Genomic DNA, 55,345 nt, shown 5'->3' with positions numbered 1-55,345 from the left:
GGGCGACGAGCTCGACGCCCTGCTGGAACGCCTGAACCGCGTCCGCGACCTGATTCTCACGGGGCAGCCCCGGCTGTGCCTCACCGCCACGCAGGCGGACCTGGGGCTGGACCTCACGCCGATTACGGGGGAGTTCACGGGAGAGGCCCCAGTCGGGACCCCCGCGCCCCGCACCCTCTCCACCGGTCCCCAGGCGCGCGTCACCGATTCGCCCGTCGCCTTCAACGCCGCCGCCTTCCGCACCGTGCCCTACACGCACCCCGACAGCCCGGCGCTGCTCGTCCTCTCCCGCCTGCTGCGCTCGGAGTACCTGCTCAAGGAAATCCGCGAGAAGGGCGGCGCGTACGGCGGCGGCGCGGCCTTCGACGCCCGGGGCGGCGTGTTCTCCTTCTCCTCCTACCGCGACCCGCACATCACCCGCACGTACGAGGTGTTCCGGGGCGCCCGCCAGTTCCTCGACACTGAACTCGGGGAGCGCGAGGTCACTGAAGCCATCCTCTCCGCAAGCAAGACGCTCGACCCCCTCACCAGCCCGGACACGGCGGGCCGGTTGCGCTTCTACGGCGACCAGGCGGGCTTCACCCCCGAGGTGCAGGAGGCGTACAAGGCCCGGCTGCTCAAAGTCACACTGGAGGACCTCAAGCGCGTGACCGACACCTGGCTCACCCCGGAACGTGCCGGGTACGCCCTCGTCGCGGGCCGTGACCCCAATGCGGAGACGGGGGCGCTGGGGCTGCACTTCGAGGTGCAGACGGTCTGAGCGCGGGAGTGAAGGGGGTGGGGGACGTGTTCATCGTCCCCCACCTTCCTCTTTTCCCCGCACGCTCCCCTCCATGAGCGCTCTTCACATCTTCCTCGCATGACGCTCCCAGACACTCGGGGCATGAGGCGACTCAAGACGGTGGTGGCGCTGGCGGCGCTCACGGCAGGGGCGGCGGGGGCCGAGACGTTCGGTGTGCAGGTCGGGGCGGCGGCGGGCGGCGGGCTGGGGCTGCACCTGGGCGCCTACAGCCGGGTCGCGGGCTTCGGCCCCCTTCAGGCCGAGGGGCGCGGCACCCTCGATCTGCGGCGGGGCGGGGCCGAGGTCGGCGCGGACGCCCTGCTGAGCGTGAACCTGCTCCTGGCCCGCCCCTACGCCGGGGTGGGCGTGGGAGTCCCGCTCTCGGGCGGCGGGAGCTTCGGCTTCCACACCACGCTGGGCGCCCGCTTCGGCCTGCCCGGCCCCTTCTCGGGTTTCGCCGAGGGCAACTTCGGGTCGCGGAACGTGTACCGGGCGGGGCTGCTGCTGCGGTTCTGAGAGGGTCAGTGGGAAGTGGTGAGTGGTCAGTGGAAAAAGTGCGGCGGGAGCAGAAGCTTCTGCCGCTCCCCCCACTGACCACGGGCCACTTCCCACTCACCCTCCCCGGTGATACGGCTCCCCCGCGCTGATCGTCGCCGCCCGGTACAGGGCTTCGAGCAGCACGATCATGGCGAGGTCGTGCGGCAGCGTGAGTTGCCCCAGGCTCCACAGCCGGGAGGCCCCGGCGCGCAGCGCGTCCGCGTGCCCCTCGGGGCCGCCGATGGCGAAGGCGAGTTCTCCCGTGCCGCCGACCGCCTGGGCGTCGAGGAAGGCGCTCAGGCCCCCACTGGTGAACTGGGTGCCGCGTGGGTCGAGCAGGATCAGGGGGGCGCGGCCCGCCGCCCGGCCGATGGCCTCGGACTCCTGAACCTGTGTCTTCCCGGCCACCCGCGTCACCTGGACCTTGTGGTAGCGCCGCAACCGCTTCTCGTACTCGTCCCAGCCTGCCCGGGCATAGGCGAGCCGGGGTTCGCCGACGGTGATCAGATGCAGCCGCATGGGGCAGAGGATAGGGGAGGGCGGGGCAGGGGGAGGAGACCCGGATGGGAGCCCACCGGTCGCGTCGGGGACCAAACAGGTGTCATGCTGAGCGGGAGGGAAGCCCCCCGAGGCTGGCTGGAAGGCGGGGACCCTCGGCTCACTCACGGCGACAGGTGCCAAGTTGTGAGCGGGGGCAAATGAGGCCACCTCCGGGGACGGGATCACCCTCGCCCCCTGCGGGAGAGGGGTTACGCGGGCGGTTCCCTTCACCCGCGAGCGACCGACCCACCCGGTGGTGCTGGCCGCCCGCTTCCCTTCCCCCACAAGCGGCGAGTCACGGGCTAGACTGCCTGCCATGCTCGCCCCCCTGCGGAGGTTTCCGTGAACTACGCGGCGACGCTGGCGGTGCTGGTGGTGCTGGCCTTCTGCTTTCCGCTCACCGTGCGGCTGGGCGCGCAGCTCGGCGTGCCGGAGGTCTACACGGCCTCGGCGCTGGGGGCGATCCTCACGTTCGCGCTCGCCGCCTACCTCGTGCGCTGGCAGGTGGGCCGCCACCGGGACACGCTGGAACGCCTGGAGACGGCGCGGGCGCAGGTCGCCGCCGACCCGGAAAATCCCCGCGCGTACTTCGTGAGGGGCGAACATCTGGGCAGCATCCTGCTGCGGCTGGACCGGCGGCGCGAGGCGGCCGAGGTGATCGACCGCTACGCGCGGCTGGGCGGGGCGCGTGAGAGCGAGATCATCGCGCTGCGGGAGGCCCTCTCGGGGGCCGAGCGGCGGCAGCACCGGGCCCAGGGCCGGGAAGTGTGAGTCCCGGTTCAGGAGGCCTCCTAGCTCCCCCGGGCACTCTTCGGGAGTGCAAGGAATAGAGTGATCTGCATATGAGGGCGTACAAGGGCATCGTGGAAAGCGGCGTGGTCGTCTTGATCGGCGCGCGGCTCCCGGAAGGCACGGTCGTGACCGTCACGGTCGGCGAGGCGGAACTGCTGCGCGCGCGCATCACCAGCGTCCTCAAGCGTCCCCGCAAGGTGCGCGTGCGCCTCAAGCCGGTGCCGGGATTGGTGGCGGAGGCCGTGCCCGCGGGCGGAGTGAGCGAAGCCGGGGAATGAGGAGGAACGGTCAGCCGGGAGCCCGGGGAACTGTGGCCGGAGGTCGTCCGTGACCCCCGAGCCCTCCTCCCCCCGCGTCTGGCTTGTGCCCACGCCCGTGGGCAACCTGGGGGACATCACCCTGCGGGCGGTGGAGGTGCTGCGCGGGGCGGACGCCGTGGCCTGCGAGGACACGCGGCGGACAGGGGCGCTGCTCACCCACCTGGGGATCGGCAAGCCCCTCGTCCGTCTCGACGCCCACACCATGCACCGCGCCGGGCAGGTGCTGGAACAGTATCCCCGCCTCGCCTACGTCTCCGACGCGGGCACGCCGGGCATCAGCGACCCGGGGGCGGAACTCGTGCGGGCGGCGGTCGCGGCGGACATCCCGGTCGAGGTGCTGCCGGGGCCGACCGCCTTCGTCCCGGCGCTCGTGCTGTCGGGGCTCCCGAACGCCCGCTTCACCTTCGAGGGCTTCCTGCCCCGCTCGGGCCGCGAGCGCCGGGAGCGCCTGGAGGCCATTGCCGCCCGCCCCGAGACGACCATCCTGTACGAGAGCCCCCACCGCCTCGCCGCCACGCTCGCCGACCTGGCCCGGGCGTGCGGCGAGACGCGGGCCGCCAGCGTGACCCGCGAACTCTCCAAGCGCTTCGAGGAGACGGCGCGCGGCCCGCTGGCGGAACTCGCGGCCCGGTTTGAGGAGGGGACCCGCGGCGAGATCGTGGTCGTCGTCGCGGGCCGACCCACAGGGGAAGCCGTGCCCGGCGAGGAAGTCCCTGACCACGCCGCCCTCGCCCGGACCTGGGCGGGCGAGGGCCGGGGGGCCCGCGAGATCCGGGAATTGCTGATGGGCCAGGGTTTGCGTAAGAATGACGCTTATGCGCTGGCCCTCGCGGTCACGCAGGAGACCTGAGCCCCACCCCCGACGAGGAGTTGCCCGTGACCGACATCGACCCCGTAACCGTCCACCCCAACCCCGCCGGGGTCAAGCGCCTGGCCGTCCTCACCAGCGGGGGGGACGCGCCCGGCATGAACGCGGCGATCCGCGCGGTCGTCCGCACCGCCACCCACCAGGGCATCGAGGTCGTGGGGGTGCGGCGGGGCTTTTCCGGCCTGCACCGCGGCAATATGGCGATCATCGGCGCGCGTGACGTGGCGAACACCATCCAGCGCGGCGGCACCATCCTCCTGACCGCGCGCTCGCACACCTGGCGCACGCCCGAGGGCCGCGCCAAGGGGGCCGAGTACCTGCGCGAGTGGGGGGTGGACGGCCTGATCGTGATCGGCGGCGACGGCTCCTTCCACGGCGGGTACTACCTTCAGCAGGAACACGGCATCCCGGTGATCGGCGTGCCGGGCACCATCGACAACGACCTGTACGGCACCGACCACACCATCGGCTACTTCACCGCCGTCGAGACCGCTCTGGACGCCGTGGACAAGCTGCGCGACACGGGCGCCTCGCACGAGCGCATCTTCGTGATCGAGGTGATGGGCCGCCACGCCGGGCACATCGCCCTGGAGGTCGCGGTTGCGGGCGGCGCCGAGGAGGTCTTCATCCCGGAGGACCCCAGGCCGGTGGACGGCGTGGTCGCCACCGTGCAGGAGAGCCTGGCGAAGGGCAAGGCGAGTTCCATCATCATCGTCGCCGAGGGCTTTCCGGGCGGCGCGCAGGGCGTGGCCGACGCCATCGAGGCCGGGACCGGGCTGGAGACGCGCGTGAGCATCCTGGGCCATATCCAGCGCGGCGGCACCCCCGTCAGCAGCGACCGGGTCCTCGCCAGCCGCCTGGGCGAGGCCGCCGTCTACGCCCTGATGGACGGTATGCGGGGCGTGATGGTGGGCCGGATGAACGGCGAGATCAGCTACACCCCCCTGGAGGAAACCTGGGAGAAGCGCAAGGACGTGAGCCGCGACCTGTACCGCTGCGCGAAGACGCTGAGCGTGTAGGGTTCAAGTTCCCGTCAGCCCCTTCCCCTAAGCTCGGGCTGTGTTCAAGGCTTTGACGCTGGGAATGTTGCTGCTGGGCCAGGCCCTCGCCGTGGAGAGCCTGCGGGTGGGGGACCACGTGTTGCTGCTCACCGGCAGCCTGCGGGTCGGGAGCCGCACTCTGGTCTCCGCCTTCCTGACCGACGCGCAGGGGCGGCAGGTGCCCCGTTCACCCTGGCTGGGGCGTCCCCTCACCGTCACGGCGGAGACGACCAGCGCTTACCGGCTCTCGGGCGGGGCCGGGCAGGTGTGGCTGCCGCGGCGGAACCTGGGGACCAAGGCCGTCTTTCCCCTCACCCGGGATGCGGAGACTAAGGCCCTCGCCGCGCGCCTGAGCGGCCAGAACGTGTGGCCCTTCGGCCTGTGGCACGTTCCCTGCGAGGTGATGGACGGCTTCTACGCCGACCTGACCCTGAAGGGCGCGCGGGTGGAGGACGTGTGGCGGCTGCAGGACCTGAGCCCGACCATCCTGCTCGTTCTGGGGAAGCCCCAGGGGATGGACGTCTTGTCTCTCGCCTACGGCGGCGTGAACCAGGGTTACGAGGGGGAGGCCCGGGCGCAGATTCCGGCCCGCTGCACCACCCTTCCCGCCCTGTACACGAACGTCGCCGAAGTGGAGAGGAGACTGTCCCTGTCCCGCCCCGCCCCCCCTCCGGCCCTTCCCAACGACCCGGCCGGGCAGGAGCGGGCGCTGATCGGCTGGACGCGCGAGCAGGTGTACGTCCAGTACGGCAGCCCCAACGAGCCGGGCACCCGTGCGGACCTGAACCGCCTCCCCACCTGGACCTACGGGGCAGGCGGGTACGACTTCATCCGGGTGGACTTCGGGCCTTCGGGGCGGGTGGTGCGCGCCTCCATCGCCCGCAGCCCGTGAGGTCCCGACTCGCCGCCCTCTCCCTCCTGTTCGCGGCCCTGACCCTCGCCTGGGGCTTGCTCGCCCGCGCCCGCTCGGAGACGTGGTGGCCCGTCGCTACACTCGACCTCGTGCCGCCGCAGGTGCTGTTGCCCTTGCCCCTCTGGCTTGCCTGGAGGGCGCTGAGGGGGAGGAGGTGGAACTGGGCCGCCCTGAATGTAGCCGTTGCCGCCGCCTTTACCGTGGGACAAGTAGGCTTGGTCCCGCCCCGCTTCCCGTCCGGCACAGAGGGAAAGGGTTCTTCACTGCGCGTGCTGACGCTGAACACCGACTTTGCCGGCGCGCACCCGGCAAGGCTCGCAGCCCTTGCCCGGCGGGAGCGGGTGGAGGTGGTGACCCTGCAAGAAGCCCTGGACCGGAACCGAAAGGCCGGATATACGGCCCGGGTGCGCGCCGCCTTCCCCGGCTGGACCCTCGTTCGGCACGACGAATTGATCACGCTCTCGCGCCTGCAAGTGCATTCCTCCCGGGTCGTGTCCTTCCCCCGCTCGCCCCACGCGGTTCTCGTCACGTCCGTGGGGGTCTCCGGGCGAACGGTGACGGTGGTGAATACCCACCTCCCCACCCTCGGACTCCTGCCCAGTGCCAGTGACGTGCGGTTGGGCCGCTCGTTACCGAAACGAGTCTCCCGCCGCCTCGCGGTGCGGCGCGACTTCGTGGGGGTCATGGAGAGCATTCTGAGGGCAACGCCCGGCCCGCTCGTCCTCGCGGGGGACCTGAATGCCCCGCCGCACGGCGAACTGCACGCCCACCTGTCGGCCCTCGGCCTGATCGACGCCTTCCTGGCCGGGGGGCTCGGCTTCGGCTTCACCCACCACGCCCGCTTCGGGCACTCGCGCATCGACTACATCTGGACGCAAGGCGCCCGGGTCGAACGTGCTTCGGCCCTCCCCGATCTGCTCAGCGACCACCGCGCCCTGCTCGCCGACCTGCGGCTGCCCCCACCCTGAGGCGGCCTGGCTCAGCGCACCCGCCCGTCCTGGGGACTGACCGCGAAGAGCCCACCCCAGGGCCGGTAGACGCTGCGCGTCTCGTCCCGGACCACCCGCCCGTCCGCGTACCGGACCTGCCGCGCGACGCTGACCCGCGAGCCGGGGGCGGGCATGTCGAGCCGCCGCGTCTCCCCGGGACGTAAGTTCGCGTCGGCCACGAACGCCGGGGGCGGGGGCGGGCGCACGTCCGCCTGGCGCGGGGCCGCCACCCACACCTTCCGGCCATCGGGGCGCCCGAACAGGTCGATGCGGAGTTCCCGCCGTGAGAGGTCCCAGCTCGCCTGCACGAGCAGCGGCCCGGCCGTGTCGTTGCGCCAGCGCAGGTTCTTGCTCGGCGCGTACACCGCCGCGTCGAGCCCGGGCGGGTCGTAGTACGCCACCTGATAGGAGTGCGCGTGCCGCTCGGTGATCGGGAGCCCCGCCGCGTGCGCCGCGCGAAACACGGTGGTGCTGACCTGACAGAGCCCGCCGCCGTCCTCCAGGCTGAGGGTCCGGCCCGTGATTACGTACCCCCGCACGAAGCCGCCCGCGGCGTCGATGCGCCCCACCCGCATATTGAAATTGAACTCTGCCCCGGGCGCGACCCAGGTGCCGTGCAGCTTGCCCGCGCCCACCCGGATGTTCTGCACCCGGAAGCCGGGGCTTCCCGCGAAGGTGGACCTCCCCGAGGCGAGGTGCGTCAGACCCTGCCCGTGCGCCCAGCGGACGCTGCGGGCCGGGGCCCGGAGGCGCAGGACGAGCGCGCTGCTTCCTTCCCCCCGCCCCAGCGCCTCCCGCAGCCGCGCCTCCGTCTGTTTCCGGTCAACCTTCCAGCCCGTCTGGGCCCGGGCGACCCAAGAATTCCCCTCGCGGAAAAACCGCACGTCCCTTGCCCGCCGGGCCTCCACCTGCGTGTAGACCCGATCCAGGGCGGCCCGCAAGGGGGAGAGGTCCCCCGACGTTCTGAGCCGCGCGGCCTGCTCCCCCGGCACCAGCAGCGTGAACTGGCGTTCAAGGCTGGGCCGCTCCACCCGGCTCCCGATCAGCACGGGCTCAGGCGCACTCAGGCGGAGTTGGAGGCGCAGGGGAGGTGTGACGCGGGTGACCGCTGCGGGTGGGGCGACCGGCGTGGGCAGGGGGAGGGTTCCGGGCGCCGCCGCCGTGGCCTGCCAGCCCAGCAGCAGCGCGGGCAGGAGCGGGAAGGATCGGAAGAGGGGTGAGGCCATGGGTGGGGAGCCTCCTGGCGGAGTGTGGGCACGGGGGAGGGCGCGCAGGTTGCTGCGTTCCTCCCCCGTGCCCGGCCCGCTCAGGGCATCAGAACGGTGTCGATGACGTGGATGATCCCGTTACTCGCGCGGATGTCGGCACGGGTGACCGTCGCGTCGTTGATCCTGACCGTGTTGCCGCTCGCGGTGATGTTCAGGGTCCCGCCGCTCGCGGTCGTCGCGCTGCTCAGGCCACTGACTTGGGCCGCCGTCACCCGGCCCGGCACCACGTGGTACAGCAGCAGGGCGCGGAGCTGCTCGCGGTTGTTCAGCAGGGCGGTGAGCTGATCCTGCGGCACCTTGGCGAAGGCCGCGTTGGTGGGCGCGAAGACGGTGTACGGCCCGGGGCCGCTCAGCGTCTCCACCAGCCCGGCCGCCTGCACCGCCGACAGCAGGGTGCTGAAGTTGGGGTCGTTCGCCACGATGGCCGCGATGGTGTTGCCCGTCGGGACGGCGCTGCCGCCTCCCGCCAGAGCCACCGAGGACACCAGCAGGGCCGCCGACACGATTACCTTACGCATCTTCAATCCTCCTGATCAGGAACATCAAAAGGTGGCCTTGACTTGAAGCGCGCCTCGTCCGGACATGCTTCAAGCCCCGCTCGTCTTCAGTCAATCCGGGAAGATTACGGACCTGTTCCCAGCTCGACAATGGGATCGTAAAAGTCGGGGAAAAGCGATTGAGTACGCCGCCGTACAATGAGGCCAGGCTAAAGTGTTGAGGGCTACAAAGGTGTGGGGCCCTGTTTCCAGTGGTCAGCCCAGTTTCAACGGTTTTCCTGGGCTTGGCTTTCGCAAAACCGCTTCAAGGCAGACCGTTTTAATCCTTCCCTGGAGAGGGCGTGAACGGGCACGCTGCCCCAACGCAACCGCCCCGTCCCCTGGACAACGTGTCCGCCCACCGGTTTCCCTCTCACAAGCCGAAAAAACCACCCCCGCGCGGAGGGTGGTTGGAAGAGACGCCGTGACGCGGGGGCTCAGTCGCGCCCGACATTCCGCAGGAACGCGGGGATGTCGTAGTCCTTGGGGTCGTAGGAGCTGCCGCCCTGACCGCGCACCGGGCGCACGATGGTGTCGATGCTCGTGCCGCGGCTGCCCGACTTGCCCATGCCCAGGCTCAGGCCGCTGGGGAAGGCGCCCTCGCCGAAGCCGGTGGCGATCACGGTGACGCGCACCTCGTCGCCCGCCGCCTCGTCCGGCGTGATGCCGAAGAGGATGTCGGGGTCCTCGAAGCCGGTGGCGTCGCGGATCTTCTCCACGATCTCGTTCGCGTCCGTCATGGAGAGGTCGTAGCCGCCCGTCACGTTGATCAGGATGCGGCGCGCCCCCTCGATGCCGCGCTCCAGCAGCGGCGAGTGGATGGCGCTCATGGCGGCCTCGTCGGCGACCTTCTCGCCCCGGCCCGCGCCGATGCCCATCAGGACCGTGCCCGAGTTGGAGAGCATATTCCGCACGTCCGCGAAGTCGAGGTTGATCATGCCCTCGACGTTGATCACGTCGCTGATCCCCTTGACCCCGTAGTACAGCACCCGGTCGGCGATGAGGAACGCCTCGCGGAACGAGACCTTCTTGTCCACGGCGGTGAGCAGCTTCTCGTTGTTCACCACGATCATGCCGTCCACGCGCTCCGTGAGCTTGTTGATGCCGTCCTCGGCCACCCGGGCGCGCTTGGGTCCCTCGAACTTGAAGGGCCGGGTCACGATGGCGACCGTCAGGATGCCCATCTCGCGGGCGATCTCGGCGACCACCGGGGCGCTGCCCGTGCCGGTGCCGCCGCCCATCCCGGCGGTGATAAACAGCATGTCGGTGCCGTCGAGGTACTCCTTGATGCGCTCGCGGTCCTCCAGGGCGGCCTTTTCCCCCACCTCGGGGTCGGCCCCGGCGCCCAGACCGCGGGTCAGGCGGTCCCCGAGCTGAATGCGGACCTCGGCGTGGCTCTTGGCGAGCACCTGCGCGTCGGTGTTCCCCGCGACGAACTCGACGCCCTCGAGTCCCGATTCGATCATGCGGTTCACCGCATTGTTTCCCGCCCCGCCCAAGCCAATCACGCGAATTCTGGCCGCTTGCATCATGTCTCCTTCACGCGGCGCACCCTTGGCGGTGCCCACGAATCATGCGGTGTAGTTTAACGCAGGATACCCGCCACGTCCCCCCGGGGGAAGGGTCGGGTCCTCCTGCGCCCCGGCCTCACCGCTAAACCGGTTACAGCCAGTCCTTGAAAATGCCCCGCACGCGGTCCATAAAGGTGCCGCTGCTCTTGTCCTTCTCCTTCTTGGGCGCGGCGGCGGGCGCCGGGTTGGGCGCGACCACCGTGACCTCGGGCTGTGGGCTCCCCTTGCTCACCGGGGCGGGAGCCGGCGCGGGCTCCGGTTCCTGGAACACTGAGACGGGCACCTTGCCGTCCTGGCCGATCCCGTACAGCACCAGGCCGACGCCGCTGGAGTGCGCCGGGCCGCTCACGATGTCGGTGAGCCCCCCGATCCCGCGCGGGCGCCCCAGCCGGACGGGCAGCCGGAAGCGGTCGCGGGCGAGGTCCGTCGTGCCGCGCAGCAGGCTGGCCCCGCCCGTCAGCACCACACCCTGCGCCACGAGTTCCACCGGGCCGAGCGCCTGATCGATCTCGTCGCGGACCATGCCGAAGATTTCCGACAGACGCGGCTTGATGATGCGTGACAGTTCAAAGGCGCTGATCGCGTGCGTGGAGCCGTTCGAGGAGGTGATCTCCAGCGTGAGGTCGGGGTCGGCGAGTTCGGGGATGGCGGCCCCGTACTTGCGCTTGACGTTCTCGGCCTCCTCGTGCGGGATCTTGAGGATCTGCGCGAGGTCGGCGGTCACGTGCTCGCCGCCGAGGGGAATGCACGCCGAGTGCGCGAGGTTGCCGCGCTTGAACACGCCCACGTCGGTCGTGCCGCCGCCCATGTCGATCACGATGACGGTCTGCGCCTGCTCGGCGGCCTCCAGCGTGGCGAGGCCCGAGGCGAGCGCCTGGAGGACGAAGCCCTCGACCTTCAGCCCCGCCTCCTGCACGCAGCGCCGCAGGTTGAGCAGCGGCCCGGCGGTCCCGGCGACGATATGCACGTCCACCTCCAGGCGGACGCCGTGCATGCCGACGGGGTTCTTGATCCCCTCCTGGCCGTCCACGACGTACTCCTGCGGCAGCGTGTGGATGATCTCCAGGTGCGGGTCGAGCGGCACCGCGCGGGCGTTCTCGATGGCGCGGTCCACGTCGGGCTGGGTGATCTCCTGATTGCGGCGGATGGCGGCCAGCCCGTGGCTGGTGATCGCCTTGGCGTGGTTGCCCGCCACCGAGACGAAGACGCTGCCCACCCGCACGCCGCTGACCCGCTCGGCGCTCTGCACGGACTGGCGAATGGCGTGGGTGGCCCGCTCCAGATTGACGACGGCGCCGCGCTTCATGCCCTCGCTGGGCACGGTGCCCTCGCCGATGATGTCGACGGTGCCGTTCGGCGCGACCTCGCCGATGACGGTGGTGATCTTGGTGGTGCCGATGTCCAGCCCCACGATAATCGGGTTGTCCTTCATTCCTGGACGCTCACCCCCCAGGGGTAGATGTGGATTTGTTTGTTCGGGAATTGCACGAGGGCTCCAGCATACTTCAGCAGGGTCCTCAGGTCGCCGCTCCACACCGATCCGCTCGCGGTCCTGGCCGTGATTCCGGAGGGTGTGTACTCAACCGACTGGACATTGTACCCCCGCAGGGCGCGGGCGACGAACAGGGCGTCCCCCACCCGGCCCGGACCCCAGCCGGTCAGCAGGGGCAGGGCCTCCACCCCCTGGGCGCCCGGCAGCACCGTCCCGTCCTCGGCGAGGACGACCACCCGCCCCCCGGGCTGCTGGAGCCGGGCGAAGGGAACCCGCTCGGTCACCCGCACCTCGACGGTGTCGGGAAAGCGGCGGGTCACGGCGGCGGCGGTGATCCACGGGCTGCGCCGCAGGCCCTGCGCCCGCCACGCCCCGTAGTACGGCCAGGCGAAGCCCGGCGTCAGCCCCGCGAGGTTCCGCACCTGGGCCTCGGAGAGCCGGACGTTGCCCGTCACCGTCACCGTGCGGATGGGGAGGGCGAACCAGCTCGCGGCGAGCGCCCCGGCGAGCAGCACGGCGCCCAGGCTCCACCAGAGCGCCCGCCGTCGCCTCCTCGGGCGGGCGGGCGGAACTTCGGGGGAATCGGGAGGGGCGGGCGTGGGGTCCGGCGTCGGGGGGGCCGCCGTGACCCGGTGGTTCCCGCCCCGCGGCTTGGGCTCGGTCATGGGCTACATCCTGTCACGGAAGCTCATCCGGTGTGGCTCCTGGCCCTGCTCCGGCCACAACTCGTATTCCAGCTCCAGCGGCACGCCCACCCGCTCGCGGATGAGATGAAGCAGGGCGTGGACATCGGCGCTGCTCGCCCCCCCCAGGTTCACGATAAAGTTGGCGTGCTCCGGGGCGATCATCGCGTTCCCCACCCGGGTGCCCTTCAGGCCCGCCTCGTCGATGAGCTTGCCCGCCGAGACGCCCCCCGGATTCTTGAAGGCGCAGCCCGGCGTCTTCATCTTGGGCTGCCCCTTGCGGGCCTGGTCGGCGAGGTCCATCCGCGCCAGCACCTCTTCCGGGGTGGAGCGGCGCAACTTCAGGCGCACGCGCGAGACGACGTGGTTGCGGGGGATGCCGCTCCGGCGGTACCCCCAGTCCAGGTCATCCGGCGTGACCTGCCGCGTTCCCCCCGGCGTCACGATCTCCAGCGTGTGCAGGCCGTCGAACATCTCGCCGTAGCGGGTCCCCGCGTTCATCCACACCGCGCCGCCGACCTGCGCGGGGATACCGACGGTGCCCTCCAGGTTGGAGAGGCCGAGTTTTTGCAACTTGCGGATCAGGCCGGGGAGGGGCACGCCGCCGCCCACCCACCCGGTAACGACGGTCTCTTCTTCGCTCAACTCCGGGTCGGGCGTGAGGTCGCTCTCCGCCAGTGGCCCGGTCAGGCGAATCACCCGCTCGGGCACGCCCTCGTCCGCGACCACGAGGTTGCTTCCCCCGCCTAGGACGCGGTAGGGGGCCTCCATCGCCTCGGCGAGTTGTTCCAGGCTGGAGACGAACCACACCTCGGCCTCGCCGCCGACGCCCAGGGTGGTAAACCGGGCGAGGGGAAGGCGCTCCACCCGCGCCCCCGTCCGGCTCACACTGACGGGCAGGACGGTCACGCCCCACTCCCGGCAACACTGTCCCCCGCCAGTTCCCGCGAGAGCTTCCACACGTCGCCCGCGCCCATCGTCACGATCACATCCGCCGGCGTGGCCGTCTCGCGCAGGTAGCGCACGACCTCCGCGCGGTCGGGGGCATAGCGGACGCCCGCGTGCCCCCTCTCCGCCATCCGCCCGCTGACGAGCGTGGCGTGAATGCCGGGGATGGGCGGCTCCGAGGCCGCGGCGATGTCGAGGACCAGCACCTCGTCCGCGTCCATGAGCGCGTCGGCGAGGCGGGGCCAGGACTGCTGGGTGCGGAGGTAGCGGTGGGGCTGGAAGATCACCCGGACGCGGCGCCCGGTTTGCCGCGCGGCCTGCACGGCGGCGGCGACCTTGGTGGCGTTGTGCGCGTAATCGTCTATAACGAGCGCCCCGTTGAGTTCCCCGATCCGCTGCCAGCGGCGCCCGGGACCACGGAAGGTAGATAGGGCATCTGCGGCGGCGCGGAACTCCCCCCCGTACAGGTCGGTGACGGCCAACGATGCGAGCGCGTTCAGCACGTTATGGGTGCCGGGCAGGCTGACACGTGCCTCGCCCAGCGTCTCGCCCCGGCGCTCCACCGTGAAGCTCGTGCCCTCCGCGTCCGGCTGGAGGTTCACGGCGCGGTAGTCCGCCCCTTCCGACAGGCCGTAGCTCAGCCGCTCGCTCGCCCCGGCGCACAACGCCTCCAGCCCGGCCCAGTCGGCGCAGTACAGCACCCTTCCGGCGTGCCCCACGAAGCGGGCGAAGGCCGCGTGCTGCTCCTCCACCGTCTCCCAGTAGGTCGCCTGGTTGCCGCCCACATGGTCGTCCTCGGCGTTGGTGAACACGGCAGTCTCACACCTCAGTTCCCCGAATCCCCGGTCGGACTCGTCCACCTCGGCGACGAAGGGGCCATGTCCCACCCGCGCGTTCGAGCCGAACTCGGGCACGATGCCGCCCACAAAGGCCGCCGGGTCCAGCCCCGCCCCCTGCATGGCGACGGCGATCATGGAGGTCGTGGTCGTCTTGCCGTGGGTGCCGATCACGCCGACTGAGGGGCCAGCCCGCAGCAGCTCGTCCAGTAGGGCCATGCGCGGGCGCACCTCCACCCCGGCCTCGCGGGCGGCGGCGAGTTCGGGGTGGCTCTTGGGCACCGCCTCCGACGCGATGAGGACGTCCACGCCCGCCACGTGCGAGGCGTCGTGTCCCGCGCAGACCGTGATCCCCTCCCGCCCGAGCTGCTCGGTGAGTTCGGAGAGCTGGGCGTCGCACCCGCTGACCCGCACGCCGCGCGCCGCGAGCAGCCGCGCGAAGGCGCTCACGCCGATGCCGCCGATGCCCATCAGGTGATAGTGGGGCGGGGGGGACGGGGGCTCGGGGGCGGGCGCGGTGGAGGGGGGAGGAGGGGTGTCAGTCATGGTGGGAGGGGTTCGGGGCACGCGCCTCGCGCAGGTGCCGCTCCACCAGATCGGCGAAGCGGCCCGCCGCGCCCACCGGGGAGCGCCCCAGGGCCGCCTCCCGCATCGAGGCGCGCGTGCCCGCCGCCGCACACTCTAGCACCGCCTCCCCCAGCCGCCCGGCCAGGGCTGATTGCTCAACCACCCGCCCCGCCCCGCCCCCTGCACGCTGAGCGCGTTGTGGAGCTGGTGGTTCTCCGCTGACTCGGGCAGCGGCACCATGACGAGCGGAACGCCGTGAAAGGCGGCTTCGGCCAGCGTGCCCGTGCCGGCCCGGGTGATCGCCAGGTCCGAGGCCGACCACGCCGCGACCGCATCGGTGTAGCCGACCGCGTGATACCAGGGGAGGTCCGCCACACGGGGCGCGACCTCCTCCAGCCAGCGGGGGCCAGTCGAGTGCAGGACCTGGACAGGACCCTCGGGGGAGGTCCCTGTTTCCCCGAAGATGCCCCGCAGCACGTCCGGCACGGCGTTGTTCAGCGCCAGCGATCCCTGCGAGCCACCCATCACGAGCAGGGTGAGGGGGCCGTCACGCAGTCCGAGGCGGGCCAATGCCTCTGCCCGGGGCAGCCGCTCCTCCCGCACCGGCATCCCCACCATCGTGGCCTTGCCCTCGGGCAGCCCGACAACTTTCGGGTACGCCGTTCCCACCGCCCGCGCCCGGCCCGCCGCCAGCCGCTGGGTCAGGCCCAGGCGGGCATTCTGCTCGTGCAAGACGGTGGGCAGGCCCAGGCTCTGCGCGGCCAGCACGCCTGGAAGGCTGGCGAAGCCGCCGAAGCCCACGACGGCGCCAGGCCGGGTTCGGCTCAGAAAGGCGCGGGCCTCCGCTACCCCCCGCACCGCCCGCAGCAGCTCCCGCGGGTCCGGGCGGCCCTGCCCGCTGCGCGCGAGCTTCCCGGCGTCCACACCCTGAAAGGGCAGGCCCTGCTCGGCGGCCACCCGCTCCTCCATGCCGCCCCGCTGCCCCAGCAGCAGCGCCTCGTGCCCGCGCGCCATCAACTCGCGCGCTGTGGCGACCGCCGGATAGATGTGCCCCCCCGTGCCTCCCGTTGCCATGACGACCAGACTCATCCGGGGGAGTGTAGAGCGTCGGGAAGTGGTGAGTGGTCCGTGGTAAGTGGGGGAACGCCAGCCCCGACCCACTCACCACGGACCACTTCCCCAGTCTCAGTCGAACAGGTCCCCGATGGTCCGGCCGATGCCGCCGCCGTGGCTCTCGCCCTCCCCGCCCAGGCCGTGCTCGAATTCCTCGTAGGGTTGCACGACCACGAAGCCGTCGCCCTGGAAGACCATCTGGTACGTCTCGCCGCCGCCGCGCCCGAAGATGCTTCTCAGGCTGGCGTCCATCCGCAGTTGCGGCTGGAGGTTCCCGCTCCAGGCGACCGTCGCGTTGGGGTCGGTGAAGATCGGCTCGCCGTGGGTCACCCGCAGCGTGAGCGGCTTGCCATGGCTCAGGATGGCGACCAGCCCGTTGCCCTGGAGCCGCACGCTGAAGAGCCCGCCCGCCGCCATCCCCGCGACCCGGCGGTGCATGGTGATGTCGTAGTTCACGCTGTCCTCGAAGGCGAGCAGGTCGTTGCCGTTCACGTTCAGGCTGTCGCCTTGCAGGCGCAGAATCTGCACCTCCTTGCCCTGGTCGGCGAGGTACGCCACGCCCCGGCCCTCGATCTTGGCGAGGGGGCTCATCTCCTGGCTCACCGCGCGCTTGAGGGCCTTCATCAGGCCGCCCTCCAACGTTCCCTCGCGCTTGAAGCTCAGGTTCCCCTTGTAGGCCACCATCGCGCCCAGCTTGCTCCAGATGCGGCCATTGACCTTGACCTCCAGCATCTTGGAACTCTCCAGCTCGAACACCTCGCCGGGCTGGTCGCGCTCGGCGGTCTGGGCCAGGAAATCGCGGAGACTGTAGCTGCCGTCAGAATTCGTCATGTGCCGGGGTACGGGGTGGGGGGCGGAATGGTTCCCGCCCGGCAGACCCGTGCGTCAGTCGGCCAGCATTTTCCCGATCCGGCGCAGCACTTCCCCGATCTGTTCCAGGCTCGTTGCGTAGCTCAGGCGCACCTGACCGGGCGCGGCGAAGTCGGTGCCGGGGACCACGGCGACGCGCGCCTCGTCCAGCAGACGGCGGGCGGCTTCCAGCTCGTCGGGATGGAGGCGGGAAGTCTGCGCCATCACGTAAAAGGCGCCCTGCGGCGTGGGTGTGGGCAGGCCGAGAGCGTTCAAACCCTCCACGATTCGGTCACGCCGCTCGCGGTAGGCGCGCCGGGCCATCTCGATAAACCGCGCCGTCTCCTCGTGCTGGGTCAGGGCGGCCAGCGCGGCGTACTGACTCACGCTGCTCGCGTTGCTCGTGCTCTGCGACTGGAAGGCGTTCATGGCGGCGATCACGGCCTTCGGCCCCCCCGCATACCCGATACGCCAGCCCGTCATCGCGTAGGCCTTGCTCGCCCCGTTCACCGTCAACGTGTGTTCCGGCGCGTACCGCCCGATGCTGACCTGCTCGGCGTCGTACACCAGATGCTCGTACATCTCGTCCGTCACGATCACGAGGTTGTGACGCTGGGCCATCCGGGCGACCGCCTCCAGCACCTCGGGTGGAAAGACCGCGCCCGTCGGGTTGCCGGGGCTGTTGAGCACGATCATCCGGGTGCGGGGAGTGACGCGCGCCTCCACCTCCCCCGGGTCAAGGATGAAGCCCGACTCCGGCGTGGTGGGCACAGGAATCGGCACCGCTCCCGTCAGCGCCACCATTTCGGGGTAGCTCACCCAGTACGGGGCGGGGATCAGCACCTCGTCGCCGGGGTTCAGCAGCGCGAAAAAGGCGTTGAAGAGGGCCTGCTTGCCGCCGCTGGTGACCGTCACGGCGTCTGGGGCATACTCCAGGCCGTTCTCCCGCGCGAACTTGGCGCTGATCGCCTCGCGCAATTCGGCGATGCCGTTCACGGCGGTGTACTTCGTCTTCCCGCTTTCAATTGCTTGAATGGCGGCGGCCTTGACATGCGGCGGCGTATCGAAGTCCGGCTCGCCCACGCTCATGGAGATCACGTCCACGCCCGCCCGCCGCAGTTCCAGCGCCCGCGACGAGACCGCCACCGTCGCGGAGGGCTTGAGGCTGCGGGCACGCTGGGACAGGCGGAAGGGGGACGGGGCAGAGGGGGCGCTCATGGGGTGAGGGTACAGGGCGGGGGGTGGGGGAGGGGAGAGGCCGGGCTAGTGTGATGCCCACTTACCGTTGCTATGCTGAGAAGTAAGGAGAAGCTGCTATGGCAAGGACAACCTTAACGAGTAAGGGACAGATCACCATCCCACAGACAGTGCGGGCGGCATTGGGCTTGGAGCAGGGGGACCAACTGCTGATCGAGGCGACCGGGGACGGCTTTCACGCCACGCTGGTTCGCAGACCCCGTGCCGCTGCGCTTCAGGGTATCCTTCGCAGCTCTGTTCCCTATCAGGGGGAAGAGGCGGAAAAGGTGGCGGTGGCCGAAGAGCTGGCCCGGAAGCACCGCTCCCGCTGATGACCCAGCCAGCAGACTCGATTCCTATTGCCCTGCTGGATGCCAATATCCTGCTGCGCTATTTGACGGGCGATCCCCAGCCCCTCGCTGACCGCGCCCGGCAGTTGTTAGAACGGGCGGAACGCGGCGAAGTGCGGCTCGTCCTCACTGCGCTGACGGCCGCGGAGTGTGTCTGGGTGCTGAAGTCTTTTTACAAACATCCTCTCCCAGCCATCGCCGCCGCGCTGCGCCAGGTGATGATGCTGGACGGTGTCGTGACTCGGCAGGAGGCCATCGTGGACGCGGCTCTGACAGGAATGGCGCGCCATAACGTGGACTTCGCCGACGCTTACCTGAGCGAACTCGCCCGCCGGGAGGGCATGAGCGTGGCGACTTTCGATGGGGATTTCGGGCGGCTGGGTGCGGCGCTCCTGACGATCTGAGGAAAAGAGACCAAAAAAGAGGCAGCCCTTCCAGCCGCCTCCTTGACCTGCTCTCCTTGTTCAGTCCAGCAATCCAATCGTCCGCGCCCGGCTCACCGCCTCGGTGCGGTCCCCGGCGTCGAGCTTGGCGTACAGGCGGGCGAGGTGGTCCTTCACCGTGTCGGGGCTCACGCCGAGGTTCTTGGCGATTTCCTTGTTGGAAAAGCCCTGGGCGAGCAGGGGCAGCACCTCGGACTCGCGGGGGGTCAGGCGGGGCACGTCGACCTGGGGCAGGCGGTCGATCTCGGGGTGGGCGACGATCTCGCGGATTTGCCGGGCCAGGCTCTCGGGGTCCGTCTCCTTGCTGACGTAGCCGCGCGCCCCGGCCAGCCGCGCGGCCTGCACGATGGCGGGCTCGGCGAAGGTGGTGATCAGGACGCTGGCGATTTTGGGGTGGGTCAGGCGCAGCCGCTCGCAGACCTCCACGCCGGTCAGGCCGGGCATCTTCACGTCGAGGAGCGCGGCGTCGGGCTGGTGGGCGCGGCAGGCGGCGAGGGCCTGCACACCGTCGGCGGCCTCGGCCACCACGTCGAATCCCTGGTGCAGCAGGGCGTATTTCAGGCCCATACGGAAGAGGGGGTGGTCATCGGCGATCACGAGTTTCAAGGGGTCACCTCCGGGAGATGCAGGGTGAAGACGGACTGGGGGGGATGGGCCGGGGGGGAAGGAGGAGTCGGGGAGGACGGGTCGGGAGGAGCGGGCGGAGCGCGCCGGTAGGTGAGGCTGCCGCCGTGCGCCTCCGCGATACGGCGGGCGATGAAGAGCCCCAGCCCGGTCGTTCCGGCGGTGTACTGCTGCCCGGCGATGGTGGCGGGCTGGGCGTTGAAGGGCTGCGCGAGTTCGGCGAGGGGGGCGCACAGGCCGGGGCCGTCATCGCGGACCTCCACCCCGGCGGGGGTCACCGCCAGGGTCACCTCGCTGCGGGCGTACCGCAGGGCGTTCTCGGCGAGGTTGCCCACGGCCCGCTCCAGCACGGGCGCGTCGGCGGGGGCGTGACCCTGGCCCGTCACCCGCAGCGTCAGGCCGTCGGCCCGGGTGCTCAGGCGGCGGGCCACCCCCTCCACCACGGCACGCAGATCGGTGGGCCGGGGGGAGAGGCGCACCTCCTCGCGCTCGAAGCGGTGCGCGTCGGCCATCTGCCCGACGAGCGCCAGCAGCCGCGTGTTCTCGGCGAGGATCTGCTCGCCCACCTCGCGCCGCTCGGCGTCGGGGAGGGGGTGCTCGGTCAGGACGCGCGTGAGGTGCCCGGTGGCGATCAGCGGGGTCTTGAGGTCGTGAACGAGCGTCGCCATAAAGGCGCCCCGCCGCGCCTGCTCGGTCGAGAGCCGCCCCAGCAGATCGGCGAAGGCCCCGCGCAGCGCCAGGATTTCGCCGGGATCGTCCCGGTGCGGCTGCGCGAAGTCGCCCCGCTGCACCTCCGCCTCCAAGCGGCTCAGGGGCCGCAGCAGCACCCCGCTGAGCAGGTAGCCGATCAGCGCGCACAGCGCGGCAACGACCACCATCCATGTCACGAGCTTGAGGGTGGGCACGCCCTGGCGGGCGGGCAACGTCACCGCCAGGTTGGGCAGGAACGCCAGCAGAAAGATGACCAGCGTGAACTGTGCCCGCAGGGTCCCCTGCCGCCCTCCTCGCTGGAATGGGCGGGGGACACTCACCCGGGCTTCACCTCCGTTCACGTCCCGGAGTGTAGGAGGCCCCTTCTAACAGAAACCCCACACCCGCGGCGACGGGCCGCCCCCGCAAAGAGGCGTGCTGGAGGGGCTGGCGGCCACGGAAGTTCCTCCTCGCCACAGGGCAAGGGGGGAACATGGCACAGGCCAGTGGTCCCCCCACCGGGACAGCGCCCCGGTCACCCAGGTTCAGCGCCGCGCGCGGTCCAGCAGCAGGAAGACGCCGGCGGCGGCGAGCGCTCCCAGAACGATCCGTTGCAGGGGGTCGGGTGTCCCCGCCTGCGGGAGCGCGACCGGCACGGGGCGATTCAGATACCACCCGCGCCGGGGCCGCGCCGCGTCGTCAAAGTTGCGGGCGAGGCGCTGGAGGTTGAGGTCCATCTGCTCCTCGGTCATGGGGTGGCCGTGCCCGGTGGCGGCGAGGGCGGGATTCAGCGCCGCGAGGAGGCGCACCGAGTCCCGCGCCGCGTCCCAGTTCGGCGTGTAGTACGCGGGCGGGCGGTGAACGACGGTCGGTTGCAGGGTCAGCGCCCCGACCACCGACTCCTGCTTGGTCGTCACGAAAGCGTCCCCGGCGATCAGCGTCCGCTCCGAGTCGCGCCACAACGACACGTGCCCCACGCTGTGGCCCGGCGTGTGCAGCCAGCGCCAGCCGGGCAGGAAGGGGACTTCTCCCGCCGAGGGGAGGGGGCGCACGTGGGGCCGGAAGTCGAAGGGGCCGGGCACAAAGGCGGGCGAGAGCAGGCTCATCACGCCGCCCACCGTGGGGTCGGGGAAGGGGTAGGCGACCTGTCCGGTCAGGTGGGGCAACTCCAGTTGGTGCGCGTAGACGGGCACCTGCCAATCCCTCAGCAGGTCGTGCAGCGCCCCGATGTGGTCGAGGTGCCCGTGTGTCAGCACGATGGCGCTGGGCGGCCTGCCCGCGTGGTATTTGTCCGCCGCCGCCCGGATCAGCCCCGCCGTCATCGGCATTCCGGCGTCCACCAGCACCCAGTCCCCGCCGGGCTGTCCCAGCAGGTAGACGTTGACCATCGGCAGCCGCACCCGCACCACGTCGGGCCGCAGCACCTGCGTGCCACCAAAGGTCGAGACGGGGGGACCGGGCGGGCGAATCTGCTCGACGCTCTTGGTGAGGGGGCGGTCGGGGTGCGACTCGAAGGGCTGGGTCATGGCGGGCGTCCTTTCGGGCGGGTGAGAGGAGACGGAGGGTTTCTCACACGCTAGGCAGCCGGGATGAGGAGGCATCGGCGCCTGCCCTAACCCGGGTTTACATGGGAGGTCCGGGGGATGAGCCGGGCCCTATACGCCGCTAAACTCCCGGGATGGGAGCCCCCGAACCGGCCAGCCGCATCACCGAGCGGATCGAACGTGAGACGGGGGTGCCGGGGCTGGCTGCCTTGCTGGCCGAACGCCTCGCGCCCGCTGACCTGACCTCCCTGCTGCTGGAGGTAGCCCGCCGCCGGGCCGCGGCCCGCACGCCCGCGCAGGTGCTCGCCCAGTACGAGGGGGACCGCTTCGTCCGCCCGTCGGGAGTGGCGCCCGCGCGGCTGCTCGACTGGGAGCGGGTGGCCCTGACCAGCCTGCCTGCCGAATTCGAGGCGGTGGCGCTGTCCCCCGTCTGTCCCCTGGGCACGAGTTCGGTCGTCGCGGGGGTGCATCAGGACTGGGCGGTGACGACGAGCCGGGGCACGGAGGTCGTCTCGGACGCCACGAACGTCCTGGCGCTGGAGGCCGCGTCGAGGCGGAAGCGGCTCCTGCGGCAAAGCCCGCGCTCGGCGCAGGCCGTCCACCTCGCCGCCTCGCACCGCCTGCTTCGGCCCCAGTTCTCCGGTGACCCCACCCGCTCGGCGCACTTCAGCCTCTTCGCCCTGGTGAGCGCGGGGCGGGCGGGGAGCGGGAGCACCTTCGAGCTGGGGGCGCTGGACACCCACCTGCGCGTGCATCTCACGGCCCTGTGTGCCTTCCTCGGATCGGAGGTGCCGCTGCGGGTCACCGTCAGCGATTTCTCGGGACGTGACCGCAGGCGGGAGGCGGAGTCCATTCTCGCCTCGCTCCGGGCGTCGTTTGGGGGTGTCACTGCCCAGCCCGATCCCGAACGCACCCACGGCCAGGGGTACTACACGGGGCTCTGCTTTCACCTCTACGGGCGGGCGAATGAACAGGAATATTTTCTCGCCGACGGCGGGGAGGTGGACTGGACGCAGCGGCTGCTGGGCAATGCCAAGGAACGTCTCGTCGTGAGTGGGTTGGGGAGTGAGCGGGTCTGCGCGGTCTGGGGCGACGGCTGATCTATCCCCCCGCTGGCCGAACAAACGCGAGCAGCCCTGGCCGGTTGTCAGGGCTGCTCATTATCCTTACTCCCCGATCCCTACTCCTCGGTGCTCAGCACCGCCAGGAAGGCCTCCTGCGGCACCTCCACCGTGCCGATCTGCTTCATGCGGGCGCGGCCCTTCTTCTGCTTTTCCAGCAGCTTCTTCTTGCGGGTGATGTCGCCGCCGTAGCACTTGGCGAGCACGTCCTTGCGGTACGCCTTCACCGTCGCGCGGGCGATGATCTTGCCGCCGATGGTCGCCTGCACGGGGACCGGGAACATCTGCCGGGGGATCACCTCGGCCATCTTGTCCACGATCTTGCGCCCCAGCGAGTACGCCTTGTCCTCGTGGACGATGACGGCGAGGGCGTCCACCACCTCGTTGTTCACGAGGATGTCCACCTTGCGCAGTTCGCCCTCGCGGTAGCCGATCTGCTCGTAGTCCATGGAGGCGTAGCCGCGCGAGATGGACTTCAGGCGGTCGTGGAAGTCGTACAGGATTTCGGCAAAAGGCACCTCGTAGATCAGCTCTACCCGCTTGCCGATGTAGTTCATGGTGACCATCGAGCCCCGGCGCTCCTGGAGAAGCTGCATCACCGGGCCGACGTAGTCCTCCGGCAGCATGATCGAGAGCTTGATGTACGGCTCCTCCACCTTGGAGATGCGGTCGCGGGTGGGGAATTCGGCGGGGTTCTGCGTCTCGAACACCTCGCCGTTCGTCAGGGTCACCCGGTACACCACGGCGGGCGCGGTGGCGATCAAATCCAGATCGTACTCGCGCTCCAGCCGCTCCTGAATGATCTCGGCGTGCAGCAGGCCCAGGAAGCCGCAGCGGAACCCGAAGCCCAGCGCCTCCGACGTTTCCGGCTCGAAGGTGAAGGCCGCGTCGTTGAGCTTGAGCTTTTCCAGCGCGTCGCGCAATTTGCGGTAGTCCTCGGTGTCGGTGGGGTACAGGCCGGAGAACACCACGGGTTGCGCGGGCTTGAAGCCGGGGAAGGGCTCGGGGGTGGGACGGTCCTTCTGGGTAATCGTGTCGCCCACCTGCGCGTCGTGGATGTCCTTGATGCCCGCCGCAACCCAGCCCACCGCGCCCGCTGGGAGCGACTCGCCCACCACCAGGCCGGGCGAGAAGGTGCCCACCTTGTCCACCTCGAAGGTCTTGCCCGTCGAGAAGAGCATGATGGGCTGCTTGGGCGTCAGGGTCCCCTCCAGCACCCGCACGAAGAGGATCACGCCCTGGTAGGCGTCGTAGAAGGAGTCGAAGATCAGCGCCTTGAGGGGAGCCTCGGGATCGCCGGGGGGCGGCGGGATGCGCTCGACGATGGCTTCCAGGATCTCGGGAATGCCGATCCCCGCCTTGCCCGAGGCGAAGACGGCGTCATCGGCGGGAATACCGATTACGTCCTCCAGCTCCTGCGCGGCGCCCTCCGGGTCGGCGGCGGGCAGGTCGATCTTGTTGATGACGGGGATGATCTCCAGGTTGCTGTCGATGGCGAGGTAGGCGTTGACGATGGTTTGCGCCTCCACCCCCTGCGAGGCGTCCACGAGGAGGAGCACGCCCTCGCACGCGGCGAGCGAGCGCGAGACCTCGTAGTTGAAGTCCACGTGGCCCGGCGTGTCGATCAGGTTGAAGGTGTACTCCTCGCCGTTCTCCCGCTTGTAGGTCAGGCGGACGGGCGTGGACTTGATGGTGATGCCGCGCTCGCGCTCCAGTTCCAGGGTGTCGAGGGTCTGGTCGCGCCTGTCGCGCTCGCCCATCGCGCCCAGCCGCTCCAGGATGCGGTCGGCGAGCGTGGACTTGCCGTGGTCCACGTGGGCGATGATGGAGAAGTTTCGGATGTTGGCGGTCGGCCCTTCGGTCACCCCGGCAGTGTAGCGGGGGTGGGGTCGGGCAAATAGGAGGCGGCGCGGGGAGGGGAAGGGAGGTCGCCCGGTGGGTACTCATGCGAGGAGGGAGACGGTGCGAGTGTTCTTCCACCTGAACGGCGGGACGAAGGTGGTGTACGAGCGGTACGAGTGCAGCCGCAGCGGTCTGCTCGACGATCCGACGTTCGACCTGCCCACCCACCTGATTCCCAGGCCCCTCCGACCCATCGGCTCACGCTTTCTGGTGGAGTGGGTGCCCCTTCCCCGGGGCGCGAACCTGGGTGAGGACGAGAGGCGGCAGTTTTTCGTCAGCAACACCCGCGTCCTCGTTCTGGCGCCTTCAGGCCAAGGGGCACCCTGCTACGCTCCGGGCATGTCCCGCACGCCACGCTCCCTGGGTTACCGCACTGACCTCGCCCTGCGGGTGCAGGCAGGGGCCGAGGTCGAGGATCACGGCACGTACACGGTCGTCCGCTCGCCCGCCAACCCGACCTTCTGGTGGGGGAACTTCCTGCTCCTGCACGAGCCTCCGCGGCCCGGCACCCTGGAGGACTGGCAGGCCCGCTTCCGGGAGGCCCATCCCGGGGCGGCACACGTCACCTTCGGGATGGACACGGCGGATGGGGAGGCGGGCGCGGCGGCCGAGTTCCAGGCGGCGGGGTTTCGGCTGGACCGGAATACGGTCCTCACGACGGCGCGGACCACGCCGCCCGCCAAACCTCTACCTGAGGGCGTGACCCTGCGTTCCCTGGAGACGGATGCCGACTGGGACGCGGCCCTGACCCTACGCCTGGCGGTGAACGCCGCCGATGAGCGGCCCTCCGAGGAGGCGGGCTACCGCACCTTTGCCGCGCAGAGGCTGGCGGGGTTGCGGGCGGCGCAGGAGGCCGGGCACGGCGCGTATCTGGGGGCCTTTCTAGAAGAACAGATGCTCGCGGGGCTGGGCGTGTACAGCGCGGGTGGCGGCGTCACGCGCTACCAGAATGTCGAGACGCACCCCGACTGGCGCTCGCGCGGGCTGGCGGGGCACCTCGTCCATTTCGCCGGGGAGTGGGCGCGGGCGCGTCTGGGGGCACACACCCTGGTGATCGTCGCCGACCCCGAGTACCACGCCCAGCGGCTCTACGAGCGCGTGGGTTTCAGGTCCACTGAGGTGCAGACCGGGCTGGAGAGGCCTCCGGCAGGGGGTTAAACCCGCTCCAGCCGCTGATGCGGTTCCTCGGGCAGGTCCACCCGGATGGGGTCACCCGGGCGCACCACCCCTCCCAGGCGGACCACGCCCATGACGCCCGCCCGGCGGATCAGGTTCCCCTGCTCGTCGCGGCCCAGGACCGCGGCGAGCAGGCCCGGCTGGAAGCCCTCGATCTGGGCGCAGGGGTTGCGCAGGCCCGTGACCTCCACCACCGCCGTGTCGCCCAGGTAGAGCAGCGCGCCGCGCGGCAGGCCCAGCAGGTCCAGCCCGCGCGTGGTGACGTTCTCGCCCAGGTCGCCCGGCCCCACCCGGAACTCCCGCGCCCGCAGGTCCCCGAGCAGTTCGGCGTGAATGAGGTGGACCTGGCGCAGGTTGGGCTGGCGGGGGTCCTGGGCGACGCGCGAGCGGTGCCTCACGGTCACGCCCGCGTGCGCGTCGTCCGCCACGCCCAGACCCGCGAGGAGTTCGATCTCCGTCACGCTGGTCTTGCTGAAGGTGTGGCTGCCGCTGCGGCAAACGGCCTCGACGCTGGCGCTGGGGTGCATGGTGCGGGCGTTATAGCGTCTCCCGGTCCTCCAGGGCCGCGCGGGAATAGCGGTTGGCGAGGATGAAGAAGGTGGGTGCCCACAGCCCCACGAAGATGCCGAAGCGTTCGCCGTGGGCGCGGTCCTCGGCGGTGGCGCCCCGCCCGCCCTGGGTGGCCCAGATGACCACGGAGCCCAGGATCGAGGCGAATCCGGCGAGCGTCAGCAGATTGGCGAGGTTGCGGTTTTGCATGGGGCGCCTCCTTGGTCGGCCACGTTCCCGGCACGACACGGGCACGGAAAGCCGCCCTGCCCGGCGCACGGCGGCCCTTCCGCACGGATGCGCTCACTGTGGCCCGCCCCGCCCGCCGACTCTGCGGGATGTGAGACAACTCGGGGCCGGGACGCGGGAATGAAGAGGCCTTCAAGGCTCCTGCGCGGCGGCCAGGAGGGGCTCTGCCGCCAGCAACCGGGCGACCGGGGCGAAGGTGCGGCGGTGAACCCCCGAGACGCCCAGCCGTTCCAGGGCCGCGCGGTGGGCCGGGGCGCCGTACCCCTTGTGCGCCGCGAAGCTGTAGCCGGGGTACCGGGCGTCCAACTCGGTCATCAGCCGGTCGCGCTCCGTCTTGGCGAGCAGGCTGGCCGCCGCGACGGAGTAGCTCAGCGCGTCGGCGCGGGGCGGGGCGCTGAGGGGCAGAGAGGTTCGGAGCCTCAGGTAGTCGGTCACGAGGGCCTGGGGTGGGGGGTCCAGCCGGGCCAGGGCTCGGTGGGCCGCCGCGTGGGTGGCGCCCAGAATGTTCAACCGGTCGATCTCCTCCGGCCAGGCGTGTTCCACGGCCCAGGCGACGGCCACCCGGCGCACCTGGGCCGCGAACGTTTCCCGCTGCGCCGGGGTGAGCTGCTTGGAGTCCCGGAAGGGATACTCGGTCGCCAGCCCCGGCAGGATCACCGCCGCGACGGTCACCGGCCCGGCCCACGCGCCGCGCCCGGCCTCGTCCACCCCGGCCACCCGGAAGTGGCCGCGCCGCCAGTGTTCGCGCTCGAAGGCCCAGTCGGGGGTGACGGCGGGGGCGGACATGCCCGTAAGGTAGCAGCCCGCCCGAATCAGGCCTGCAGCGAGAGGCTCTCCCTCAGGCGGTCCGCGAAGCGCGTGGTGCCGTTGCGCTCGTCGAAGCGGGCGGCGAGGGCGGCGGCCTCCCGCTCGAAGTGCGCGGCGAGCTGGGCCGGGGAGTAGGTGTGGTCCCCCCGGTACAGGGCGAAGGTGCGCGGCAGGCGGACCTCGACGCCCGGCCCGGAACCCAGGGCCCGCCACAGCACGGCGCTCGCGGCCAGGAACTCGAAGAGGTCGGCCTGGTTGCGAATTCCCAGGGCCAGGTCGAGGTGTTCGGCCCACACCGGGAGGGCGGCCCCCGCCTCGCCCGTGGCGACGAGAAAGTGCAGGTGCCCCGCGATGGTCTCGATGAAGTTGCGGTCGAGCCGGGCCAGCCGCAGGCCCTCCTCGTGGGCGGCGCGCGCCTCCCCGTATCTGCCGAGGCTCAGCAGGGGCCGCAGGAGGTGGGCGTGCGTGACCGTCGGGACGTTGTGGCAGCTCATGCCCTGCTCGATGATCTCGCGCCCGAGTTTGACCGCCGCCGCCGGATTGCCCCGCTCGGCGTAGTACACCATCACCTTGTTCTGCTCGCACGCCGGGCAGTCGCTCAGCGAGTCGCGCGGCAGGCTGCGCCACGCGAGAAAGGCCCTCTGCGCCTCCGCCGCGTCGCCGACGTGGGTGGCGAGCATGAGGCGGTGGTAGGCCGCGTAGTGCAGCCCGGAGCCGAACTCCCGCGCCCGGCGCTCGAAGTCGGCCCGCAGCTTGGCGAGGCGCGCGAGGGGAAAGGCCGGGTTGTCCACCGCGGCGGCCAGAATCCACTTGTACATCCACATCAGGCTGTACGCCTGGGGCCCGAACTGCGCCCGGTGCCGGTCAAAGGTGCCCAGCAGCCACGCGAAGTGGATCAGGGCCTTGTCGGGAAAGCCGCTGAAGCTCGCCGCACGCACGAGTTCGCCCCGGGCGCGAAAACCCGCCGCCCGGTCACCCTGCCCGTCGGCGAGGCGCGCGGCGCGCTCCAGGAAGCCCAGGGCGCCCTCCGGCGAGTCCTGCTCCCCGGCGAGCGTGATCAAGTCGTCCACCGTCTCCATCACGTCAACCTCGTCAGTTCAGCGCGCCCAGGTGCGCCGCGCGCAGCCCCCAGCGCATCATGTCGGACAGCCCGCCGGAGAGCAGGGCCAGCTCCTCGGAGCGCATGGGGTGGTGGCCCAGCAGGTGCGCCTGCACGTACAGCATCTGCACCAGCCGGGCGAAGACGGCCTCGTCCCGGACGTGCAGCAGGTCCTGCACGAGCGGGTGGTTCAGGTTGAGGTGCAGCCGCGCCACCCGCACGAGTTCGTACTCCGCCGCGTAGTCGTCGAGGAATTCGGCGAACAGCTCGTCCGCCACTTCCCTCGCCGCCTCGATGTCCCCCAGGAGGCGCTGCTCGTTCGTCACGATGAGCAGGGCGGGGAGTTCGGCGGGCTCGAAGCGCTTCACGCTGACCTCGCAGCCCAGCGTCGCCAGCGCCGCGTTCGCCCGGGCGGTGAAGTCCTCCAGCCCGCCCGCGGCCACGTCCTCCAGCGACAGGGCGTAGGTTTGCGCGTCGACCTCCTCCAGCTCGCGCCCGAAGAGCGAGGCGTACTTGCGCAGCAGCGGCACGTCGTACGTGTACACGGCGTTGATCACGCTGTGCCCGTACGCGCTCGCCACCTGCGCGATCTGCCGGAACTGGTCGAGGTTCGTGACCATCCGCAGGACGGGAAAGCGCGCCGCATACTCGCCCAACTTCATTCGGCCCGTGGAGGTCTCGAAGGTGAACTCGTGCGCGAGCAGGCGGAAGAAGTCGTCGTCCTCGGTCGCCAGCGCCTTGATGGGAAGGTGGTGCAGGGCGATCAGGGCCTCCAGGCGCCCGGGGTCGCGCGCCGCCAGCCCCTCGATATACCCGCGGAGCTGCGCGCCCAGCGCCTCGCGGGCCGCTTTCAGCGCGTCGTCCTCATAGAACGCCTCGCGGGACGCGGTCGGGTGAAGCCTCTCGACGTTGAGCAGGCAGCGCACGAAAAAGGCCCACTCGGGCAGCAGGTTGCTGAGGTCGCTTCCCAGCAGCATCCGCTTGAGATACACCGAGTGCCACTGGCGCGAGCCGCGCTGGGTCGCGTACGGCAGCACGAGCGCCACGCCGAGGAGCCCGCCCTCCTCGCCCCGCAGCGGGATCACGTCGAGCGCCTCCACGTTCAGCTCGGCGCGGGCGTAGGCGAGGACCTCCTCCCGGCGGCCCTCGTCCCCCGCGGCGAAGGCGAGCCAGGGGGGCAGCACCGCGTTGACGTGGTCGTACTGCTCCCCGTCCGTGACGTGGATGGGAAAGGGGAGGATGCGCCCGTAGTTCGCCAGCGCGTCCCGCAACTCGCCGTACTCGAAGTAGAAGTCGGTGTCCTCCCGGGCGCGCAACCGGACGGTCGTGCCGATGTCGAGGCCGTCATCCTCGAGCACCTCCAGCGTGTACGTGCCGTCGGCCTGCGCCCGCCAGCGCACCGGGGGGCCGCCCGCCGCGCTCCTGGTGACGAGTTCGATCTCGCCGCTCACCATGAAGCACGACAGCAGGCCGATGCCGAACTGCCCCAGGAAGGTGTCGCGCGCCTCGCTGATCCGCTTGGACGAACGCCCGATGGTGGCGAGGAACTCGTGGACCTCGGCCTCCGTCAGGCCCACCCCGTTGTCGCGGAACTCCAGCAGGGGCAACTCGCCCTCCCGGCGGTGCAGCCGGGCGAGGATCGCGGGCTCGAAGGCGCCCTCCCGCGCCCGCCGCGCCGTGATCGCGTCCACCCCGTTTTGCAGGAGTTCGCGCACGAACACGCTGGGGTCCGAGTAGAGGTGGTTCGACAAGAGGTCGATCATGCCCCGCAAATCGACTTTGAACGCGTGCTCCATGCGGGCATTGTAGGGAGGTCAGGGGGGCGCCGCCTCCGATGTTTGGCTCATCGGGCACCCCAGGATGGGTGTAGGTTTGCCGCACTTCATGTTCGGGGTGCCGGGCATCCCGCCCCCGCGTGTGCCACTCTGTCCCCCATGACGGGGAGGAGCAAGCAGAAGATCAGGTTGAAGGGTCCGGCGGCGAGGCGTCCAGATGGAGCGACTCAGGCCGGGACCGGGGGGTACTTCGAGGTGCGGCCCGCGGTTCTGTCACCGCGACTGGAAGGGCTTCATGCCCTCACCAAGCCCGGTGTGCGCGGCTTTCCCGAGGTGGACGCGGCGCAGGCCCTGCTCGCGGGGACGATGCGGAAAGACCGGGTTCGCGGCGAGGTCCTCGACCTGAGCACGATGGGGGGCCTGCTGGGAAGTCTTCCCGGCGTGACCCTGCGCGCGGTGGAGGGGTCGGCGGCGGCCCTGACCGTGCTGGCCGCGGCGGGCCTGGAGGCGGAGGCCGCCGTGCCCGGGGACGACCTGCGGACACGCTGGCCCGAGCGGGCGCGGACGGTGGCGCTCGTGCTCGCGGGGGACCGGGGCAACGCCTACGCCCTCGCGCAGGTCGCCTGGGCGCACGCCTGCACGCCGCCCGGCGGAACGCTGTACCTCGCTGGGGACCGGGACAAGGGCTATGACCGCTACGTGCGCGCCGCCGCCAAAGCCTTCGGAACGGGGGAGACGATTGCCCGCGACGGCGGGATGCGGGTGGCGAAACTCGTCCGCCGCCCCGGCCCCACCCCGGCCCTCCCCGACCCGGAGGGCTACGAGGCGTTCGGGGTGCGGGTGGTGGGCCTGCCGGGCGTGTTCAGCGCGGCGAGGCCCGACAAGGCGACCTCTATTCTTCTCGGCACGTTGGAGAGCCTGGACCTGAGCGGCAAGCGGGTCCTCGACCTGGGCTGCGGCACCGGCCTGATCGGCGCCTGGGCGGCCCGGCGGGGCGCGGAGGTCACGCTGGTGGACGGCGACCTCCAGAGCGTCCGCAGCGCGCGGGCGACGCTGGCCGCCAATGGGCTCACGGGCGAGGTCCTCCACAGTGACGTGGACGCCGCGCTGGGGGACCGCACCTTCGACGCCATTCTCACCAACCCGCCCTTCCATGTCGGGCGGGGGGTGGTGCTGGACGTGGCGCGGGAGTTCATCGCGGCGGCGGGGCGGCGCCTGAACCCGGGCGGCACCCTCTCCCTCGTCGCCAACGAGCCGCTGCCCTACGAGGCGGCGATGGGAGGCATTGGCCCGGCGCGCGAGTTGCGGCGCGAGGGGGGCTTCAAGGTGCTGGCGGCGACGCGGGCGGGCTGAGTCCCGGCGGTGCGCCCCTCCATTCCCCGGCGGGACGAGGCAGCGGGAGGGGGAGGCCGGGACGTGCGCCTCCCCCTCCCCCCACCCTGCGCTCAGGGATTCGAGATGTTGTCCGGTGTGTTGCCCGTGACGCTGCCGCCCGTCTGGGTGAAGGTCGCGTCCCTCGTGTTGCTGACGCCGCCGCCCTTCGTCACGGCGCTGTTCCCCGTCACGCCGCCACTCTGGATGGAGGTCACGCCGTCGTTGAGGATGCCGCCGCCGTCGTAGGCCGTGGCACGGTTTCCGCTGATCGTCGCGCCCGCCAACGTGAAGCGCGAGGCGGGCTCATTGTTGAAGGCACCCCCGACGAAAACGCCGCCACCAAACAGGGCGGTGTTATCCCGGATGCTGCCGCCGCTGGCCGTCATGACCCCGTTGGTGTACATGCGGATGCCGCCGCCCCCGCCCTGCCCCTGGGCGGTGCCCGTCACGCGGTTGCCGCGGATGGCGCCGCCCGTCATGTTCACGGTGCCGCCGATGACGAGGCCGCCTCCCGTTTGCAGGGCGGTGTTGTCCCGGACCTCGCCGCCGTAGAGGTTGAGGGTCGCGCCGCGGTGGATGCGGATGCCGCCGCCACCGTCCTCGCTGCCCGTCACGCTGTTGCCCGCGATCACCCCGCCGCTGATGGTGGCCGGATTGCTGCCCGCCAGAGCCAGTCCTCCCCCGTTGTCCACGGCGGTATTGCCCTCGATGGTGCCGTCCGTCATGGTCAGGGCCGCGCCGCTCACGTACAGGCCGCCTCCCTGCGCGCCCGCCTTGTTGCCCCGCAGCGCCGCCGCGCCGCCCAGCGTGAGGGCGCCCTGCGCGTTGCTGACCGTGATCCCGCCGCCGTACTCGCTGGCCGTGTTGTTCCGCACCGTGCCGCCCGTGAAGCTCAGGGTGCTGCGGGTGTTCACATTCAGGCCGCCGCCGCCCCTGGCCGTGTTCTCCTCGACCGTGCCGCCGGTCATCGTGACCTTGTTGTCGGTGTAGGCGTCAATGCCGCCCCCTGCTTCCGCCGAGTTGCCCCGGATCACACCGCCGCTGAAGTTCATGGTGGTCTTGTAGACCAGGACGCCGCCCCCACCGCCGCCCTCGCGGGTGGCCTTGTTGTTCGAGATGGTGCCGCCGGTCAGGTCCAGGGTCCCGGTATTGACCATCACGCCGCCGCCCCCCCGTCCCGTCGTGTTGCCGCTGATCTCACCGCCCGACAGGGTGAGGGGTGCCTGAAACACGAACAGGCCGCCGCCCACAAGGGTGCTCGTGTTCCCGTTCACGGTGCCGCCCGTCATGGTGACAGGTCCGGTAGAGACGATGCCCCCTCCCGAGCAGCCGGAGAACACGTTGTCCTGGGCGGAAAAGGCGAACGTGCACCGGTTCCCGTCCACGTGGCCGCCCCGCATGTTCAGCGTCCCGGTGTTGCGGATACCTCCCCCCGTGTAATAGGCCGTGTTGTCCCGGAGGGTCCCGCTCTCGACGGTCAGGGTGCCGCGGTTGGCAACTCCACCCCCCGAGCCGGTACTCTCATTCTCCAGGTCCGGCGTGGGGGCAAACGCCTCGTTCGCCGTCACGGTGACGTCCCGCAGGGTCAGGCTGGCCCCGGCGTCGTTATAGATGCCGCCGCCGTTCATCGCCTTCCCGCCCGTCACGGTGGTCCCGTCGAGCGTCAGGTTGCCCCGGTTGATCAGATTCCCGCCCCAGGTGGCCTTGGAGAGTGCCTGGCTGGCCGGTGCGGCGCTCTCGATGGGCTGTCCCACGCCGCCCTGCAAGGTGCCCCCCTTGAGTGTGACCTCCGCCCCCGCAGCCACCTCCAGCACCCGGCCCCTCCCGGCGGCGTCGAGCGTCACGCCGTCGGCCAGCACGGTCACGTCCTTGCTCAGGGTGAGGGGGCTGGCGAGCGTCACGGTGCCCGTGGTCGTGAAACGTAGGGTATCGCCGTCTTTCGCGGCCGCCAGGACTTCACGGAGGCTGCCGGGGCCGGAGTCGGCGGTGCTGGTCACGGGCGTGCCGACCTCCCCCGTGCCCCCGCAGGCGGTGAGCAGCAGGCCGAGGGAGAGGGCGACAAGGGGGATGGACGCGGCGCGGTTTCTCATGGTTGATCCCTCCTGCCCCCGGCAGCGCGGGCGGAGGGTGGTGCCCGCCCGGCCGGAGGTGAGGGCAGTGTGTGGGGGGCACCATGACCGCCCCGTGACCGCTGGAAAACCGGGGGCGGGGAGCCTAGCGCCCCGCCCCCAGCACGTGCCGCACCCGCTCGGGCAGGGCGGCGCGGTCCTCGCCTCTCAGGGCGCTGCGGGGCCTGCGGTGCGTCAGCGACAGGAACACCTCGGCCTGCTGGGCGAGGAAGGCGCGGTAGCCCTCCTCACCGCCGCTGCGCACGCATTCCAGCGCGAGGAGGTCGAGCTGCTCGGCGAGCAGGCCCAGGGCGATGTGCCGGGCGGCGTTCGCCCCGCTGTCGCCGAGCGAGGCGGGCAGGGCGGCCAGCCGCTCGGGCGTGCGGGTGAGGGCGCGGGCCGCCCGCCGCACGTTGGGGTCCTCCAGGGTGAGGGCGCAGGCGCGGCAGGGCTGCTCCCGGCTCGCCTCGCCGCAGACGGGGCAGGGGCGCCACCCCTGGGCCTCGCGCCACTTGCGGGCCCGGGTGATCGCCTCGGCGGCCTTCAGGGCCACGTCCTTGAGGTCGCCGTCCACGTTCCGCACCAGGGCCTGCGCGCGGGCGCGGTCTGGGCCGGGCAGCGGGGCGAGACGCGGGGCGGGGGTGGGCGCCCGGACGCTGCCCACGCTGAAGCGGATCTCGGTCACCCGCTCCTCGCCCAGCAGCGCGTTCAGGCTCTTCAGGAAGTGGTGCCGCTGGAGGGTGAGGTGGTGCGCGGTGGCGCTGTCGCGGACCTCCACGAAGAGCGTTCCGCCCTGCTGCGAGCGTGGCCGGGTCATCCGCGCGATCTCCGGCCCCACCGCCTGCGGCCAGGCGAGGATCGCCCGCGCCCGCTGCACCCCCTTCGCCAGCCGGGCGGTGCCCAGCGTGGCGCCCAGCAGCTCGGACACGCTGCGGGTGTCGCCGAAGCGGCGGGGCTTGCTCACGGGCGCCCCCGGGGCGGGCAGTGGGGAGTGGGCAGTGGGGAGTGGGGAGTGGGGAGTGGGGAGTGGGACAAGACGGGCGACCGACCCACGGGCCACTGCCCACGGGCCACTGCCCCGTTCACGCCCCCACCTCCACCGCGGCGGGCGTCTCTTCCGTGAAACGCCCCGCGTGCGCCCGCAGCGTCAGCACCGCGCCCGGCGCCCGCTCCGTCCCCGTCACGATGGCCTGGGGCACGCTGGCGGCGAGGTCGAGCAGAAAGCCCCGGCGCCCCGGGTCGAGTTCCGCCGTGAAATCGTCGATCAGCAGGATCGGTTTCTCCTCGAACTTCTCCGCGAGCAGTTCCAACTCGGCGCGGCGCAGCGCGAGGGCAATCGTGCGCCCCTCGCCCCGGCTGGCGTACTCGCTGGCAGGAAAGTCACCCAGGGTCAGGGTCAGGTCGTCGCGGTGGGGGCCGGTCACGGTGGCGCCGCGGGCCAGCTCCTCCGCCCGGCGGGAGGCGAGGTCCTGCGCGTAGGTTTCGGGGGTGGTGGATTCGCTGAGCGTCAGCGTCAGGGGCTTGAGGCTGCCCAGCGCCGCGTTCGCCTCCCGCGCGAGTTCGTCCAACCTGCCCAGCGCGCGGCGGCGAAAGAGCATGATGTCGGTCCCGAGTTTCACCAAGGCGTCGTCCCACACGTGCAGAGCCCAGTCCTCCCCGGCCCGGAGCGCGGCGTTGCGCTGCGATACCGTGCGGTCGTAGCGGGCGAGTTGCTGCCCGTGCCGGGGACTCAGCCGTGAGAGCAGCGCGTCGAGGTACGCCCGGCGCCCGGCGGGGGGGCCGAACACGAGGTCGCTGTCCTCGGGGCGAATCCACACGGCGCTCCCGCGCGGCAGGTCCCCGGTTCGCACCCGCACCCCGTCCACCTTGAGCTGCCGCCGCCCGCGCCCCAGCCCCACCTCGCGGATGCTGAGGCTGCCGCCCTGCTGCACGTCCGCCCGCACGTACGCCTCGCGCTCGCCCGACTGCACGAGCTGTTCCAACCGGGTCACCCCGGTCAGGCCGGTCAGGGCCAGGTACGCGGCTTCCAGCAGGTTCGTCTTGCCCGCCCCGTTCTCCCCGAACACGCCCGTCACGCCCGCCGGGAAATTCAGCGTGCCAGGCGCGAGGTTCCGGTAGTTGAGCGTCGAGAGGGACGAGAGCCGCACACCCGTCATTCTACCGAGTGGGGGGTGGAGCGGGGGTGCCGCAGGCCGCAGTTGGGGAAGTGGGCCGTGGTGAGTGGTGGGTGGATGAAGGCCCGTCGCCCCCCGCCCGCTTATCCTCCCTCCATGTCTGCCGCCGACCGCGACCGCCTGCTCATCCTCACGCCGCACCCGTCCGGGGCCCTGCCCGCCGACGTGCTGCGCGACATGCTGGGCGAGGAAGCCTTCGACCCCGGGAAGCGGGCGGCCTTCCTGCACCGCATCTTCATGGAGGGTGACCCGTATACGGATCTGATCTACGCCGTCCCGGGGGCGCGCTACCTGCAAGCGCCCTGGAGCCGCTTCGTCGTGGACCTCAACCGGGAGCGCGGCGACACCGACGACAACGGCGTGGTAAAGACGATGGACTTCGCCCGGCGGCCCCTTTACCCGGAGGGCTTTGACTTGACGCCGCAGAAGCGGGAGGCCCGGCTGCGCCGCTTCTGGGACACCTTCGACGCGGGGGTGCGGGCGGAGCTGGACGGCGCCCGACTGATGATCGTGGGGCACTCGATGGCCTCCCGCGGTCCGGCGCTCGGCCCCGACACCGGTACGCCCCGCCCGGCCCTCACCCTGATGCTGGGCACCGGGGACGCGCCCACCTTTCCCCGCGACCGCTGGGACGCCCTGCAAGCCGCCTGCGCGGAGGCGTTCGCCCCCGTCCTGACGGGCCACCTCACCCGCGTGGCGGTCGGCGACCCCTGGACGACGGACACCCTGAGCGCCCGGCACCACGCCCGCACCGGCATTCCCTCCTTCGGGCTGGAGATCAACGTGGCCCTCTATCTCACCGAGTCGGGCGAGCCCCGGCCGGACGACATCCGCGCCCTGGCCCGGGCTTTCGAGGGCTTCGCGGACGCGGCGCTGGGGCTGGTGTAGGGCAGGCGGGGCACACTCATCCTCGCGGAAGAAGGACGACCCCTTTGCTCCCGACGTGGAGAGCCATCACACCTTGCCTTCATAAAACTTTCATAGAGCGTTTTTGCTGGATGTGCGGCGCGCGGCGGGGTGGAAAATGTCACACTCGCCGGAAAGCCCGTATTCCATCCCCCTGTGCCCCAGGGTTGGAGGTCCCATGCACTCACGTCCGCGTCTCCCCCGCACGCTTGCCTGCCTGAGCCTTTCCCTGCTGCTCTTCGCTTGCGGGGAAGGCCCCGCGAATCAGCCCCAGCCCGACCCCTACGCGAACGGGCAGAGCTACCCGTGGGAGTACCAGGCGGACGCGTCCATGCAGCCGCAGACCCTGGGCGCAGGCACGAACACCCTTCAGTACGAGCCCATCCTGTATGCCAAGAATGCCTGGGGGCCGGTCGAGAAGAACCGCTCGAACGGCGAGCAGGCCGCCGGGGACGGCAAGCCCCTCACCCTGAACGGCAAGACCTACGCCCTGGGCTTCGGCACCCACGCGGGCAGCGAACTCAGGTTCAGCCTGGTCGGCGCCAGCGGCGTCTCCTGCACCCGCTTTACCGCCGACATCGGCGTGGACGACGAGGTGGGCGACCGCGGCAGCGTCGTCTTCCAGGTCTACCTCGACGGCGTCAGGGCCTACGACAGCGGGACGATGCCGGGGACGAGCCCGACGAAGACGGTAGACCTGAACGTGACTGGCAAGAAGGAATTGCGCCTGGTGGTCACGGACGCCGGGAACGGGATCAGCTATGACCACGCGGACTGGGCTGATCCCAAGGTCTATTGCGGCACCACCGCGCCCCCTCCTCCTCCCGCCGTGCGGCACCTCGAGTACGTGGCGGTGGACCGGGCGATCAAGGTCTACGACATCGACCAGGGGTATGCGCTGGTCAAAACCGTCCCGATGCCGAACATGTACGGCCTGCGGGGCATCGCGGCCAACGCCGTGACCGACCGCCTGTACATCCCCTACTGGGGCGACCGCAAGGACCCCAAGTACGCCGGGCAGCCCAGCTTCGGCTACCTCATGGCGTATGACCTCAAGACGGATCAGGTGCTGTGGACGCGCAAGTATTCACCGTCCATCGACAGCCTCTCAATCACCCCCGACGGCCAGAAGCTCTACATGGGCAGCGGTGAGGACGCGGGCGGCGACTTCTGGTTCGTTCTGGACGGCGCGACCGGCAACGAGATCACCCGTATCCCGGTGTACAAGAATGCCCACAACACCATCGTCGGGGCGAGCGGCAAGCGCGTGTACATGGCGAGCATCTCCTCGAATTACCTGAGCGTGGCCGATACGACGACCGACAAGGTGACGCTGAGGGTCGGCCCCTTCTTCACGAGTGGGACGAACTCCGGCCTGCGGCCCTTCACGGTGAACCATGCCGAGACGCTGACCTTCGTGAACCCGGACCATTTCTCGGGCTTCGAGGTGGGGGACCTGACGACCGGGAAGAAGCTCTACAGCGTGCCGGTGCAGGGCTTTCCCTGGAAAGATGCCTCCTGGCCGATCACCCAGAGCCACGGGGTCGCCCTGACCCCGGACGAGAAGGAGGTGTGGGTGCTGGACTCGTACAACCGCTACGTCCACATCTTCGACGTGAGCGGGCTGCCGAGTGTGGCCCCGAAACAGATCGCGGACATCGACGTGCGCGACCTGGGTGACGCGAACAACCAGCCCAAGTGGGTGAACTTCACCCGGGACGGGAAATACGCGCAGATTTCGACGGGGCACGTCATTGAGGTGGCGACGCGCAAGATCGTCAGGAAGCTGGACAATACCCGCTATTTCCTCCAGGTGGACATGCAGGGGGGAGAGCCGGTGCAGGCCTACTCACGCCACGGGGTGGGCTACGCGGGGACGCCCATACCTTAAGTCGGGGGCTCGAAAGGGGTGGCTGGGGTGACCTGGTCGCCCTTTCCCTTTGGGGAGCGCAACAGGGTTGTCACGCTGAGCGTCAGCGAAGCATCCCCGAGCCTCGGGACCCTTCCCTTCGTTCAAGGTGACAAGCCGGATGAGGCCCACCCGAATGCCCGTTGGAGACGAGAAATACTCCTGGCGAAGCCTGTCACGCCTCCCGCGTCGCCAGCTCCCGCATCTGGCTCAGCAGTTCCCGTGCCGCGTCCTGGTCCGGCGCGTCCGCCAGCGCCTCCTCCAGCAGCCCCAGCCCCTCGCGTGCCTGGGCGTCCGCGTAGTCCTGCGCGTACCCCACGCTCCCGCTCTCCAGGAGCCAGCGGTGGATGTCGGCGATGGCGGCGGGGTCCTTCTCGGCCCGGTCGCGCCCCATCTGCTCCAGAAAGACCCTCCGCTGCTCCCCCGGTGCCTGGGCCAGCCAGTGCAGCACGATCAGGGTGCGCTTGCCCTCCAGCAGGTCGCCGCCGATCTCCTTGCCGTACAGGTGGGGGTCGCCCCGCAGGTTGAGCACGTCGTCCCGGATCTGGAAGGCCGCGCCCAGGGCAAGCCCCGCCGGGGTGAAGCGGTCGTCCGGCGTGACTCCCGCCGCCCGCGCCCCCAGCCGCAGCGGAACCACGACCGTGTAGTGGGCCGTTTTCAGCCGCACCATCTCCAGGTAGTCGGCCTCCGTGAGGTTCCACTCGCGGTGCTGGACCCAGGTGAGGTCGAGGTGCTGGCCCTCGGCGGTGCGGTGGATCATGGCGAGAAACTCCTCCATGCCGCCCGGCACGCCCGCGCGATGCACGGCCTCCCACATGTAGACGTGCAGCGCGTCCCCCACGTTGATCGCCAGCGGAACCCCGTGCAGGCGGTGCAGCGCGGGCCTCCCCCGGCGCTCCTCCGAATCGTCCTCGATGTCGTCGTGGATCAGGACCCAGTTCTGGAAGAGTTCCAGGGCCGCGGCGAGCCACAGGGCGCCCTCCCAGCCCGCCGAACCGGGCCGCAACCCGTGGGTCCGCGCCGAGGCGAGGAGCAATTCCGAGCGGACCCCCTTGCCGCCGCGCCGAGGGTAGTCGCGCAGCATCTCGGAAAAGTGGCGCAGCTCCGGGCGCCCGCTCTCCTGGGGCAGCAGGGCCAGCACGCGGTCGAGCAGTTCGGGGCGCATCGGGGGGCAGTCTAGCGGGAGGGGGGAGACGCGCGTGCCCCGCCCTTCTCACCCGCTCCGCCTACACTGGTCGGGTGACCCTCGCCGCCCCCCGGAATGCCCGGCTCCTGCGCGTGCTGCTGCTGGGCGGCACCCTGGCCCTGCTGGTGGGCGTGAGCCTGACCCCGGACGTGCGCGCCTTTCTCGCCCGGGGCTACGAGGCCCTGACCTCCAGTGACCCCGCCGTCACGCGCGCCTTCGTGGCCGGGCTGGGCTGGGCCGGGCCGCTCGCCCTGATCCTCGGCTTCGTGCTCCAGGCCGTGCTGCCGGTCCTGCCCGCCCTGGTGATGATCGCCGTGACGGCCCGCGCGTACGGACCGCTGGAGGGCTTCGCCATCGTGTATCTGGGCACGCTGCTGGGCGCCGCCGCCGGGTACGGGCTGGGAAGATGGGTGGGCGACGCGCTCGTGCGGCTGCTCGCCGGGGAGCGGGCGCGGGGCGCGGCCCACGCCTTTGCCGAGCGCTACGGGGTACAGGGCGTCCTGCTTGTGCGGCTGATGCCCGTGCTCTCGGCGGACGTGATGAATCTGGTCGCGGGGGCGGCGGGCATGGGGTTCCGGCCCTTCATGTTGGCAACGGCGGCGGGGGCGTTCCCGGTCACGGCGCTGGTCGTGTGGCTCAGCGGCAGCGCGCGGCGCATGGCCTGGGGCCTAGGCCTGCTCTCGGCGCTCGTGGCGCTGGGGGTGGTCGTCCGCTGGTGGCTCTCGCGCCGGGCCGCCGGGAAAGTCGGGTAAACTGCCCCACGGACCCGCCTGCGCGGGAGTGTTCGGGAGGATCATGACGCAAGGCAACACGGACGCCGCCGAGGCCAGCACGGGGGCGTCAGCATACGAACGGGCGGGCGTGAGCATCGACGCGGGGCACCGGGCGGTCGCCCTGATGAAAGGCGCCGTGGCCCGCACCCACACGCCCGCCGTGCTGGGCGGAATCGGCGGCTTCGGGGGCCTCTTCCGCGCGGCGTTCGGTGAGCTGGCGGACCCGGTCCTTGTCGCCTCCACCGACGGGGTGGGCACGAAGACGAAGGTGGCGGTGCGCACGGGCCGGTTCGCGGGTCTGGGCGCCGACATCGTGAACCACTGCGTGAACGACATCCTGGTGCAGGGCGCGCGGCCCCTCTTCTTCCTCGACTACGTGGCGATGGGGCGGCTCCTGCCCGAGCGGGTGGCCGAGGTCGTGACGGGTGCGGCGCGGGCCTGCGAGGCCCTCGGCGTGGCCCTGCTGGGCGGCGAGACCGCCGAGATGCCCGGCGTGTATGTAGAGGGCGAACTCGACATCGTGGGCACGATTGTGGGCGTGGTGGACCGGCCCCGCCTCATCGACGGCTCCCGGATCGAGGTCGGGGATGCCGTGATCGCGCTTCCCAGTACAGGCCTGCACACGAACGGCTACAGCCTCGCGCGGATGGCGCTGGACAAGTTGGATTGGACTGAAGCCAGCGCGGACCTGGGCGGCGAGCGGCTGGAGGACCTGCTGACGGTCCCGCACCGGGCCTACCTGGGGGCCTTCGACGCACTCCTGGCCGCGGACGTGGACATCAGGGGCATGGCGCACATCACCGGGGGCGGTCTGATCGACAACCCGCCGCGCGTGTTCCCGAACGGGGTGGGGATGCGGGTGGATACCTCCTCGTGGACCGTGCCGCCCCTCTTCGACCTCATCGTGCGGCGGGCGGGCGTGGAGCGGTCCGAGGCTTTCCGGGCGCTCAACATGGGCGTGGGCTTCCTGTTCATCGTGCCCGGTGCCCAGCGGGAGGAGGCCCTGACGACCCTCCGCACGGCGGGCGAGTCGCCCTGGGTGATCGGCGAGATGGTGACCGGAAGCGGCGTGACCCTGGCGGAGGCCCCTTGATCCGCCGCCGTCCCCCCACCGGCTTCCTGCCCCCCGAGCGCCGCACGGCGACCGAGTTCTGGGTCGTGCGGCACGGCGAGAGCACCTGGAACGCCGACGGGCGCTACCAGGGGCAGACGGACGTGCCCCTCAGCCACATCGGGATTCTCCAGGCGGCCACCCTCGCCGAGCGCCTGACGGGGATGCACTTCGACGCCGTGTACTCCAGCGACCTCGCCCGCGCCTCCCAGACGGCCGAGATGGTCGCCGAGCGTTTGAGTGGGCGGCCCACGGTGCAGCTCGAACCCGGCCTGCGCGAGATCGACGTGGGCGAACTCAGCGGCCTCGTCGTCGCCGACATCGAGGCCCGCTTTCCCGAGTACCTGCGGGCCCTGCGCGCCGACCCCTGGACCACCCGCCGCCCGGGCGGGGAGAGCATGGAAGACCTCTTCGCCCGCTGCGCCGTGGCCTTTGACCGGCTGCGCGCCCGGCACGCGGGGGGCCGGGTCCTCGTCTTCACCCACGGGGGTGTGGTGCGGGTGGCGGTGGGCCTGGCGCTGGGCGGCGTGCCCAACCACGCCTGGGCGCGGCTGAGCGTCACGAACACCTCCATCACCCGGGTGCTGCTGGGCCAGAACAGCGGGACCCTCCTCGGCTTCAACGACGACGCGCACCTGGAGGACCTGATCGAGGCGACCGAGGCGGACGACGTGCTGGGGCAGGCGCCGTAGGGGACGGGGTAGCCTGGGGGAAGAGATGAGACAGCCCGCCCTTCAACTCCGGCCCCCGGCAGGGGTGACGCCTTGACCGCCCACCCCTCCACCCCCCGCGACCTGCTCCCCCGCTTCCGGGCGGGCGACCCCCGCGCCCTGGCCCGCGCGATCACCCTCGCCGAGAGCGGGCTGGACGCCGCCCGGCCCCTGCTGCGCGCGGCCCGCGAGATCGCCGCCTCCCGGGGACCCGGCGGCACCGTCGTCCTCGGCGTCACTGGCAGCCCCGGCAGCGGCAAGAGCACCCTGACGGACGCGCTGATCGCCCACCTGCGGGGGCAGGGAAAACGGGTCGCGGTGCTCGCGGTGGACCCCTCCAGCCCCTACTCGGGCGGGGCGATTCTCGGCGACCGCATCCGCATGCTGCGCTGGCACGCCGACGAGGGCGTCTTCGTGCGCTCGCTGGCGAGCCGGGGGGCGCTGGGCGGCCTGTCGCCGCGCACCCTGCCCGTCCTGGCGCTATTGGAGGGCTTCCGGTTCGACTGGGTGATCCTGGAGACGGTCGGCGTGGGCCAGTCGGAGGTGGACGTGGCCGCCGCCTGCGACCACACGCTGCTTGTCCTGACGCCCGCCGGGGGCGACGGGGTGCAGGCGTTCAAGGCCGGGATCATGGAGATCGCCGACGTGATCGCCGTGAACAAGGCCGACCTGCCCGGCGCCGACCGCACGGTGCGCGAGCTGATGGCCGCGCAGGGCCTCGGGCGGCACGACGCCTCGACCTGGCTCGCCCCCGTCCGCCGCACGGTCGCGTCCCGGGGCGAGGGCGTGGACAAGATCGTGGACGCCGTACTCGCCCACCGCGCCTTTCTGGGGGAAGCCGGACTCCACGCCCGCCGCGAGCGCCGCGCCGAGTTCGAGGTGCGGACGCTGGTGCAAGACCGCGTGCTGAGGCGCGCCCGCGAGATGAGCGGCGACCTCTACGCCCGTGTGGCCCGGGGAGAGCTGGACGCGGACACGGCGGCGGACGCGCTGCTGGCAGGAGGGTAAGCCATGAGTGAGCAGATCACACTGGACGCCGAGTTCCTGCGCCGGGCGCTGGGGCAGGAGGGTGAGCTTACGGCCGAGATGGTCACGCCCGGAACGCTCCCGGCCGATTTTCCCGTTACCTTGCCCGAGCTGGCGGGGACACGGCTACTGGGCGGGCTTCGCACGGTGGCCCGCCAGTGGACGTTCCATTTTTCGGGTGGGCCCCGTTCTGCGGAGCGCAAGTCCCAGATGAGCTGGCGGGCCTTTCTGGATGTACCCGCGCCCCCGCCGGAGGTGATGGAGGCGCTGATCGCCCACTTCGCCGGGCAGGGCTGGCAGGCGGCGCAGATGTTCCAGCAGACCTTCGTGGAGGCGGCCCGGACGCAGTGGATGGGGGGACATCCGGGGCAGCGCCGCACGCTGAACGTCTCGTCCGGGCAGGAGGGGGCCGTCACGCAGGTCCACCTCCAGGTGCAGGACACCGAGCCGGAGCAGATCGAGCACCTGCTGGGCCGTCGGCACCACCCCCACTTCGAGGACTTCTCCCAGGCGCCCTTCCCGACCCTCATCCTTCCCGGGGGGTGGAGTGCCCAAATGCTGACCGGGCAGGGGGGACCCATCCGCTCGGAGACGGTCGCGCTGGTCGCCCCACAGCCGATGCCGGAGCTGACCGCGCTCCTCTCCCACTTCCTGCCGCAGCTCGAACGGCAGGGCTGGCGCCTCCTTCACCGGGAGGACGCCCCCGAGAGCCTGTCGGTGTACCGCACCCCGCTGGGCATCGGCACCCTGTTCCTCCGCCCCGGTGAGGGCAGCATTTCCGCCCTGATCGTCCACGCCACTGCGGAGGACGGGCGGGGGTCGAGCCGGGTCATGTTCAGCGTGGGAAGCTCGTAAGCTGACGCCCATGCGTGCCCGCACCCTCGCCCCCCTGATCTTCGGCTTCCTGTCCGTCCAGCGCCTTCTCGAACTGCGGGTGGCCCGCTCGAACGAACGCTGGGCGCGCGAGCACGGGGCGACCGAGTACGGCCGGGACCACTACCCCCTCTTCTTCCTGCTGCACCCGGGCTGGATGCTGTTCACGCTGCTGGAGGGGCGGCGTTCGGGGAAAGGGGTGAACTGGGCCGCCTTCCTGCTGTTCCTGCTCGCGCAACCGCTGCGGTACTGGGTGATCCGCACCCTGGGCCGCTACTGGAACACCCGCATCCTGATCGTGCCGGGGGGAGAGCGGGTCACGGGCGGTCCCTTCCGCCTCCTGCGGCACCCCAACTACGCGGTGGTCGCGCTGGAGATGGCGTCGGCCCCCCTCAGCGTCGGGGCGTGGCGCACGGCGGTCGCCTTCAGCCTGCTCAACGCCGCGCTGATCCTGCTCGTCCGCCTCCCCGCCGAGGAGCGGGCGCTGCGGGGGTATCAGCAGTAAGGCCGGGTCAGGAGGGAAGCCGCAGCAGCCCGGGCGGGGTGCGCCGCTCGAAGGTGAGGCCCCCCGGCGTGTCGGCGAGCTGGACGGCGGACTGCACCCGGGTGTCGTGCAGTTCCAGCCGGGTGCGGCCCATCGCCCCCGTGCGCTCGATGGCGGCCACGGCCACCAGGACCCGCAGCCCATAACGTTCGGCCCGCATGAGAGCCTGCATCTCGGGCAGGCCGCCTTGCAGGTGCCCGGTGACCAGGGCCACCTCGCCGGGAAAGAGGTTGTGCTCGGCGTTCACGGTATGCAGCACCGGAATGCCGCGCGCGGCGGCCAGGGCCCGCGCGAAGGCCTCGCCCCCTTGCAGGGCGATCACCCCGTCGATCTCGGGCAGGGCCGCCGCGAAGAGCAGCGCCAGGTCCGTCCAGGCCCGGTCGGGAAGACGCGCCAGCCGTTCACGCAACCGCTCCTCCGAGGGGAGGGCGGCGGCGACGGCATCCCGGAACACGAGGGACATGCCTCCAGGGTACTGTGTTAGAAACCTCACGTCATGGGGGCGCGGGTGCCCCCATTGGGGGAGGGGTCGGCCCGAACCGCTGGACACCTCCCCGCCGGGCACCGGGCGGAGGGGTAGGGTAACCCAATGCAAGGGACCGCCGTTCGCGCCGCCACCCGCCACGCCACCGCCGTCGCCGTGGCGGTCACGGCGGGGCACTTCATCAACGACGCGTACGGCGCGATGCTCACGCCGCTCACCCCCGCCCTGCAAAGCCGCTTCGGGGTGTCCATCGCCGCCGTCACCCTGCTCTCCAGCGTGTACAGCCTGACGAGCAGCGTGTTGCAACCCCTCCTCGGCATCCTGGGGGAGCGGGTGGACCGCCGCTACGCCGCCGCGCTCGGCCCGCTGCTGACAGGCCTGGGCCTCACCCTGATGGGTTTCGTGCCGTGGTTCGGGGCGCTCGTGCTGCTGGTCGCCGCCTCGGGGTTCGGGAGCGGCTTCTTCCATCCGGCGGGGGCGGCCTACGTCGCGCTGAACAGTCCGCCGCAGAAGCGCGGGTTGTGGGCCAGCCTCTTCAGCGCGGGGGGCACGGCGGGCAGTGCACTCGGCCCCGTCTTTGCCGGGGTCGGCCTCGCGCATCTCCCCTGGTTCGGGCTGATCGGGGTGGTGACCGCGATCCTCACCTTCGCGGTCACGCCCCCCGGGCGGGCAGAGGGGCGGCGCGTGGCTCTGGCCGAGTACGGGCGCATCTTCCGGGGGCCGCTCGTGGGGCTCTGGGCGATGGCCGTGCTGCGCTCGCTCGCCAGCATGGGGTACAACGCGATGTTGCCCTTCATCCTGCTGGCCCGGGGCTTCGGGACGCGGGAGGTCGCGGTCACGCTCGCCGTGTACGCCGTTGCGAGCGCCGTCGGCGGCATCGTCGGCGGGCGGGCGAGCGACCGCTACGGGCGGGTCCCGGTGCTGCGGGCGGCGATCCTGGCCACCATCCCGTTCTTCGCCGTGCTGATCCTGTCGAGTCCGGCGAACTGGTGGTTCTACCCGCTCACGTTCCTGGTTGGGGCGGCGGTCAACGCGAGCATTCCGGTCGGGGTGGTCGCCGCGCAGGAGTATGCGCCGGGGCACGTTGCCGTCGCCAGTTCGATCATGATGGGTTTCTCGTGGGGGTTCGCGGGGTTGCTGGTGTTTCTGGTCGGGGTGCTGGCGGATGCCACGACGCCGACGGTGGCGGCGCTGGTCAGCATCACGCTGCTGATTCCCAGTGCGTTCATCGCGTACCGGTTGCCGGAGCCTCGGCGGGCGGAGTTCAGGTAGGGAGGGGTGAAGGGGCAGGGTATCTTGCTGCGGTTTGCCCCCACCCCCCCAGCCCCCCTACCCCCACCGGGGGCGACGACTCCGCCGCGCGGGGCGGCCCGCGCGTTGACGCCAAGCTCGCCTACGTGTCTCTCCTCTTGGTGGAGGGGGGAGCTTTCCGCTGCGCTCGGCAAAGGGCCTGCCCATCGCGCCTGTGGTCGTTTTTCTCAACCCGCAAGGTTTGATCTTGTTGATCTCCGAGTCACTGGCCCACCGTCTCGCTGCGCGAGCAAGGCGTGGTGAAGGCGGTGCGAGAGCGAGCCCCTTGCAGGAATAGGCCGTTCACAGTAGACGGTTTTGAGAAGCAAAAGCTTTGGCGCTGTTGCTCCTCCCCCCTTGCGGGGGAGGCTGGGAGGGGGGAGACGAGCGTAGCCCGTCCTCGCGTGGGGTTGCGTGGAGCGTCAAAAACTGCTCCCACCCCACTTCTCATTTCGCGTCAAGCGTTTGTGGGGCAGGCTGGCGCTCGCCACCCAGCCTGCCCTCCCGCCGCACCTTCCGGGCCTGCGGCTTGCTCGAACACCCTCAGAACCCGAACGCCTCCAGCACCTCGCGGGGCGTGCGCTTGGGGCGCCCGTTTCCCGGGTCCACCCAGACCCACTCGGTCTGGCATTCGGCGAGGCGTTCGCCGTCGCTGCCGTCCTGGGTCGCGCGGTCGAGGGTGTAGGCGCGGATGCTGCGCACGCCCGCGCTGACGGTGATGGCGGTGCGGATGCGGATGCGGTCCCCCAGCACGGCGGGTCGGTGATAGTTGATGACGTGCTGCCGGGCGACCGGTACGGCGCCCAGCGCGATCAGCGCATCCGTGCCCATGCCCAGGCGCAGGGCGTGGGCACGGGCCACCCCCTCGCACCACGCAAGGTACACCGTGTTGTTCACGTGATTCAGGTCGTCGAGGTCGCCGGGTCCCACGGTGACCTCCATCTCGTGCTTGCGCTCGGGTGCCAGGGCCGTCCATAGCACGTCCGCGTCGGGAATGGCGAGTTTCAAGCGCCGGTCACCCCGGCCCACAGATCGTTGACGGCCCGCGCGCCCTCGATGTCGAGCAGGGTCACCCCGCCCACCGTGTGGGTGAAGAAGGTGAGGCGCACCCGGCGGTAGCGGATGAGGATGTCGGGGTGGTGGTTCTGTTCCTCCGCCAGCGCGGCGACCCGCACCGCGAAGTCCACGCCCGCCTGGTAGCTGTCAAACGCGAAGTCGCGGGCTATTTTGCCGTCGTCGCCCCACCAGCCTTCGGGCTTGAGTTCCTGCACGTCGCCGTCGGTCAGTCGGCGCTCCGGGTCGTAGGCCATGCGCGGGTCGTAGGGGTGGTAACTCATGGTGCCATGCTACGGGAGGGGCAAGGCCGGAAAGGGGAGGTGGGACGCGGTGCAGAGGCCCCGCCGGGTCCTACTGCCCCGCTAGCCCGATGTACTGCGCGCCGCCCGAAACGCCGACGACCACCGTGATGGAGTGGCTGCCCCGCTCGAAGAGGTACACCTGGCTGCGGACCGTCTTGCTCTGCTTGACGAGCCGGTAGCGGCCCCGGCGGATGAGGGCCAGGAAATCCGAGGTCCGGAGCTGGCCGACCCGCCCGGCCTTGACCTCGTACATCTCGGTCCACTTCACGCCCGCCATGCTGAACCGGAACGTCTGGTAGAGCGGCCCGCAGATGGGCTTTGCCCCCGCCGTGTTTTTGAACAAGCCGTTGGCGACGTAACCCTGTTTCACCGGGCAGGCGAGGGCAAAAGGAGTGAGGGTGAGCGCGGCGAGGACGGAAAGTGTTTTCACAGGAACCTCCTGGGAAGGGGGAATGTCCCGCGCAGTGTAGTTCCCGCAGGCTCCCTTTGGCCTCTCCTCACCTCTGCTTGTCCGGCCCAGACCCGGGGTGTACGGTGAATGACGTATGAAAAATGTAACGCCTGTGCTGCTCGCCGGTGCCGCCCTGTTGCTCGCCTCCTGCAACAGAACCAGCGCCCCGCAGCCCGAAGCCGCCTCCGGGAAGGTCGTGGAACTCAAGTTCGACGGAACGACCGGCGCACCCTCTTACACGGCCTGGAGTGGCGGGGCCGGGCAGGTCGTCGCCTCGGTGGGAACCAAGGAACTCGTCAGGACGGATCTGAAGGCCGACGGCAGCTTCAGCCTGAGCCTTCCCAAGCCGGACGCGGCCCTCCTGAGCGGGACGACCTCGGGCAGCTTCACGGCGAATCTGCCGAACAACTGCACGGGGAACCTCAGCCTCTCCGGGGCGACCGACGCCAAGAGCGCGGTGCCCACCTTCAGCGTCCAGGCGCAGAAAAGCGGCCGGATTGCGCCCCTCGCCTCAGGGGGGACAGCGAGCAGCCCCACGGCGGAGACGGGCCTCTATATCTACCTCGACAAGGCCGTGGGCCTCTCGGGGCAGATCACCTGCATTCAGAACAACATCATCGTGACGGGGAATGTCAACGCGCAGTTCAGCGCGGGCTGGAACAAGGTTTCGACGAGCGTGGCAATCACTTCGGCGGGGGGAACAGTCACCTTGAAGGCAGGGAATATTCCCAGTACCTGGGTCTACGGAGCCCCAACAGCCCTGTCTCTTCGGAAGTAGGCCCGAGCACCAGGCTATCCAGCTATCCAGCGTCCCATCCGCCCCGCCTCCCCGTGGGGCGGGTTTTCCTTGTGCCGCTCGCCCCAATTGCAACCGCTATTCCGTCCACAACAGAACGGGGTGCGCTATGCTCGCGCCATGCCGGTGGGGGTGCCGCAGAGCGTCTTGAAGGGAACGGGGTCGGGGGTGCTGCCGCCGATGCTCGAACAGTACGTGGCGCTGCGCGACGCCCACCCCGATTTTTTGTTGCTCTTTCAGGTTGGGGACTTCTACGAGACCTTCGGGGAGGATGCCGAACGGGCCGCGCGGCTCCTCGGCATCGCCCTGACCCACAAGAGCAGCAAGGATTTCTCGACGCCGATGGCGGGGGTGCCCGTCCGCGCGCTCGACAGCAATGTGGAGCGGCTGCTCGCGGCGGGAGTGCGGGTCGCCGTCGCCGACCAGATTGAGGAGCCGGGCTCGGGGTTGGTGGAGCGCCGCGTCACGCAACTCCTCACACCAGGCACGGTGACGGAGGAGCGCCACCTCACCGCCGACGAGAACTATCTGGGGGCGGTGGCGACCGGGGACGGATATGGGCTGGCGCTGCTCGACGTGTCCACTGGCGAATTCCGCTGCGCCGCCTTTCATACGCGCACGGCGCTCTACGACGAACTCGCGCGGCACCGGGCGCGGGAGGTGCTGCTGGCGCCGGAACTCTCGGGCAATGCCGCTCTCCTGGCCGACTTCCAGGCCCGCTTCCCGGTCATGCTCTCGCCCGCCAACTTCGATGAGGAAGGGGCGCGGGCGGAGTTGAAGGCCGTGCTGGGCGAGGTGCCGGGCTCGCTCGGCTCGGCGGCGCTCGTGCGGGCGTGCGGGGCGGTTCTCGGGTACGCCCGCCTGACCCAGCAGGGGCGGCTGGAGATGGTGCGCCGGGTGGTGCGCTTCGAGCCGGGGGCGCATATGCGGCTGCCCGACGCGGCGGTGCGGGCGCTGGAGGTGTTCCAGGCGCAGTCGCCGCAGGGCGTCACGTTGATGGACGTGCTGGCGGAGACGCGCACGGCGGGTGGGCGGCGAAGACTTCGGGCCTGGCTGCGGGCGCCGCTTCTCGACGAACTCAGCATCCGCTCCCGGCTGGACGCGGTGGAGACGCTGACCCGCGCCTCCGACCTGCGGGGGGCGGTGCGGGCGCTGCTGTACCGGGCGCACGACCTCGAACGGCTGGCCGCACGGGTGGCGACCCGGCGGGCCTCCCCGCGCGAGGTGGCGTCGCTGGCCCGTACCCTCGACCTGCTCCCCGAGGCGGTGAAGCTGCTCGACGCGCAGGACGGCCTGCTCGCGGGTATCCGTGCCCGATTGGGTGCTCTGCCCGACGTGGTCACCCTGATCCGCGCCGCCCTGGTGGACGACCCGCCCATCCGCGCGGGCGAGGGCGGCCTGATCCGCGACGGCTTCCACGCCGAACTCGACGGTCTCCGTTCGGAGGCCCTGGGGCACCGCGCCTGGCTGGCCGAGCTGGAGACCAGCGAGCGCGCCCGCACCGGCATCGGCAGCCTGAAGGTGGGGTTCAACAATGTCTTCGGGTACTACCTGGAGGTGAATGGACCGCACCTGGGCAAGGTCCCCGCCGACTACCGCCAGATCGCCACCCTCAAGGACCGCGCCCGCTTTACCCGGCCCGACCTGCGCGAGCGCGAGCGCGAGATCGCCCGGCTGGAACTCGCCGCGCAGAGGCTCGAACTGGAGGTCTTCACCGAGCTGCGCGAGAGCCTGGCCGCCCATGCGGAGGGGCTGGCCGAGGCGGCGGGCGCGGTGGCGGAACTCGACGTGCTCACGGCCCTGGCGGAGATCGCGGTGGAGAGCGGTTGGGTGCGGCCCCAGACTGTTTCGGGCCGGGCGCATCTGGTTCAGGCCCGCCACCCCGTCGTCGAGCGGGCGACGGGCGGGCGTTTCGTGCCCAACGACGCCGAACTCGGGCCGAACCGCCACACCCTGCTCCTGACCGGGCCGAACATGGCGGGTAAAAGTACCTACCTCCGAACGGTCGCTCTCTGCGCCCTGCTCCATCAGGTGGGCTCCTTCGTGCCCGCCGACCGGGCGGAGCTGCCCATCTACGACGCCATCCACACGCGGATCGGGGCTTCGGACGACCTCGCCGGGGGCCGCTCCACCTTCATGGTCGAGATGAGCGAGCTGGCGAGCATCCTGCACGGGGCCACGCACCGCAGCCTCGTCATTCTCGACGAGGTGGGGCGCGGAACCTCCACCCTGGACGGCCTCGCCATCGCGCAGGCGGCGCTGGAACACCTGCACGGGACGGGGGCGCACACCCTCTTTGCCACCCACTACTTCGAGCTGACGCGGTTGGAAGCAGAACACCCGGGCCTGGTGAACCTGCACGTCGCCGCCGAGGAGGACGAGGCGGCGGGCGGGCTCACCTTCTACCATCAGGTGATTCCCGGCGCGGCCCGCCAGAGCTACGGGGTGGAGGTCGCCCGCCTCGCGGGGCTGCCTGCGCCCGTCACCACCCGCGCGGCCCGGCTCCTCACCGCCCTGAATGCCGGGGGCGACGACCGCAGGTTGCGGCGCGAACTCGCCGCGCTCGACCTCAGCCGCCTGACGCCCATGCAGGCGCTGGAAATCCTCCACACCTGGCAGCGGGAGGCGCAGCGGGCCGCCGAGGGCGGGGAGCGGGAGGTCAGGAACCTGTGACCATCCACGTCCTCCCCCCCCACATCTCGCGCCTGATCGCGGCGGGCGAGGTTGTGTCGCGCCCTCTGGACGTGGTGCGCGAACTCGTGGAGAACGCGCTCGACGCGGGCGCCACACGCATTGAGGTCGAGGTGGAGGGCGGCGGCCTGGGGCTGGTCCGGGTGCGGGACAACGGGGCGGGCATCGCGGCGGACTCGGTATCGCTTGCGCCCGTGCGCCATGCGACGAGCAAGCTGGAGCCGGAGGCGGGCGCGGTGGAGCGCGTCACCACCCTCGGCTTTCGCGGCGAGGCCCTGTGGGCGGCGGCGCAGGCGGGCGAGCTGCACCTGGTGACCCGCCCGGCGGCGCAGGTGGGGGCAGCGGAGGTGCTGGCGGCGGGTGACGACGTGACCGTGCGCCGCACCTCCGCCCCGGCGGGCACGACGGTGACGGTGAGGAACCTCTTCGCCCGCCTGCCCGCCCGGCTGCGGACTCAGGCTCCGGCAGCGGCCGAGGTGCGCGAGATCACGGCATTGGTCGGCCGCTACGTCCTCCACCACCCCGGCCTCCACTGGCGGCTGACGGTGGACGGCGAACCCCGATTGACCCATGCGCCCGCCGATCACCGTGGAGCGGTGGCAAGTGTGTACGGGCCGCTCAGCGCGAACCGCGTTCTGCGGGTGGAGGCGGAGGGTGTCAGCGGCGTCGTCTCCCGCCCCGAACTCACCCGGGCCCGGCGCGACCGGATGCACTTCAGCGTGAACGGGCGGCCCATCCTCGCGCCGCCGGAGCTGGAAAAGGCCGTCATTGAGGGTTTTGCCGAACTGCTGCCCTCCGGCGTGGCCCCGCTCTGTGTCCTCGACCTGACCGTGGCGCCCGAGGACCACAACCCCAACGTCCACCCGGCGAAGCAGGTCGTCGCCCTCGCTGACCTCCCCGCCGTGGCCGCGAGAGTGAGGGAGGCGGTGGCAGAGGCGCTGATGGCTCATCCCCTGGCCCGTTCCGCCCCCGCGCTGATCGCCCCGCCGGAACCCCAGGCGACCCCGACGAGTGGCAACTTTCCCGCCCTCACCCTCGTCGGCGTTTACCAGGAGCTGTACCTCCTCGCGCAGGGGGAGGGCGACCTGTGGGTGGTGGACGCCCACGCCGCGCACGAACGCGCCCTCTACGAACGCCTGACCCGCGACCTCACCGCTGCCCCGCCCGTCGAACTGCCTGAACCCGAGTTGCTGCACCTCACGCCCGAGCAGGTGGCGCGGCTGCATGAGCGGGATGCGGACCTGCGCGCCTGGGGCCTGACCATCGAGGATTTCGGGGCGGGGCTGGCCCGGCTGCGGACGCTCCCCGCCGTCCTCGCCGCGCTGCCCGTGCCCCGGCTGCACGAGCAACTCGTTGAGGCCGCGCTGGGCGACAGCCCTGACCCCCGCCGTCACGTCCTCGCCCGCCTCGCCTGCGCGCCCGCGCTCAAGGCCGGAATGCTGGACGGGGGGAGGGGAGAGGCCGTCCTCGCCGCCCTGTCCGCCTGTGACCAGCCCTGGTCGTGCCCCCACGGGCGCCCCACCACCCTGCGCCTCTCCGAGCGCGACCTCGCCCACGCCTTCGGGCGCCGGGGCGTGCGCGACGTGGCCCGGGGCCGGGACGAGGTGCCGGGCGGTAAGGGCAGGTAGGGGTCAAGTCAGCCGCGCGAGTTCCCGAACGGCCTGCTTCAGGTAGTAGGGTGTGTACTCGGGCCGCCACCCCGGAACTGTGCCCTCCCAATCCCGGAACTGGTGGTCGTACACGGCGGCGCGGTGCAGCAGGGCGAGGGGGAGGCTTCGGAGCAGCGCCCCACCCCCCTCCGGGCAACCGAGGGCATTCAGGTAGGTGCGGGAGAGCCGCGTTTCGAGGTCGGGGAACGCCACGCGGATAGGCAGCCTGGCTCGTGCCGGATGCAGCGTGAAGGCCAGAAACCACCCCGCGTCCATGAAGGGATGTGCCCTGCTGGCCGACTCGCTCCAGTCGAACCACACGCTGCCGCGCGGGCCATGTAGGGCGTTGCGGGGATGGGCGTCCCCGTGCGCGGGAAGGTCGGGCAGGCCCAGGGCGGCCAGTTCCCGAAAGGCCGCGCGGATGGTGGGGCGGGCTTCCGTCAGCGTCCGGGTCTGGTCCTGTTCCAGCCCCCAGGCCCGCAGGGTGTCCACGTCCGACAGGAAGGCGTCCACCCGCCCCGTCATCTCGGCCAGGGGCCAGGTGGGACACCCCAGGGCGGCGAGGGTGGGAGCATCAGCCTCTTTCTGAAACTGGGCCAGGCGCTCCAACGCTTGTTCCCAAACTTCCAGTTCGGCCACCCCGTCCAGCAACTCGCCCCCCGAGGCGCTGACGAGGAGACCCGTTTCTCCGTCACTCCAGAGCAGGGGCGGGAGAAGTTCCGGCAGCGTGCGCGACAGGAGGGCCGTCACCGCCGCCTCACGCCCCGTGTCACTCGCCTTGAGATATACGGGGCCAACGTCCGTTTCTGCCCGCAGTACGGCGACAAGGTCGTGCTGATGGATGGGGACCACTTCGCCTATCCGAGTCAGCCCGGCGGAACTCAGGGCGGCGTCCAGCCTCTCCCGCGCTCGCCGGGGCCAGCCTGGACGGTGCCACTCCCGGGCGCGTGGGAGCGGGGTAAGCTCCGCCTCCCCCCAGACGAAGCCTTTGGGGGCCGTCTCCGAGAGGGCCTGCGCCTGCGCCACTCCCTCCCGCCCCACCGTCAGGCCGCCGTCATGCAGGGTCCACGTCCCGACGCCCCAGGCCGCGCGAACAGAAGGGGCCATGTCGGTTCCTTCGGGCACGTCGAGGACGGGCAGCTCTCCGTTTCTCAGCAACAGCAGCGGGCGCTCGGGGTGCCAGAGGGCGCCTGAACTGCTTTGGAAGGGTGACGCCCTGGCTCTTGTGGCACGGCGGCCAGTGTAGGGGAGGGCGCCGCTTCACCGGGCCGCAACTCCCCCCGCCCGCATCCCGTATCCAAGCGTATGGCGAAAGAACCGCAGCGAGCCTCCCCACCCCCGTCCTCCGTGCCCCCCGGTTACGGCTGCCTGGGCGTCCTCCTGCTGCCCATCGGGCTGTGGTGGCTGGCGGGCAGGCGGAAGGGGCGCCAGGATCACCGGAAGGACCCTAACGGCGGGTGAGTTCCAGCGAGCCGCTGTTCAGCGTCACGTCCTCGTAGCGGCCCGTCGCCGCGTTGCAGGTCTGGTGGTTCACGTAGCCCTGGGCGCCGACGCTGCCCGTGCGGCCCGCGCGGCTGAAGGTGGCGCGCACCTGGTAACGCTCGGTGAAGCCGCCCGCGCAGGCGCTCCCGGTGCCCAGTTCGGCCACCGTGTCCACCGTCACGGGGCTGGCGTCGTACACGCTGCGGGTGCCCGTGAGCGTGAAGCTCTGGCCGGTGTCGCGG

The 55,345-nt window shown here is 71.1% G+C and carries 56 protein-coding genes (2 of these 56 running past the window's edge); 25 read left to right on the top strand and 31 right to left on the bottom strand.

The features are described 5' to 3' along the window. Together DAERI_RS07565 and DAERI_RS07560 are read left to right on the top strand one after the other, a co-directional pair. On the top strand, nt 1-760 hold the 3' portion of the coding sequence (locus DAERI_RS07565) for an insulinase family protein (RefSeq protein WP_103128821.1). Its footprint begins 2,156 nt before the window's first position; only the last 760 of its 2,916 coding nucleotides appear in the window; its start codon lies beyond the left edge, outside the window; its stop codon occupies nt 758-760. A 123-nt stretch (nt 761-883) separates the two neighbouring features. After that, the gene (locus tag DAERI_RS07560) at nt 884-1,297 is read left to right on the top strand and encodes a hypothetical protein (protein WP_165794122.1); all 414 of its coding nucleotides are present in this window, start codon (nt 884-886) and stop codon (nt 1,295-1,297) included. Nucleotides 1,298-1,393: 96 nt separating this feature from the next. Here the strand turns inward: DAERI_RS07560 and DAERI_RS07555 are convergent, their stop codons facing one another. Further along, on the bottom strand, nt 1,394-1,837 hold the full coding sequence (locus DAERI_RS07555; protein ID WP_103128820.1) for a 23S rRNA (pseudouridine(1915)-N(3))-methyltransferase RlmH: 444 nt from the start codon (nt 1,835-1,837) through the stop codon (nt 1,394-1,396). A 363-nt stretch (nt 1,838-2,200) separates the two neighbouring features. Between DAERI_RS07555 and DAERI_RS07550 the strand changes: the two genes are divergently transcribed. The 6 genes from DAERI_RS07550 to DAERI_RS07525 all read left to right on the top strand — a co-directional run bounded on the left by DAERI_RS07550 (nt 2,201) and on the right by DAERI_RS07525 (nt 6,759). Beyond that, entirely contained in the window at nt 2,201-2,629 is a 429-nt protein-coding gene (locus DAERI_RS07550) for a hypothetical protein (protein ID WP_103128819.1), read from the top strand. 71 nt (nt 2,630-2,700) lie between these two features. Next, nucleotides 2,701-2,928: a hypothetical protein gene (locus tag DAERI_RS07545; protein ID WP_103128818.1), complete on the top strand. Its 228-nt coding sequence runs from the start codon at nt 2,701-2,703 to the stop codon at nt 2,926-2,928. Nucleotides 2,929-2,977: 49 nt separating this feature from the next. After that, nucleotides 2,978-3,820 (top strand): 16S rRNA (cytidine(1402)-2'-O)-methyltransferase, encoded by an 843-nt coding sequence (rsmI, locus tag DAERI_RS07540; protein ID WP_103128817.1) that lies wholly within the window; start codon nt 2,978-2,980, stop codon nt 3,818-3,820. A 26-nt stretch (nt 3,821-3,846) separates the two neighbouring features. Then, nucleotides 3,847-4,857, top strand: a complete 1,011-nt coding sequence (gene pfkA / locus DAERI_RS07535) for a 6-phosphofructokinase (RefSeq protein WP_103128816.1) — start codon at nt 3,847-3,849, stop codon at nt 4,855-4,857. 40 nt (nt 4,858-4,897) lie between these two features. Further along, on the top strand, nt 4,898-5,770 hold the full coding sequence (locus DAERI_RS07530) for a Hint domain-containing protein (protein ID WP_133161985.1): 873 nt from the start codon (nt 4,898-4,900) through the stop codon (nt 5,768-5,770). Next, nucleotides 5,767-6,759, top strand: a complete 993-nt coding sequence (locus tag DAERI_RS07525) for an endonuclease/exonuclease/phosphatase family protein (RefSeq protein ID WP_103128814.1) — start codon at nt 5,767-5,769, stop codon at nt 6,757-6,759. Before DAERI_RS07530 ends, DAERI_RS07525 begins: the two co-directional genes overlap by 4 nt. Before the next feature lie 11 nt (nt 6,760-6,770). On the opposite strand, the gene DAERI_RS07520 is transcribed toward DAERI_RS07525, so the two are convergent. The 11 genes from DAERI_RS07520 to DAERI_RS07475 form a co-directional block, all read right to left on the bottom strand. Further along, on the bottom strand, nt 6,771-8,006 hold the full coding sequence (locus DAERI_RS07520) for a VanW family protein (RefSeq protein ID WP_235610292.1): 1,236 nt from the start codon (nt 8,004-8,006) through the stop codon (nt 6,771-6,773). Nucleotides 8,007-8,086: 80 nt separating this feature from the next. Further along, nucleotides 8,087-8,566 carry a fasciclin domain-containing protein gene (locus DAERI_RS07515; protein ID WP_165794121.1) on the bottom strand — a complete coding sequence of 160 codons (480 nt, stop codon included), beginning with the start codon at nt 8,564-8,566 and terminating at the stop codon, nt 8,087-8,089. A 455-nt stretch (nt 8,567-9,021) separates the two neighbouring features. After that, a complete protein-coding gene (gene ftsZ / locus DAERI_RS07510; RefSeq protein ID WP_103128922.1) occupies nt 9,022-10,113 on the bottom strand; it encodes a cell division protein FtsZ in 1,092 nt (363 codons plus the stop codon). A gap of 133 nt (nt 10,114-10,246) precedes the next feature. Continuing rightward, nucleotides 10,247-11,587, bottom strand: coding sequence for a cell division protein FtsA (gene ftsA / locus DAERI_RS07505; protein WP_103128813.1), 1,341 nt, complete (start codon nt 11,585-11,587; stop codon nt 10,247-10,249). Then, complete coding sequence (locus DAERI_RS07500; RefSeq protein ID WP_235610291.1) at nt 11,584-12,312, bottom strand: cell division protein FtsQ/DivIB; 729 nt, start codon at nt 12,310-12,312, stop codon at nt 11,584-11,586. Before DAERI_RS07500 ends, ftsA begins: the two co-directional genes overlap by 4 nt. A 3-nt stretch (nt 12,313-12,315) precedes the next feature. Continuing rightward, nucleotides 12,316-13,218, bottom strand: a complete 903-nt coding sequence (locus DAERI_RS07495) for a UDP-N-acetylmuramate dehydrogenase (protein WP_103128921.1) — start codon at nt 13,216-13,218, stop codon at nt 12,316-12,318. 17 nt (nt 13,219-13,235) lie between these two features. Beyond that, on the bottom strand, nt 13,236-14,660 hold the full coding sequence (murC, locus tag DAERI_RS07490) for a UDP-N-acetylmuramate--L-alanine ligase (RefSeq protein ID WP_165794120.1): 1,425 nt from the start codon (nt 14,658-14,660) through the stop codon (nt 13,236-13,238). Then, nucleotides 14,653-14,844 (bottom strand): hypothetical protein, encoded by a 192-nt coding sequence (locus DAERI_RS23065; protein WP_268806194.1) that lies wholly within the window; start codon nt 14,842-14,844, stop codon nt 14,653-14,655. Before DAERI_RS23065 ends, murC begins: the two co-directional genes overlap by 8 nt. Then, on the bottom strand, nt 14,796-15,770 hold the full coding sequence (gene murG / locus DAERI_RS07485) for an undecaprenyldiphospho-muramoylpentapeptide beta-N-acetylglucosaminyltransferase (RefSeq protein ID WP_268806193.1): 975 nt from the start codon (nt 15,768-15,770) through the stop codon (nt 14,796-14,798). The genes DAERI_RS23065 and murG overlap by 49 nt, the downstream gene beginning before the upstream one ends. Before the next feature lie 96 nt (nt 15,771-15,866). Then, complete coding sequence (locus tag DAERI_RS07480) at nt 15,867-16,625, bottom strand: AIM24 family protein (protein ID WP_103128810.1); 759 nt, start codon at nt 16,623-16,625, stop codon at nt 15,867-15,869. A 54-nt stretch (nt 16,626-16,679) separates the two neighbouring features. Continuing rightward, complete coding sequence (locus DAERI_RS07475; RefSeq protein WP_103128809.1) at nt 16,680-17,861, bottom strand: pyridoxal phosphate-dependent aminotransferase; 1,182 nt, start codon at nt 17,859-17,861, stop codon at nt 16,680-16,682. 98 nt (nt 17,862-17,959) lie between these two features. On the opposite strand from DAERI_RS07475, the gene DAERI_RS23315 reads away from it, so the two are divergent. Further along, nucleotides 17,960-18,211 (top strand): AbrB/MazE/SpoVT family DNA-binding domain-containing protein, encoded by a 252-nt coding sequence (locus DAERI_RS23315; protein WP_103128808.1) that lies wholly within the window; start codon nt 17,960-17,962, stop codon nt 18,209-18,211. Beyond that, nucleotides 18,211-18,633 carry a type II toxin-antitoxin system VapC family toxin gene (locus DAERI_RS07465; protein ID WP_103128807.1) on the top strand — a complete coding sequence of 141 codons (423 nt, stop codon included), beginning with the start codon at nt 18,211-18,213 and terminating at the stop codon, nt 18,631-18,633. Before DAERI_RS23315 ends, DAERI_RS07465 begins: the two co-directional genes overlap by 1 nt. A gap of 60 nt (nt 18,634-18,693) precedes the next feature. Here the strand turns inward: DAERI_RS07465 and DAERI_RS07460 are convergent, their stop codons facing one another. The 3 genes from DAERI_RS07460 to DAERI_RS07450 form a co-directional block, all read right to left on the bottom strand. Then, nucleotides 18,694-19,278: a response regulator transcription factor gene (locus DAERI_RS07460; RefSeq protein WP_103128806.1), complete on the bottom strand. Its 585-nt coding sequence runs from the start codon at nt 19,276-19,278 to the stop codon at nt 18,694-18,696. Next, nucleotides 19,275-20,348 carry a sensor histidine kinase gene (locus tag DAERI_RS07455; RefSeq protein ID WP_439952248.1) on the bottom strand — a complete coding sequence of 358 codons (1,074 nt, stop codon included), beginning with the start codon at nt 20,346-20,348 and terminating at the stop codon, nt 19,275-19,277. Before DAERI_RS07455 ends, DAERI_RS07460 begins: the two co-directional genes overlap by 4 nt. A 183-nt stretch (nt 20,349-20,531) precedes the next feature. Continuing rightward, nucleotides 20,532-21,512, bottom strand: a complete 981-nt coding sequence (locus DAERI_RS07450; protein ID WP_103128804.1) for an MBL fold metallo-hydrolase — start codon at nt 21,510-21,512, stop codon at nt 20,532-20,534. A 152-nt stretch (nt 21,513-21,664) separates the two neighbouring features. Here DAERI_RS07450 and DAERI_RS07445 point away from each other — a divergent pair, with 152 nt between their 5' ends. Further along, nucleotides 21,665-22,630: a hypothetical protein gene (locus tag DAERI_RS07445; RefSeq protein ID WP_103128803.1), complete on the top strand. Its 966-nt coding sequence runs from the start codon at nt 21,665-21,667 to the stop codon at nt 22,628-22,630. Between the two features lie 80 nt (nt 22,631-22,710). Here DAERI_RS07445 and lepA read toward each other — a convergent pair whose 3' ends face one another. Further along, complete coding sequence (gene lepA / locus DAERI_RS07440; RefSeq protein WP_103128802.1) at nt 22,711-24,516, bottom strand: translation elongation factor 4; 1,806 nt, start codon at nt 24,514-24,516, stop codon at nt 22,711-22,713. Between the two features lie 97 nt (nt 24,517-24,613). Between lepA and DAERI_RS07435 the strand changes: the two genes are divergently transcribed. Next, complete coding sequence (locus tag DAERI_RS07435) at nt 24,614-25,711, top strand: GNAT family N-acetyltransferase (protein WP_201262724.1); 1,098 nt, start codon at nt 24,614-24,616, stop codon at nt 25,709-25,711. On the opposite strand, the gene DAERI_RS07430 is transcribed toward DAERI_RS07435, so the two are convergent. The 5 genes from DAERI_RS07430 to DAERI_RS07410 form a co-directional block, all read right to left on the bottom strand. After that, on the bottom strand, nt 25,708-26,256 hold the full coding sequence (locus tag DAERI_RS07430; protein ID WP_103128801.1) for an MOSC domain-containing protein: 549 nt from the start codon (nt 26,254-26,256) through the stop codon (nt 25,708-25,710). The genes DAERI_RS07435 and DAERI_RS07430 overlap by 4 nt on opposite strands. 10 nt (nt 26,257-26,266) lie before the next feature. Next, nucleotides 26,267-26,488, bottom strand: coding sequence for a hypothetical protein (locus DAERI_RS07425; protein WP_103128800.1), 222 nt, complete (start codon nt 26,486-26,488; stop codon nt 26,267-26,269). 171 nt (nt 26,489-26,659) lie between these two features. After that, the gene (rnhB, locus tag DAERI_RS07420) at nt 26,660-27,313 is read right to left on the bottom strand and encodes a ribonuclease HII (RefSeq protein ID WP_103128799.1); all 654 of its coding nucleotides are present in this window, start codon (nt 27,311-27,313) and stop codon (nt 26,660-26,662) included. Nucleotides 27,314-27,339: 26 nt separating this feature from the next. Beyond that, nucleotides 27,340-28,416, bottom strand: coding sequence for a hypothetical protein (locus tag DAERI_RS07415; RefSeq protein WP_133161984.1), 1,077 nt, complete (start codon nt 28,414-28,416; stop codon nt 27,340-27,342). Nucleotides 28,417-28,426: 10 nt separating this feature from the next. Further along, complete coding sequence (locus DAERI_RS07410) at nt 28,427-30,229, bottom strand: HSP90 family protein (RefSeq protein ID WP_103128797.1); 1,803 nt, start codon at nt 30,227-30,229, stop codon at nt 28,427-28,429. Nucleotides 30,230-30,367: 138 nt separating this feature from the next. Here DAERI_RS07410 and DAERI_RS07405 point away from each other — a divergent pair, with 138 nt between their 5' ends. Further along, on the top strand, nt 30,368-31,561 hold the full coding sequence (locus tag DAERI_RS07405) for a class I SAM-dependent methyltransferase (RefSeq protein ID WP_165794119.1): 1,194 nt from the start codon (nt 30,368-30,370) through the stop codon (nt 31,559-31,561). A gap of 92 nt (nt 31,562-31,653) precedes the next feature. Here the strand turns inward: DAERI_RS07405 and DAERI_RS07400 are convergent, their stop codons facing one another. The 3 genes from DAERI_RS07400 to recF all read right to left on the bottom strand — a co-directional run bounded on the left by DAERI_RS07400 (nt 31,654) and on the right by recF (nt 35,846). After that, entirely contained in the window at nt 31,654-33,672 is a 2,019-nt protein-coding gene (locus tag DAERI_RS07400; RefSeq protein ID WP_103128796.1) for a beta strand repeat-containing protein, read from the bottom strand. 124 nt (nt 33,673-33,796) lie between these two features. After that, nucleotides 33,797-34,654: a DciA family protein gene (locus DAERI_RS07395; RefSeq protein ID WP_103128795.1), complete on the bottom strand. Its 858-nt coding sequence runs from the start codon at nt 34,652-34,654 to the stop codon at nt 33,797-33,799. A gap of 118 nt (nt 34,655-34,772) precedes the next feature. Continuing rightward, nucleotides 34,773-35,846 carry a DNA replication/repair protein RecF gene (gene recF / locus DAERI_RS07390; protein ID WP_103128794.1) on the bottom strand — a complete coding sequence of 358 codons (1,074 nt, stop codon included), beginning with the start codon at nt 35,844-35,846 and terminating at the stop codon, nt 34,773-34,775. Between the two features lie 114 nt (nt 35,847-35,960). On the opposite strand from recF, the gene DAERI_RS07385 reads away from it, so the two are divergent. After that, complete coding sequence (locus DAERI_RS07385) at nt 35,961-36,752, top strand: N-formylglutamate amidohydrolase (RefSeq protein WP_103128793.1); 792 nt, start codon at nt 35,961-35,963, stop codon at nt 36,750-36,752. 196 nt (nt 36,753-36,948) lie between these two features. Then, complete coding sequence (locus DAERI_RS07380) at nt 36,949-38,661, top strand: NPCBM/NEW2 domain-containing protein (protein ID WP_103128792.1); 1,713 nt, start codon at nt 36,949-36,951, stop codon at nt 38,659-38,661. Nucleotides 38,662-38,854: 193 nt separating this feature from the next. Here the strand turns inward: DAERI_RS07380 and DAERI_RS07375 are convergent, their stop codons facing one another. Beyond that, entirely contained in the window at nt 38,855-39,844 is a 990-nt protein-coding gene (locus DAERI_RS07375) for a polyprenyl synthetase family protein (protein ID WP_103128791.1), read from the bottom strand. A gap of 74 nt (nt 39,845-39,918) precedes the next feature. Between DAERI_RS07375 and DAERI_RS07370 the strand changes: the two genes are divergently transcribed. The 6 genes from DAERI_RS07370 (at nt 39,919) to DAERI_RS07345 (ending at nt 44,863) form a co-directional block, all read left to right on the top strand. Then, nucleotides 39,919-40,617: a TVP38/TMEM64 family protein gene (locus tag DAERI_RS07370; RefSeq protein ID WP_103128790.1), complete on the top strand. Its 699-nt coding sequence runs from the start codon at nt 39,919-39,921 to the stop codon at nt 40,615-40,617. A gap of 43 nt (nt 40,618-40,660) precedes the next feature. After that, nucleotides 40,661-41,731, top strand: a complete 1,071-nt coding sequence (gene purM / locus DAERI_RS07365; protein ID WP_103128789.1) for a phosphoribosylformylglycinamidine cyclo-ligase — start codon at nt 40,661-40,663, stop codon at nt 41,729-41,731. Continuing rightward, nucleotides 41,728-42,441 (top strand): histidine phosphatase family protein, encoded by a 714-nt coding sequence (locus DAERI_RS07360; protein ID WP_103128788.1) that lies wholly within the window; start codon nt 41,728-41,730, stop codon nt 42,439-42,441. Before purM ends, DAERI_RS07360 begins: the two co-directional genes overlap by 4 nt. A gap of 72 nt (nt 42,442-42,513) precedes the next feature. Continuing rightward, entirely contained in the window at nt 42,514-43,467 is a 954-nt protein-coding gene (meaB, locus tag DAERI_RS07355) for a methylmalonyl Co-A mutase-associated GTPase MeaB (protein WP_165794118.1), read from the top strand. Nucleotides 43,468-43,470: 3 nt separating this feature from the next. Continuing rightward, a complete protein-coding gene (locus tag DAERI_RS07350; RefSeq protein ID WP_103128787.1) occupies nt 43,471-44,340 on the top strand; it encodes a hypothetical protein in 870 nt (289 codons plus the stop codon). Between the two features lie 10 nt (nt 44,341-44,350). Then, nucleotides 44,351-44,863: an isoprenylcysteine carboxyl methyltransferase family protein gene (locus DAERI_RS07345; RefSeq protein WP_103128786.1), complete on the top strand. Its 513-nt coding sequence runs from the start codon at nt 44,351-44,353 to the stop codon at nt 44,861-44,863. A gap of 7 nt (nt 44,864-44,870) precedes the next feature. Here DAERI_RS07345 and DAERI_RS07340 read toward each other — a convergent pair whose 3' ends face one another. Continuing rightward, nucleotides 44,871-45,365 carry a hypothetical protein gene (locus DAERI_RS07340; protein ID WP_103128785.1) on the bottom strand — a complete coding sequence of 165 codons (495 nt, stop codon included), beginning with the start codon at nt 45,363-45,365 and terminating at the stop codon, nt 44,871-44,873. A 126-nt stretch (nt 45,366-45,491) separates the two neighbouring features. Here DAERI_RS07340 and DAERI_RS07335 point away from each other — a divergent pair, with 126 nt between their 5' ends. Continuing rightward, the gene (locus DAERI_RS07335; RefSeq protein ID WP_103128784.1) at nt 45,492-46,658 is read left to right on the top strand and encodes an MFS transporter; all 1,167 of its coding nucleotides are present in this window, start codon (nt 45,492-45,494) and stop codon (nt 46,656-46,658) included. A gap of 561 nt (nt 46,659-47,219) precedes the next feature. Here the strand turns inward: DAERI_RS07335 and DAERI_RS07330 are convergent. The 3 genes from DAERI_RS07330 to DAERI_RS07320 all read right to left on the bottom strand — a co-directional run bounded on the left by DAERI_RS07330 (nt 47,220) and on the right by DAERI_RS07320 (nt 48,464). Further along, on the bottom strand, nt 47,220-47,684 hold the full coding sequence (locus DAERI_RS07330; protein WP_165794117.1) for an acyl-CoA thioesterase: 465 nt from the start codon (nt 47,682-47,684) through the stop codon (nt 47,220-47,222). Continuing rightward, entirely contained in the window at nt 47,681-48,013 is a 333-nt protein-coding gene (locus DAERI_RS07325) for a 4a-hydroxytetrahydrobiopterin dehydratase (protein WP_103128782.1), read from the bottom strand. The genes DAERI_RS07330 and DAERI_RS07325 overlap by 4 nt, the downstream gene beginning before the upstream one ends. Nucleotides 48,014-48,083: 70 nt before the next feature. After that, nucleotides 48,084-48,464, bottom strand: a complete 381-nt coding sequence (locus DAERI_RS07320) for a hypothetical protein (protein WP_103128781.1) — start codon at nt 48,462-48,464, stop codon at nt 48,084-48,086. Nucleotides 48,465-48,579: 115 nt separating this feature from the next. Here DAERI_RS07320 and DAERI_RS07315 point away from each other — a divergent pair, with 115 nt between their 5' ends. From DAERI_RS07315 to mutL, 3 genes are all read left to right on the top strand, one after another. Further along, nucleotides 48,580-49,263, top strand: a complete 684-nt coding sequence (locus DAERI_RS07315; RefSeq protein WP_133161983.1) for a hypothetical protein — start codon at nt 48,580-48,582, stop codon at nt 49,261-49,263. Nucleotides 49,264-49,401: 138 nt separating this feature from the next. Then, the gene (gene mutS / locus DAERI_RS07310; RefSeq protein ID WP_103128779.1) at nt 49,402-51,954 is read left to right on the top strand and encodes a DNA mismatch repair protein MutS; all 2,553 of its coding nucleotides are present in this window, start codon (nt 49,402-49,404) and stop codon (nt 51,952-51,954) included. After that, a complete protein-coding gene (gene mutL / locus DAERI_RS07305) occupies nt 51,951-53,600 on the top strand; it encodes a DNA mismatch repair endonuclease MutL (protein WP_103128778.1) in 1,650 nt (549 codons plus the stop codon). The genes mutS and mutL overlap by 4 nt, the downstream gene beginning before the upstream one ends. A 3-nt stretch (nt 53,601-53,603) precedes the next feature. Here mutL and DAERI_RS07300 read toward each other — a convergent pair whose 3' ends face one another. Both DAERI_RS07300 and DAERI_RS07295 read right to left on the bottom strand, forming a co-directional pair. Then, nucleotides 53,604-54,728, bottom strand: coding sequence for a phosphotransferase family protein (locus DAERI_RS07300; protein WP_103128777.1), 1,125 nt, complete (start codon nt 54,726-54,728; stop codon nt 53,604-53,606). Between the two features lie 340 nt (nt 54,729-55,068). Beyond that, nucleotides 55,069-55,345, bottom strand: the 3' portion of a protein-coding gene (locus tag DAERI_RS07295; RefSeq protein ID WP_103128776.1) for a hypothetical protein. The gene runs 200 nt beyond the window's last position; 277 of the gene's 477 nt are visible here — the last part of the coding sequence; its start codon lies off the right edge, out of view — the gene reads right to left on this strand; the stop codon is at nt 55,069-55,071.

The sequence above is a fragment of the Deinococcus aerius genome, assembly GCF_002897375.1.
Taxonomy (GTDB): domain Bacteria; phylum Deinococcota; class Deinococci; order Deinococcales; family Deinococcaceae; genus Deinococcus; species Deinococcus aerius.
Note: the sequence above shows the minus strand (reverse complement) of the source record. Positions and strands in the feature narration are given on the sequence as shown.

What these genes read in the sequence shown, in the direction of transcription:
- DAERI_RS07545 (WP_103128818.1), top strand. Translation starts at nt 2,701, where the DNA reads ATGAGGGCGTACAAGGGCATCGTGGAAAGCGGCGTGGTCGTCTTGATC.
- DAERI_RS07430 (WP_103128801.1), bottom strand. Translation starts at nt 26,256, where the DNA reads ATGCACCCCAGCGCCAGCGTCGAGGCCGTTTGCCGCAGCGGCAGCCAC.
- DAERI_RS07520 (WP_235610292.1), bottom strand. Translation starts at nt 8,006, where the DNA reads ATGGCCTCACCCCTCTTCCGATCCTTCCCGCTCCTGCCCGCGCTGCTG.
- ftsA (WP_103128813.1), bottom strand. Translation starts at nt 11,587, where the DNA reads ATGAAGGACAACCCGATTATCGTGGGGCTGGACATCGGCACCACCAAG.
- DAERI_RS23315 (WP_103128808.1), top strand. Translation starts at nt 17,960, where the DNA reads ATGGCAAGGACAACCTTAACGAGTAAGGGACAGATCACCATCCCACAG.
- murC (WP_165794120.1), bottom strand. Translation starts at nt 14,660, where the DNA reads ATGACTGACACCCCTCCTCCCCCCTCCACCGCGCCCGCCCCCGAGCCC.
- purM (WP_103128789.1), top strand. Translation starts at nt 40,661, where the DNA reads ATGACGCAAGGCAACACGGACGCCGCCGAGGCCAGCACGGGGGCGTCA.
- DAERI_RS07500 (WP_235610291.1), bottom strand. Translation starts at nt 12,312, where the DNA reads ATGACCGAGCCCAAGCCGCGGGGCGGGAACCACCGGGTCACGGCGGCC.
- DAERI_RS07445 (WP_103128803.1), top strand. Translation starts at nt 21,665, where the DNA reads ATGGGAGCCCCCGAACCGGCCAGCCGCATCACCGAGCGGATCGAACGT.
- DAERI_RS07400 (WP_103128796.1), bottom strand. Translation starts at nt 33,672, where the DNA reads ATGAGAAACCGCGCCGCGTCCATCCCCCTTGTCGCCCTCTCCCTCGGC.
- ftsZ (WP_103128922.1), bottom strand. Translation starts at nt 10,113, where the DNA reads ATGCAAGCGGCCAGAATTCGCGTGATTGGCTTGGGCGGGGCGGGAAAC.
- recF (WP_103128794.1), bottom strand. Translation starts at nt 35,846, where the DNA reads ATGACGGGTGTGCGGCTCTCGTCCCTCTCGACGCTCAACTACCGGAAC.
- DAERI_RS07385 (WP_103128793.1), top strand. Translation starts at nt 35,961, where the DNA reads ATGTCTGCCGCCGACCGCGACCGCCTGCTCATCCTCACGCCGCACCCG.
- DAERI_RS07380 (WP_103128792.1), top strand. Translation starts at nt 36,949, where the DNA reads ATGCACTCACGTCCGCGTCTCCCCCGCACGCTTGCCTGCCTGAGCCTT.
- DAERI_RS07450 (WP_103128804.1), bottom strand. Translation starts at nt 21,512, where the DNA reads ATGACCCAGCCCTTCGAGTCGCACCCCGACCGCCCCCTCACCAAGAGC.
- DAERI_RS07325 (WP_103128782.1), bottom strand. Translation starts at nt 48,013, where the DNA reads ATGAGTTACCACCCCTACGACCCGCGCATGGCCTACGACCCGGAGCGC.
- DAERI_RS07375 (WP_103128791.1), bottom strand. Translation starts at nt 39,844, where the DNA reads ATGCGCCCCGAACTGCTCGACCGCGTGCTGGCCCTGCTGCCCCAGGAG.
- DAERI_RS07515 (WP_165794121.1), bottom strand. Translation starts at nt 8,566, where the DNA reads ATGCGTAAGGTAATCGTGTCGGCGGCCCTGCTGGTGTCCTCGGTGGCT.
- DAERI_RS07410 (WP_103128797.1), bottom strand. Translation starts at nt 30,229, where the DNA reads ATGGAGCACGCGTTCAAAGTCGATTTGCGGGGCATGATCGACCTCTTG.
- mutS (WP_103128779.1), top strand. Translation starts at nt 49,402, where the DNA reads ATGCCGGTGGGGGTGCCGCAGAGCGTCTTGAAGGGAACGGGGTCGGGG.
- murG (WP_268806193.1), bottom strand. Translation starts at nt 15,770, where the DNA reads ATGAGTCTGGTCGTCATGGCAACGGGAGGCACGGGGGGGCACATCTAT.
- DAERI_RS07335 (WP_103128784.1), top strand. Translation starts at nt 45,492, where the DNA reads ATGCAAGGGACCGCCGTTCGCGCCGCCACCCGCCACGCCACCGCCGTC.
- DAERI_RS07465 (WP_103128807.1), top strand. Translation starts at nt 18,211, where the DNA reads ATGACCCAGCCAGCAGACTCGATTCCTATTGCCCTGCTGGATGCCAAT.
- DAERI_RS07425 (WP_103128800.1), bottom strand. Translation starts at nt 26,488, where the DNA reads ATGCAAAACCGCAACCTCGCCAATCTGCTGACGCTCGCCGGATTCGCC.
- DAERI_RS07350 (WP_103128787.1), top strand. Translation starts at nt 43,471, where the DNA reads ATGAGTGAGCAGATCACACTGGACGCCGAGTTCCTGCGCCGGGCGCTG.
- DAERI_RS07405 (WP_165794119.1), top strand. Translation starts at nt 30,368, where the DNA reads ATGACGGGGAGGAGCAAGCAGAAGATCAGGTTGAAGGGTCCGGCGGCG.
- DAERI_RS07555 (WP_103128820.1), bottom strand. Translation starts at nt 1,837, where the DNA reads ATGCGGCTGCATCTGATCACCGTCGGCGAACCCCGGCTCGCCTATGCC.
- DAERI_RS07475 (WP_103128809.1), bottom strand. Translation starts at nt 17,861, where the DNA reads ATGAGCGCCCCCTCTGCCCCGTCCCCCTTCCGCCTGTCCCAGCGTGCC.
- DAERI_RS07560 (WP_165794122.1), top strand. Translation starts at nt 884, where the DNA reads ATGAGGCGACTCAAGACGGTGGTGGCGCTGGCGGCGCTCACGGCAGGG.
- DAERI_RS07315 (WP_133161983.1), top strand. Translation starts at nt 48,580, where the DNA reads ATGAAAAATGTAACGCCTGTGCTGCTCGCCGGTGCCGCCCTGTTGCTC.
- DAERI_RS07345 (WP_103128786.1), top strand. Translation starts at nt 44,351, where the DNA reads ATGCGTGCCCGCACCCTCGCCCCCCTGATCTTCGGCTTCCTGTCCGTC.
- DAERI_RS07300 (WP_103128777.1), bottom strand. Translation starts at nt 54,728, where the DNA reads ATGGCCCCTTCTGTTCGCGCGGCCTGGGGCGTCGGGACGTGGACCCTG.
- rnhB (WP_103128799.1), bottom strand. Translation starts at nt 27,313, where the DNA reads ATGTCCGCCCCCGCCGTCACCCCCGACTGGGCCTTCGAGCGCGAACAC.
- DAERI_RS07340 (WP_103128785.1), bottom strand. Translation starts at nt 45,365, where the DNA reads ATGTCCCTCGTGTTCCGGGATGCCGTCGCCGCCGCCCTCCCCTCGGAG.
- DAERI_RS07480 (WP_103128810.1), bottom strand. Translation starts at nt 16,625, where the DNA reads ATGACGAATTCTGACGGCAGCTACAGTCTCCGCGATTTCCTGGCCCAG.